We start from the raw sequence: 56,457 nt of genomic DNA, 5'->3' as shown, positions 1-56,457 counted from the left end.
ATATGCGAGCGCCAAACCTGCCACCAAAGATCAGTCCCACCGTTAGAGCGCCGCCTGACCATCGACGCCCATAGCCGCGGCACCCTGCCTTATGAGGTCACCTGATCTTCGCCTGGCCATATATATCCTGCGAGTCCGGGGGCAGAGCCCCCGCTTAATACTCAACTTTTTGACAAGATCGCCCAGATCTCGTCCTTAAGCGCCGCGCGTTTCTTGCGCAAATCAACCTCGGCCAATTCCTCCATCGGCTCAACATTGGTTTCAGCCCGATGCACGGTGCGGTTGACCTCATGATACTCATCCGCAAGTCGGGCAAAATGCGCATCCGTTTGCTTGAGCTGGCTCATCACTTCGAGCTTGTCGGGGAACTCTTCAGCCAGTTCATGCGGGGTATGAGACATCCAGTTGGCTCCTTGTTTCAGCGTTACATCCCAAGGCTAAACATGACTGTCGCACTCCGCTTTGACGCCGATCAAATTCCGAGCGCAATCAACCAGCTTTCAGGATAAATGCACGCCGTGGGTTTTGGATGTGTCAGCGCTGTGCCGTTGCCCATCTCGGACTTATCCAGGGTTGGTCGTTCGCTTTGGGCAAAGGGTCTTTCTGCAGCAAATAGTCCGACATCTTTTCACCCACCATGATCGACGGTGCGTTCAGATTGCCATTGGTGATTTGCGGGAAAATCGAGCTATCGGCGACGCGCAATCCATCCACCCCAATCACACGCCCCTGCGGGTCGACAACGGCATCCTTGTCATCCGCACGGCCCATGCGGCAAGTCCCGCAAGGGTGATAGGCGCTTTCGGCATGCTCAGCGATAAAGGCATCTAGCTCATCGTCCGACTGAACCTCCGCCCCCGGTTGGATCTCTTTACCGGCAAAGGGTTTGAACGCCTGCTGTCCAAAGATCTCTCGGGTCAAGCGAATGCAGGTTCTGAAGTCTTCCCAATCCGAATCATGGCTCATGTAGTTGAACCGGATCACCGGCGCGTCTTCGGCTTTGGCAGATCGCAGAGTCACAGCGCCGCGCGAGGGCGACCGCATTGGCCCCACATGCGCCTGGAATCCGTGCCCTTCGGCTGCCGCCTGCCCGTCATAGCGAACCGCCATCGGCAGAAAATGATATTGTATGTCAGGATATTCCACACCCGGTTTCGAACGCACGAAGGCGGCGCTTTCAAATTGGTTCGATGCACCAAGGCCTGTTTTGGTAAACAGCCATTGCGCTCCGATCATTCCTTTGCTGATCAGGTTCCAATGCTTGTAAAGCGTGATCGGCTGGATCGAGGCCTGTTGGATATAAAGTTCTAGGTGATCCTGCAGATTGGCGCCGACGCCAGGGCGGTCGGCGACCACTTTGATACCGTGCTCGGCCAGGTGCGCCGCGGGTCCAACCCCCGAAAGCATCAGCAACTTAGGCGAATTGATAGACGAAGCCGCCAATACAACCTCGCGCCGCGCTGTGATCACTTCCCGTTTGCCACCCCGGATCAATTCGACCCCGGATGCGCGCCCGGATTCAATAATCACGCGCGCCGCAAGACCCCGGATGATTTCGCAGTTTTGCCGCTTGAGCGCTGGCCTAAGGTACGCATTCGCCGCCGACCAGCGCCGTCCTTTCCAGACGGTCTGCTCCATCGGCCCAAAACCTTCTTGTTTCTCACCGTTATAGTCGCCAGTGACCTCATATCCAGCCTGCTGACCTGCATCGACGAACGCCTTAAACAGCGGATTTTCACGAGGCCCTCGCGACACGTGCAGAGGTCCATCCGTGCCTCTCCAAGTGTGATCACCGCCATGGCCACCATCATGCCAGGTTTCCATGCGTTTGTAGTACGGCAGCACATCTGCGTAAGACCATCCATCTGCGCCCATCTCGGCCCAGATGTCAAAATCCCGCGCGTGACCGCGCACATAGACCATGCCATTGATCGAAGAAGACCCTCCGATCACCTTGCCTCTGGGGCAAGCAAGTTGACGATTGTTCAGATGCGGTTCGGGCTCGGATTTGTAGCCCCAGTCATATCGCGACATATTCATCGGATAGCTTAGGGCGGCAGGCATCTGGATGAAGGGTCCGGCGTCAGTGCCGCCATGCTCGATCACCAGAACCGAGGCTCCGGCCTCACTCAGACGGTAAGCCATCGCGCAACCAGCAGAACCGGCGCCAACAATGACAAAATCTGCTTCCATATTCGTGTCTCCGTTCACCTTCGGGGCAAGATTTTTCGACGAAAAATCTCCGCATTTCCGACGGGTGCAATTTCAAAAATGTAAAGGATTACTCGCCACGCGGATAACGCTGGCTATCCTCGACATCGTTCAGGTCCATGTGATTGCGCATGTACCGTTCAGACGCTTTCTGAAGAGGCTGATAATCCCAAGGATAATAGCCACCCTGCCGCAGTGCCTCATAAACCACCCAGCGCCGGGCTTGGCTGGCCCTCACATCGGCGTCAAAGCGATCCAGATCCCATCGCGCCTCGGATTTAGCACGCAGTGTTTGCAGGGTGCCTGCATGTTCGGGCAGACCAGCGAGATTTTCCATCTCATGCGGATCAGCCTCGAGATCGAACAGTTGATCGGGGTCCAATGTACAGCGATTGTATTTCCACTTGCCATAGCGCAGAGAGACTAAAGGAGCGTATGAGGCCTCGGCGGCATATTCCATTGCAACCGGCGCGGTTCGGTCTGTACCCTTTGCCAACGGAACAAGGTCCTCACCATCCGTCCAAGGTGAGATTTCCGCCATATCGACGCCCGCCAACGTACCAAGCGTCGGTGTCACGTCGATCGTCGAAACTGGTGTATCGATGCGACTAACTGGAAGATCGGGGGCCGAAATCATGAGCGGCACGCGGGAAGAGCCTTCGAAGAAAGTCATCTTGAACCACAACCCGCGCTCACCCAGCATGTCGCCGTGGTCGGACACGAACAGTATGATCGCCTCTTGACGCGTCGTTTCCAGAACCTCCAGTATCTCACCGATCTTGTCATCCAGATATGAGATATTGGCGAAATAGGCGCGACGGGATTTGCGAATATCCTCGGTCGTTATGTCGAAGCTGCGCCAGTCATTGGCATCGAAAATACGTTTGGAATGCGGGTCCTGATTGTCATATCCCAGATCCACGATCTGTGGCTCAAGATGCTCACAATCTTCATACAGATCCCAGTACTTGCGTCGCGCCACGTAAGGATCGTGTGGGTGCGTGAAGCTGACGGTCACACACCAGGGGCGATCATCCTTGCCGCGTGCAAGGTCATATAGCTTGGCCTTGGCGTTATAAGCGACCTCGTCATCATATTCCATCTGGTTGGAAATCTCGGCAATGCCTGCCCCAGTGACCGAGCCCATATTGTGATACCACCAGTCGATGCGCTCGCCGGGTTTACGATAATCCGGCGTCCAACCGAAATCTGCCGGGTAGATATCAGTAGTCAGACGATCTTCGAACCCGTGCAACTGGTCTGGGCCAACAAAGTGCATCTTGCCGGACAAGCAGGTGTAATATCCTGCACGACGAAGGTGGTGGGCATAGGTCGGGATATCGCTGCTGAACTCGGCGGCGTTGTCATAGACGCCAGTGCGCGATGGCAGTTGACCCGACATAAAGCTCGCACGTCCCGGAGCACAGAGCGGCGAAGCAGTGTATGCATTTGCGAAACGCGTTGATCTTGCCGCCAGCTTCTTCAGGTTCGGCGCATGCAACCATTCTGCAGGACCGTCGGGGAAGAGGGTCCCGTTGAGCTGATCCACCATCAGGATCAGAATATTCGGCTTTGTCATTTTTCGGCCTCTAGGAAAACTCTCAGTACCCGCAGCGCATGGGTGACTGCCCGCTGCGGCTCTTGTGGGGAATTCAGTGCAGAGTGGATGTACAAACCATCGATCAGCGCGATCATACCTTCGGCAGCCTCGCTCGGGTCACTCATATGTGGGCGCAACGCATGGATCAGGTTCGAGCGGATGCGTGCCTGATAGATTTGCCAGAGCCTCAGCGCATCATCGTTGGTTTGCGCCAAAACATAAAAAGTCATCCAAGCTGCGATAACATCCGGTGTGAAACATGATGGCGCGAAACAGGCGCGAATGATGGCCTGTGCGCGCTCTTCCGGATCTGCCGTGCTGAGTTGTGCGCGCGCTTCAGATCCAAAATCCGTCAGGATACGCCGCATCGCGGCTAGGAATATCTGTTCTTTGCCCCCAAAGTAATGATGCGCCAATGCACTGGACATACCTGCGCGTTTGGCGATCTGGCTAACGGTGACATCAAGGGATTTTTGCGCGCCAAGCTCGGCGATCGTCGCCTTGACGATCGCGTCCCGCCGGATCGGCTCCATTCCGAGTTTTGGCATCTTCGCCTCTTCGCCATACCTGAGTGCAAGGAAGGCTAAGCGGTTTTTATTGACTCGTCAATCAATAACGGTTCTTGGTTTCGCCGGTGGGGTCTCAGAACCTTGCGGCGGTGTGCCGCCACGGCTCAGCACGGCTTCACGCCAGGTGATGAAGCTGACGGCAGCCAGGATCAGAGTGCCTCCTGCAATTACCCAGATGTCGATGCGTTCATGGAAGGCCAAAGCGCCGAGCAAAGTGGCCCAGATCAGCTGCAGGAACGTCACCGGCTGGGTCACGGCCACCGGGGCAGCCTGCAATGCAAGCGTCATGAAATAGTGCCCCGCAGTCGCAAAGCTGGCGACGATGAAAAGTATACCAAGATCGCGCAGGCTGGGCGGCTCCCAAACCGCGACGGCGAAAGGGATAAGCGCGATGGTGACCCATATCGAAAGATGGGCAACAACGGCTGAGGGACGGATATCACGGACCATGACTTTGGCAAGCAGATAGGAACCACCAAGCGCTAGTGCAGCCCCCAGCATCGCTATGTGACCGGGCAATATCTCGCGAAAGCCCGGGCGCAGGATGATCACTACTCCAATCACAGCAACACCAATCGCGGCGATACGACGAAAAGCTAGCTTTTCACCCAAGAACAGTGCCGCACCCACCGTGACGTAGATAGGTGTCATGTAATTCATCGCGGTTACCTCGGCGAGGGGGATGCGCGTCATCGCAAAAAACCAAAGCATGACGGCGATGGCGTGGACCATTCCGCGTAGTCCAAACAGCGTTAGATTGCGCGGGGTCAATGGAGTTCCGAGGATCGCCCGGATTGCGGGCAAAAGAAACACCAGACCCAGGACATAGCGCAAGAATGCCGCTTGAATGGGGTTCATGCTGGTTCCCAGCACCTTCACCAGCGCATTCATGCCCACAAAGGACAGCCCGGCCGCAAGCATCCAAAACATGCCAACAAGCGGGCGGTGCTGATCATTAGGTGAGGTCATACAAACGGTTGAACACCGAATTCTGATCCGGGACAACCCTTCACATGATAACAAGTTTCAACGCGATCATAAGCATCACGATTCCGATGATAAAATCAAGAATCTGCCATGCGCGCGGGCGGGCAAAAATCGGTGAAAGCACTCTGGCACCGTAGCCGAGCGAAAAGAAGAAAACGAAACTCGAAGTCATCGCCCCTATCGCAAACCCCATGCGATCTGAATATTGGGCCGATATCGACCCGATCAATACGACCGTATCCAGATATACATGGGGGTTGAGCCAAGTGAAGGCCAGCACGGTCAGCATGGCCGCACGCAGACTGGTGCGCTGCCCTGTTGCGGTATCCATCACCGCCCCACCTTGCCAGGCAGACCCAAAACTTCGTAGGGCGTACCAAATCAGAAACACCGCCCCACCATAGCGCATCACCGTTTCAAACCACGGCGCGGCCTGAGCCAGGGTGCCGAACCCTGCAACACCCGCCCCGATCAGTATCGCGTCAGACACTGCGCAGGTCAGGCACAGTGCAAAGACGTGCTCGCGCCGCAGGCCTTGGCGCAGAACAAAGGCGTTCTGAGCGCCTATCGCCAATATAAGGCTAAAACTCAGGGCAAACCCGGCAATCATTGATGGGAACATGCAGCCTCCTGTCGATGCTCGTTGACTACATGGCCAGTGTGAATCTATCAAATTAATGATGATTACCCAGATTAAGTAACTCTAATGCTCCTCGACCCTCATCAGCTCTCAGCATTGGCGGCGATCTTGCGACACGGCAGCTTTGAGGCCGCAGCCGCAGAGCTATCCGTCACCCCGTCGGCTATTTCGCAGAGGATCAAGGCGTTGGAGGATCGTGTTGGTGCGGCCCTTATTCATCGCGGCACCCCATGCATCGGCACTCCGGCGGGTCTGCGGATCGCCCGTCATGCCGAAGATATCGGTCTGTTGGAGGCAAAGCTGGCGCGAGAGCTGACTTTGGATCAGCGTGAAGGTCCGGTACGGGTTCGCGTCGCGCTACCGGCTGACAGTCTGGCCACATGGTTTATCGACGCGATGGCGCGCGCCGAAGACATACTGTTCGACCTTGTAATTGACGATCAGGACCATTCTGCTGACTGGCTGCGGCGTGGCGACGTAAGTGCGGCGATAACGGTGGGTGGTCAGAACATTACCGGATGCGATGCCATTGCGTTGGGCACTTTGCGCTATTTGCCGACCGCGAGCCCTGGCTTCATGCAACGGTGGTTTTCTGATGGGGTTTCCGCCAAATCCCTGGCACAGGCCCCCTGCTTGACCTTTAACCGCAAGGATAATCTGCAGAATTCCTGGATATATGCCCAGACAGGCAGCCGTCTTTCGCCACCGTCTCACTTTCTGCCGTCCACAAATGCCTTTGTTGACGCGGCAATCGCCGGATTAGGATGGGGTATGAACCCCGAAAGCCTTGTAAGAAGAGCGATCGCAAATGGGCAGATCTGCGAAGTAATCCCCGATGCGCCGCTCGATATCGAACTGACCTGGCAGATCGGGCGCGTCCTTGCCCCCGCCCTTGCACCCTTGACCCAAGCGGTACGCCGCGCGGCAACGCAGCAACTGATCGCACCGGCGGCACATTAGGCCTGCGACTCTGAAGCCTTTTGCGGTTTCGCGATGCGGTAACAGCTAAATGCCGCCCAGATGCTGGCCAGCACGATAAACACGATGGCAGCTGCAACCTCGTGCATATGTGCAACCGCGGCCAAAATTGCGGACAGTGCAACGGCAGCGAGTCTGCAGATGGATTTGATGGCTGCTGCGCCCTGAATACGTTGTTCCTTGGGCGCAACGTCTAAAAAATAAAGCTGGCGCGCACTGGAAATTCCAGTTGTCGCCACCGAGACGACAAACAGAGCAATGGCGTGCAAGTGAACTTCGTGATCGATACCGGCATAGTGGAACGCCAACAAAACGATCCCTGTCACTGCGACCAACAAGTTGCCCGCGACCATCACGGTACGGTGTGATTTCATGTTCACCAGTTGCCACAAGGGTGCCGAGACCAGATAGCCGGACGCGGATGAGATGATCATGGCCGTCAAACCCTTGGCCGAGTTGTGATGTGCCTCGGCAGCGATGAGCGCAAAAAACGGAACCGACAGCGACACGACAACCAAAGGAAGCCGCAGAGCCATATAGCGCCGGAACCATGGCTGTTCGAACATGCCAACGATGCCGGAGATGATGTTCTGCAGCGATTGACGCCCTGCACCTTTGGGTTTTCCATTACCGGACTCATCGGGGGCGATCTCGGCCATGCCGAGAATGCATAATGCTGAAAACAAGAAAAACACGACCGAGGCCGCAATCACCGCGGAATGCCGCGAGAATGGCGGATACTCTTTCGTGATCTCGTGTATCAGCAACACCAAGCCGATGGCACAAAGACCTCCCGCGCCCAATTGGAGATAACGGATAACCATCCGGGATTTCGATTTCAGATGATCGCCCAACAAATCAGACAGCATCAGGGATTGGCTTTCTTCAATAAGCCCAATCATGAAAAAGGCGATCACAAAGGCAATGGCCGTCAATGAAACACTGCCGGTGGCCGCGATCAAAAGGGCCATCAGAAGGCAACCACCAATTCCGATCTCGGTCAGGGCAATCCCGCGTTTCTTCCGCGCCTGCGCAGCAATGGAGCGGGCGAAAAACACGTCCGAGATCATGCTGCCAACCATGCGGATCGACACCAATGCACCGGCAAGGAACATCGGTAACTCCAGCGAGACCGCAAGGAATGGCAATACGATAGACGGGCTGCCCAAAGTCCACGCCACCTGGGAAAGGATACTTTGGCTAGCCAGAACCGGGACATTTCGTCGGGCCGGATCAGTCGATTTACTCGCCATTTGCGATGCTCTGCATGATGTGCCTACGGTTGCCTTTCAGGTCCTTCAGCCTCAATGATCTGAGTTTAATCGCAAGAGGCTTCAGGACCAAGGCTTGTGTAAGACGCGCAACTGCAACAGAAAAACCCGGCCGCTGGGCCGGGTTTGGTTCATCTGGCGTTTGTCCGGTACATCAGAGCTGCGCCATAACCTCGTCGGTCGCTTCGAAGTTAGTGGTCACGCGCTGAACGTCGTCGTCGTCTTCCAATGCATCCACCAACTTCATCAGCTTTTGCATGTCTTCCAGACCCAACTCGGTCGTCGTTGTCGGCTTCCAGACCAGCTTGGTGGATTCGGATTCGCCCAGCGCCTCTTCTAGCGCGTTCGACACATCGTTCAGGTCCGTATCTGCACACCAGATGATGTGACCGTCATCCGAGCTTTCGACATCCTCTGCCCCGGCCTCGATCGCGGCTTCGAAAATCGTATCCGCATCGCCTGCGTCTGCCTGATACACAACTTCGCCCTTGCGGTCGAACATGAACCCGACCGAGCCGGTTTCACCCAAGTTTCCACCATTCTTCGAAAAGGTCGAACGAACAGTCGAGGCGGTACGGTTCCGATTATCGGTCATCGTTTCAACAATCACGGCCACACCGTTGGGACCATAGCCCTCATACCGGATTTCTTCGTATTCATCGCCCTCGCCTGCTACGGACTTCTTGATCGCACGGTCGATCACGTCCTTGGGCACCGAATTCGACTTGGCCTCTTTCACCGCCAGACGCAGGCGCGGGTTCTTGTCGGGATCGGGGTCGCCCATCTTGGCGGCGACCGTGATCTCTTTCGACAGCTTGGAAAACAGTTTGGACCGCGCGGCGTCCTGACGTCCCTTGCGGTGTTGGATATTGGCCCATTTGGAGTGGCCTGCCATGGTGCGTCCTCGTCATCGTGATTGCGTGTTTGGCGCTCATATAGACGTTTGCGGGGCAAAGGATCAAGAGAGCGGCTTGCCCTGTCTTCGCCCGTGACTATGGTGGCGGTATGACGACAGATCAGATCATTCTTTTTTCCCTTTTCATCGCCGTTTTCGGAATGCTGCTCTGGGGGCGTTTCCGCTATGACCTTGTAGCATTTACCGCCTTGATGATCGCGGTCACGCTGGGTGTGGTGCCCGTTGACAATGCCTTTGCCGGGTTCGGGCACCCGGCCACGATCATCGTGGCGTTGGTGCTGGTGGTTTCTGCCGGTCTGGTGCGCTCGGGTGCAGTGTTCATGATCACGCGCACGCTGGTCGATGCATCGCGCGGATTGGGCGCGCATATCGCGCTAATGGGCGGCATCGGGGCGATCCTATCGGCCTTCATGAACAACGTCGCGGCGCTGGCGCTACTGATGCCAGTCGATATCCAGACCGCGCGCAAAGCGGGGCGCCCGGTCGGCCTTAGCCTGATGCCGCTCAGCTTTGCGACGATCCTGGGAGGGATGGCCACGCTGATTGGTACGCCGCCAAATATCATCATCGCCTCGATCAGGGCTGAAACACTGGGCGAACCGTTTCACATGTTCGATTTCGCACCGGTGGGCGGATTGGCTGCAATTGCGGGGCTGGCGTTCGTCGCGCTGATCGGCTGGCGCCTCATCCCCAATCGCGGCGCGCAGGAAGAAACCTCGGAAGTTTTGGCCGAATACATCGCCGAACTGACGATCCCGCCTGAATCGCCCCATATCGGGAAACGGGTCAGTGAGCTCTATGAGGCCGCCGAGAAATCTGACGTCGCTATCATCGGCCTGATCCGGGACGGAAAGCGACGCTATGGTCGATCAACCCACGCAACCCTGCATGAAGGCGATGCGCTTGTTCTGGAAGCACGCCCCGAAGCGCTGGATGAGTTCCGCGCCGCGCTCAATCTGGATTTCTCGGACGCCCGTCGGCAGGAGGTTTTGACTGCCGAAGGCGAAGGGCTGGAAGTGGTTGAAGTCGTTGTCCCCGAAAGCGCGCGCATCACTGGGCGAACTGCGCAGGCGTTAGGACTGGCCTGGCGACAGAGTACAGTCCTGATGGGCATTTCACGCCAAGGGCGCCGGATCACCAGTCAGGTTCGCAAAACCGAGGTCGAGCCCGGCGACATCTTATTGCTGCTGTGCCCGCGCGACCGAGCACCCGATGTCACCGAGTGGCTCGGCTGCCTGCCCCTGGCCGAGCGCGGCTTGAATGTAACCGCGAATGATAAAGCCTGGCTTGCCATCGGCCTGTTTGCCGCAGCCGTGTTGGCGGCCAGTATCGGGCTGATCTATCTGCCGATCGCACTGGGGTTCGTGGTCGTCGCCTATGTGCTGACCAAGATCATGCCGATTGCGGATATCTACAACCACATCGAATGGCCGGTGGTTGTATTGCTGGGGTCAATGATCCCATTGGGCAGCGCGCTTGAAACCTCGGGCGGAACCGAGTTGATCGCCAACGCCTTGATTCAGCTGACCAACGGCCTGCCCGCCTGGGCAATCCTGACCGTACTGATGGTCGTGACGATGACCCTGTCCGATGTGTTGAACAACACAGCCACCGCCATTGTCGCGGCCCCTGTTGGCATTCAGATGGCGCGCACGCTTGAGGTGTCGCCCGATCCGTTTCTGATGACGGTGGCCGTTGCGGCGTCTGCCGCGTTTCTGACGCCCATTGGGCACAAGAACAATACGCTGGTGCTTGGTCCCGGAGGATACCGTTTTGGTGATTACTGGCGCATGGGACTGCCGCTGGAAATCCTGATCATCGCGGTCTCGATCCCCGCGATCCTTGTGTTCTGGCCGCTTTGATGGCTAAAGGCTGCCTATGAAACGCTTTCTGATCCTGCAACTGCGCCCGGAAACCGATGCATCGGATGCCGAATATGCCTCGATACTGGACAAAACCGGGCTGAGCCCTGCGCAAACTCATCGCATCCGGCTGGATTGCGAAGACCTGCCCGAAGGGCTGGATGTCGTCGATTACGCTGGTGTCATCGTGGGTGGGGGTCCCGGCTGCGTCAGTGACGATCCGACCACCAAATCCGCGCTGGATGCAAAGATCGAAGGCGCGATCATGAGACTGATGCCCCAGATCACGGCGAAAGATCACCCGTTCATGGGCTGCTGCTATGGCTTGGGTATTCTCGCCGTACATTTGGGCGGAGATGTCAGCAAACGGCAATTTGGCGAACCGGTCGGACCGTCCGACTGCCGTCTGACAGAGGATGGCGCCCAAGACCCCTTGACCGCAGGCCTAAAGCCGAAATTCGAAGCGTTTGTGGGACATAAGGAAGCCGTACAGTTACTGCCGGATGGCTGCGTTCATCTGGTAGCGTCTGACCCCTGCCCGTTTCAGATGATCCGCTGGGGGCAGAATGTCTATGCCACCCAATTCCACCCCGAAGCGGACGCCAAAGGTTTTGAGCAGCGGATCAACATCTACAAGGACCACGGCTATTTTCCGCCGGAGGATGCGCAAGGCTTGATCGATATGTGCCATGCCGCAGACGTTACGGAGCCGGGTGAAATCCTGCGCCGGTTTGCTCAACGCTACGGGTGACCCAACGGCGTTGTTGCCTGATCTACGACCCCTCGCATAGGCTGGCCCGAATGACTTTGGGAGGAGTTGTTCTTGGACCTGCTTATCAACGTTGGCCTGCCCATTTCGCTGGCCATTATCATGTTGTCACTGGGGATCGGGCTAGAAGCCGCCGATTTCCGCCGGGTTTTGGCGCGGGGGTACCCCTTCGCCATTGGCGCCATCAGTCAGGTTGTGCTGATACCACTGGCTGCATTCGTTACGGTCACCCTGTTCGGGCTGCCCGCTGAAATCGCCGTGGGTGTCATGCTTTTAAGCTTTTGCCCCGGTGGGGTCACCAGCAACATCCTCGCAAAATTTGCCAAAGGTGATGTGGCGCTGTCGGTCAGCCTGACAGCGGTGATCAGCCTGCTGTCCATCGTGACCGTCCCCATTCTGGCCGCATGGTCCATAGATCATTTCATGGGCGAGGCCGCACCCAAAGTTTCGATCAGCGCACTAGCCACCGCGCTGTTCCTGATCACGACCCTACCAGTCGCCATTGGTGTCGCCATACGTCACTTTGCAAGGGGGCTCGCCATTCGGGTCGACGGCCCGCTTTCGACGCTCGCATCGATACTGTTCGTGCTGATCGTCGCGGCGGCACTGGCCGGAAACTGGCAGTTCTTCATCCAAAACCTCAGCTCGATTGGGGCAGCTCTAATCGCGTTGAACGTTGCGCTGTTGCTGATCGGTCTGGGGCTGGCGCGCATCGCCAATCTGACATGGAGTGAGGCGAAAACGATCTCGGTCGAGACTGGCATTCAGAATTCGGCGATGGGAATTACGCTGGCAGCTTTGATCACCGGCACCACGACCGGCTTCAGCCCACTTGCCGTTCCTGCCGCCGTTTATGGCATCACGATGTATGTGGTCGTAACCCCCTTCATCCTTTGGTTCCGCAGCCGCTGAAAGGACATCCGATGACCAATAACACCGCAGACGCGATCGTGATCGGAGGCGGCCTTGCGGGCCTCTCGGCGGCGGCCGAATTGGGCGACCGGGGCAAGCGGGTGATCGTGCTGGATCAGGAGCCTGAGCATTTTCTGGGTGGACAGGCGTTTTGGAGCCTCGGCGGCCTGTTCATGGTCAACACCCCCGAGCAGCGCCGCATGGGCATCCGCGACAGCCACGATCTGGCCCTGCGCGACTGGATGGGCAGCGCGCAGTTTGACCGCGATGAAGACAACTGGCCCCGCAAATGGGCTGAAGCCTATGTCGAGTTCGCCGCAGGTGAAATGCGTCCGTGGCTGCATGAAATGGGGCTGCGCTGGTTTCCCGTCGTGGGCTGGGCCGAACGCGGCGGTTCTTATGCGGACGGCCATGGCAACTCGGTCCCGCGCTTTCACATCACTTGGGGAACCGGCCCAGGTGTACTTGAGCATTTTATCCGCCGCGTCCGCGCGCATGTCGACGCCGGCTTGATCCAACTGAAGTTCCGTCACCAAGTCAGCCACATCATTATGCAAAATGGTTCTGCCAAAGGTGTGTCAGGGGAAGTTCTGGCCGATGACGGCATTCAAAGAGGTGGCAAGACCAACCGGGACGAAGTAGGCGAATTCGAAGTCTATGCCCCTTCGGTTATTGTCACCTCTGGTGGGATCGGTGGGAATTTTGAGATGGTGAGACAGAACTGGCCCCGCGACCGGCTGGGTGAACCGCCCAAAGATATGGTGGCTGGCGTTCCGTTTCATGTCGATGGCCGCATGATCCCGATCAGCGAGAAAGCTGGCGGACATGTCATCAACGGCGACAGAATGTGGCATTACACTGAAGGTGTGCGCAATTGGGATCCGATCTGGCCCGCGCACGGTATACGTATTCTACCCGGCCCAAGTTCGATGTGGTTCGATGCGCGCGGCAATCGCCTGCACCCCCCTTGCTTGCCGGGGTTCGATACGCTGGGAACGCTGAAAGAGATCCTGAAAACCGGATATGAATATAGCTGGTTCGTTCTGACCCAGAAGATCATCAAAAAGGAATTTGCGCTATCGGGGTCCGAGCAGAACCCGGATTTCACTTCGGGCAGCTGGAAAGAGGTGATCCGTCAGCGCATCCTGTCTGGCACCAAGGCGACTGGCCCGGTCGAGGCATTCAAGGAAAAGGGCGAGGATTTCGTCGTCGCCAACACGCTGACTGAATTGGTCAGCGGCATGAACCAATTAGGCGGAGGTCTGATAGACGAGACGCATTTGCGCACCCAGATCGAGGCACGGGATTCTCAGGTCGACAATCCGTTTTCCAAAGACGCCCAGATGATGGCCATCCTTGCCGCACGAAATTATCGGGGCGACAAGCTGATCCGGACGGCCAAACCGCACAAGTTCCTCGATCCATCAAACGGCCCGCTAATCGCGGTCAAGCTGCACGTACTGACCCGCAAGACATTGGGCGGGCTGCAGACCAATCTGGACAGTCAGATGATCGGCGCCAATGGACAAATCGTCCCTGGCTTGTTTGCAGCCGGAGAGGTCGCGGGCTTTGGCGGCGGCGGCTATCACGGGTACAACGCGCTAGAGGGCACATTCCTGGGCGGTTGCATCTTCTCGGGTCGCAACGCAGGAAGGTCCCGCGCAGTGGCCTGATTACTGGGTGCGCACGAATTTCAGTATAGGCTCACCTGCAGCATCGAGCAAAACCATGCTGTCGCCGGCAACGGCATAGCTCGTCACGTTTTGCAGGGCGGCAAAGAACTGATCCTCGACCTCGTCCAGTTCTGGCGGGCACGCCATTAAAGTCGCGGCCATATTGTCTGGAAACTCAAGGCTGTTGCCGGTGATCTCGGCTTGCCCGGAAAACCGGTTGCAACCGCCCGTGCCACCGAACGCACCACCTTGGGCGAAGGAAAGCTGGGGCGGCCGTTTTGTATCGAGCACGGTTCCACCGATACCGATGGCTGTCCACTCGGTCCCTTCCAGGGTCGCGGGGCTCTGAGCACCGGCCTGCACCAGCACAAGATCTGCCGAATTGCCTTCGCCGTTGGTCAGCACGGGATGGACCGTATCCGTCGTAAACAACAGCTCACCCCCGCGATAGATCGATCCGCGTACTGCATAGGTCATACCCTCGCGGATCAGCGCGTCATCAAAAGTCAGCTCAAATTCCGAGGGCACTCCGTTCAACGCATAGCGTTGCGCCGCCAGCGTGACCGCTGCCGCATCGGCCCGAGAGATATCCTGCAATTCGACAAATAGCGTCGCATCCGGTGGCAGGGCGATCCGTTCACGGTAGGTTGCCGTGCCAGTGACTGTTCCTGCCGAGCTTTGGCTGCCCAGCAAGGCCAATACGATTGCTCCGGCCACAATGGCCTGCCCGAGTTTCGGAAAAGGCATGATCCCATCCTTTCACATTCATCTTAGGCAAAAAGATTGTGACGATATCGACATTTACAAGGCCCGAAACACCAGGTCGGCGAATCCGTGCCAGTGTCAGAGCGGCCAGATGAACGGAATAAGAAGTGACGCCAGCAGACCCACAGTCAGGTTCAGCGGCACACCAACTTTCAGAAAATCGGTGAATCTGTACCCACCCGGGCCATACACCATCATGTTGGTCTGATAGCCAATCGGCGTCGCAAAGGATGCCGATGCCGCCACCATCACCGCGACCACCAGCGGGCGCGGATCAATTCCTACAGCCTGAGCCAGAGAGATCGCGATCGGAGTGACCACCACCGCCACGGCGTTGTTCGAAACCAATTCGGTTAGCACCGAGGTCAACAGATATACGGCCCATATGATCAAGAAAGGTGGCAACATGCCCAGCGCCGGTGCAACCGCTTCGACAATCAGTGTAACCGCGCCCGATTTATCGAGCGCAGCCCCAATTGCGAGCATGGAGAAGATCAGGGCCAGCAATCGGCCTTCGACAAATGAGAACGCCTCATCCGCGTCGATACATCGGGTCAGCAGAACCACGGCAACGGCGATGATCGACAACAGCAAAATCGGTGCCACGCCCAACCCCGCCAGGGCGACGATCCCGACCAGCGCACCGATGGCTATGGGCGCATGGCTGCGGCGAAACGCTCGTGCCGAAGGTTGCGTAACATCGACCATATCCATATCGGCGGCCAGCTTCTGGATATCCGCAGGCGAGCCCTCTAACAGCAGCGTATCCCCGACACGCACGGTCAAAGCATCCAACTGACGCCCGATATTCTGGTTCCTGCGATGAACCGCCAGGACGTAGACACCATATCGGCGACGTAACCGCATCGCACCAAGCGTTCGACCGACCATACGGCAGCCCGGCGTGATCAGAACCTCAACTGTCTTGGTCTCAACGGCTGAGACTTGATCCACGCGCTTGAGTTCCTTGTTGCTTTGAAGACTCAGCAATTCGGTCATCTCGGTGCGCAAAACTACCCTGTCGCCCACTTTCAGCGTCACCCCCTTGAGGTTCCGCCGCAGCGAGTCATCGCCTCGGATGACGTCGATCAGGCGCACACCGGGGCGCTTGAACAGCTGAACGCCGGTCACTTCGCGGTCGATCAGATTGCTGTCGGGGGGAATGACCGCCTCGGTAAAAAATTTCATCTTGGAGCGGTCGCTGAGCATCTCTGCCATGCTGTCACGCTCGGGTAGCAGTCGTGGCGCAATGAAGCGCAGGTAGACCATACCGTAGATCACCAGCGCTATGCCCAGCGGGGTAACCTCGAAGATTGAAAACGCCGTCATACCCTGTGCGCGGGCCACACCATCGACCAACAGGTTAGTCGAGGTGCCAATCAGCGTCAGCGTACCCCCAAGGATCGCCGCATAGCTGAGCGGGATCAACAATTTGGACGCCGAAACGTTCAGCGTGCGGGCGATCTGGATAAAGACCGGGATCATTACAACGACAACCGGTGTGTTCGACACCACCGCCGAAGCGACGACGACAAACGCCATCAATAACCCGATGGCAAACCGAGGGTTCACCTGCGCCTGCTTCTGCGCGAGCGAGGTGAAGGCATCAAGCGCTCCGGTGCGCACCAAGGCACCCATGATGATGAACATCGCGCCGATGGTCCACGGCGCGGGATTCGAAAGGACTGCAAGCGCACTTTGATAGGGCAGGATACCGGTTGCCAGCATCAGGGCCGCCCCGCCGATGGCGACAACTTCGGTCGGATAGACCTCGCGCAGAAACATGATGAACATGCCCGCTACGATCATCAGCGCCAGAATTGCGCTGCCCATCTCTGTCAGTTGAAGGAATTGCATTCTTGGTATTCTGTCCGAACCCTGATCTGGCATACGCGCCTAATAGGTAGTTTCACGTATTGCGTGCGGCGGGGCAAGTCTGACGTGCTTTTCAGGGTGTAGACTGCTGCAACCGCCCGCCAACACGAATCATCTGCACGGATTTTGCGCTTCCATCGCGGTCATCGGTTTCGACAAAAACTCCGCTCAAGGTCGCCTCACCGGTCGCAGGCGTAAACCGCGCCTTGGGCATCCCGGTTATGAACCGGCGCATCGGTTCCTGCTTGTCCATTCCGATGACCGAGTCATAGTCGCCGCACATCCCGGCATCGGTCAGGTATCCTGTACCGCCCGGCAGTACCTGCGCATCCGCGGTAGGCACATGCGTATGCGTCCCAACCACAAGGCTTGCGCGTTTGTCGCAATAATGGCCCATCGCCATTTTCTCGGACGTTGCCTCGCAATGCATGTCGACGATGATCGCCTGCGCCTGGCCGCCGCGTGGGTGCGATTTCAGGATCGGTTCAATGGCCGAAAAGGGATCGTCAAAGGGGCGTTTCATGAAGACCTGCCCTAACACCTGCACCACCAGAACCTTGCGACCGCCCGGCGCGGTGAACAGTCGATGCCCCCGCCCCGGTGCCCCTTTGGCATAATTCAACGGACGCACGATGCGAGGTTCTTTCTCAATAAACTGCAGCATGTCTTTCTGGTCGAAAGCATGATCGCCCAGGGTGATACAATCGGCCCCCGCGTCCAAAAGCAGCTTGGCGTGATCCCCGCTCAGCCCCATTCCGTTCGAGGCGTTCTCGCCGTTGACAACGACAAAATCCAGCCGCCATTCGTCACGCAGACGTGGCAAATGCTGTTGGATGGCGGCGCGACCCGAACGCCCCATGACGTCACCAAGAAACAAAATCCTCATGATTGCGGTCCTAGGGGCTGGAAGTGGCAATAACAAGGCAGAAGCAAACAATCACTCAGCCTGAAGGCTGCCAATGCAAAGGAAATCGCGATCGCGCATAGCGAGGGATAACTTAGAAAGTTAGCACCCGGCTTTCAGTAATCACCATATCGAGTGGTTGATCAGTCGGCTCCAGCGGCAGATGTTCGGCTTCCTGCGCATCAAAGGCAAATCCTATGGCCAGCGTCGGGCGCTTGGCGCGCAACCCTTCAAGCGTGCGATCATAGAAGCCGCCGCCATACCCCAAGCGGCCACCCTGCGCATCAAAGGCAACCAGTGGCACGATCAGGATCTCCGGGTCGAAATAGTCATCGATCTCGGGCACTTTCGCGCCGAAGGGTCCATCTTTCAGCATGCCCTCAGGCGTCCATCGAGAGAAGCGCAACGCCTGCCCTGCGGCCTGAATGACAGGCACGCCCACTGGGCCATATGCAGAAGCCTCGGCCATTGCAGGCAGCGGGTCGATTTCGGTGCGGATCGGCATATAGCCAGACATGGAAACACCGCGATGACCCGCCAGAACCTCGGACAAGCGCCCGGCCGCGCCCGGGATGCGCATATCAAACGCTACCTTGCGTCGCGCGAATGCCGCCTTGCGCGCTGCGGCCTTGATTTCGGTCAGATCGGTTGTCTCGTTCACAGTAGTACCACGCTGGCAAGCCCCAGAAAGATGAAGAACCCCATGACATCCGTTGTCGTGGTCACAAAGGTTCCTGACGCCAGCGCCGGGTCAACACCCAGACGGTCCAGCACTACCGGTACTACCGTACCAGCAAAGCCCGCGATGATCATGTTCACGACCAGCGCAGATCCGATCACGACACCCAGCAGCGGGGAGTCGAACCACATCATCCCGACGGTTCCCAACACGATAGCGAAACACAGCCCGTTGAGCATTCCCACCAGCAGTTCTCGCCGGATCACGCGCCCTACGTTCGAGCCGGTCAGGTCGCGTGTTGCCAACGCCCGCACCGCAACGGTAAGCGATTGGGTCCCGGCATTGCCCCCCATCGAAGCGACGATCGGCATCAGTATCGCGAGCGCCACCAGTTGATCAATCGCGGCCTCAAACTGAGAAATCACCAGCGATCCGCAAATCGCCGTAACCAGATTGACACCAAGCCAAGGCAAGCGCCGCCTACTGGTTGCCGCTACACTATCGGACAGAGAGCTTTCGTCCGAGACGCCCGCAAGACGCAGCATATCCTCTTCGTATTCTTCGTCCAGGACCACCATCGCATCGTCGATGGTGATGACACCGACCAAACGACCGTCGCCATCCACGACGGGAGCCGAAATCAGGTGATACTGATTGAACGCATAGGCCACGTCCTCTTCATCCTGTTCGACGGGTATGGTGTGGAATTCATCTTCGGCAATGTCCTGCAGCGGCACCTCGCGCCGGGTTGCCATCAACTTGCCCAGCGTGACCTGAGCAACCGGTTTCAATCGCGGGTCAACAAGTATGACATGATAGAACTGTTCCGGCAAATCGTCGGTGGCACGCATGAAATCGATGGCCTGCCCCACGGTCCAGTGATCGGGCGCCATGACCACCTCGCGCTGCATAAGGCGGCCAGCAGAGTTTTCTGGATAAGATAGGGCTTGCTCTGCCGCGACGCGTTCGGAGTCTTCAAGCGCGCCCAGGATGGTTTCTTGCTGCGGCTCTTCAAGGTCTTCCAGAAGGTCAACAACGTCATCACTTTCCATATCCCGAACGGCTTCGGCCAGAACGTCCGGTTTCAGGACATTGATCACTTCTTCCCGAACTGACTCGTCGAGCTCCGACAGGATATCCCCGTCGAACTCCTTGTCATACAGCCGGATCAGGCGCGCACGGTCGTAAGGATTGATCTGTTCCAGAAGGTCAGCGATATCGGCCGCGTGTAGCGGCTCCATCAGCTCAATCAGCTTGGCACGATCTTCGACATCAACCGCATAAAGGATGGCCGCAACGGTTCGCGGGTCCAGCGCATAGGCATCCTCATCGCGGGGCTGATCGGGTCTGGCTTCGTCGTTGCCTGTCGTCATGCGCTGCCCCTCTTTCTTGTCGATTGCCCCTAGATAGAAGAAGCAGCTACCGGAAAACAATGACAATGGTCCAATTTACCCGCATCTTTCGCGCCCCTATGCTGGTTGGCGGTCCAAAATAGGCGGAGAACAGAACAAATGGCGCAAAAGACGCTTCTGAAGGGACGTGTGCTTAGCTTCAACGGATCACCGTTCGAAGGTGAGCCCACCGATGCGACCAAAATTCACCAAGCCGTCCTGATCGAAGATGGCCGCATCGCGGCACTGGGCCAGGCGTCCGACCTGTCTGACGCGCATCCCGAAGCCAACATTAAGGATTATGGCGATCAGCTGATCATGGCGGGATTTGTGGATTCTCATGTCCACTATCCGCAGACGGCAATGATCGCGAGCTGGGGAAAGCGGCTGATCGATTGGCTGAACAGCTACACGTTCCCTGAAGAGATGAAGTTTGACGACCCCGCCTATGCCGCTGAAATTGCAAACAGATATCTAGACCTAACCGCAGCCCATGGCACCACAACCATGTGCAGCTTTTGCACCATTCATCCAGAGAGTGTTGATGCCTTCTTTACCGCCGCGCAGGCGCGTGGGCAGCGGGTCGTCGCGGGTAAAACCTGCATGGATCGCAATGCGCCTGAGGGGCTGCGAGATACTGCACAAACCGGATACGACCAGTCCAAAGCTCTGCTTGAAAAGTGGCATGGGGTTGATCGCATATCTTACGCCATCACTCCACGATTTTCGCCGACATCGACGCCAGAACAGCTGGAGGCGATGGGCGCGCTTTGGGCCGAGCATCCCGACTGCCTGATGCAAACCCATCTGAGCGAACAGACCGATGAGATCGAATGGGTCCGATCCCTGTTCCCCGACGCGCGCGACTATCTGGACACCTATGAGCAGTTTGGGCTGCTGGGTGGAAATGGCCTTTACGGGCACGTGATCCATCTGGAAGAGCGGGAGCGCGATCGTCTGCGCGAGGTAGATGCAGCTCTGATCCACTGCCCCACATCAAACACGTTTATCGGCTCTGGCCTGTTTGACATGAATGGTCTGATCCACTCAGGGCACCGCGTGGGCTTGGCCACCGACACCGGAGGCGGCTCAAGTTTTTCAATGCTGCGCACAATGGCTGCGGCCTATGAGATTGGTCAATTGCGAGGCCATCCCTTGCACCCCTCGCAATTGCTTTGGCTTGGAACGGTGGGATCGGCTCGTACCCTGCGGATGGATGACCGTATTGGCAACATCGCCGTGGGCATGGAGGCCGATCTGGCGGTGCTGAACCTCGCATCGACGCCTGCTATCGCCCAGCGCGAAGCTCATGCTGATGATCTTTGGGAAGCGGTGTTCCCGACCATTATGATGGGTGATGACCGTGCCGTAACCGATACCTGGATCGCCGGACGAGCTGTTTCTGGTCGATAGGAATGGGCCTATGGCCCATGCCTCCGGCGGAGGTATTTTTAGCCAGATGAAGAGCGGATCCGCTATTCTGCCAGCGCGCGTGCCAGAAGATTCTGGGTTTCTATGACCCTTGGCAGGTCGATCGTGGCGATCTGACTGTTACGAACAATCTGGCGTCCCTCGACAAAGAGGTGTTTGACACGCGTCGGTCCGGCCAGAAGGAGCGCAGCGGGGTCCCAACTGCCTGCACTTTCAATTCCTTGCACGTCCCAAATGGCAATATCAGCTCGTTTACCGGGTATAAGCCGGCCGCAATCGGGCCGATTCAACACATCCGCCCCGCCTCGGGTGGCGATCTCAAGCGCCTCACGGGCCGACATGGCGTCAGCGCCGTTTGCGACTCGTTGCAGCAGCATAGACTGGCGCGCCTCGGCCATCAGATTGCCGCTGTCGTTGCTGGCTGATCCATCCACACCCAACCCGACTGGCACGCCTTGATTACGCATTTTTCGGACTGGCGCGATACCTGAACCAAGACGACAATTGGAACATGGACAGTGCGCAACGCCGGTTCGGCTACGTGCAAACAGGTCAATCTCGGCGCCATCCAGCTTGACACAATGAGCGTGCCAGACATCCGAACCGGTCCAGCCCAATTCTTCGGCGTATTGGCCCGGTCTACAGCCGAACTGATCTTGAGAATAGGCTATATCCTCATCGTTCTCCGCCAGATGGGTGTGCAGCATCACACCTTTGTCGCGCGCTAACAGCGCGGCATCGCGCATCAGGTCCCGACTAACCGAGAACGGCGAACATGGCGCCAAACCAACGCGACACATCGAACCCTCAGATGGGTCGTGATAGGCATCTACTACGCGGATCATATCCTCCAGAATAGCCTGCTCGGATTCGACCAAAGCATCAGGAGGCAGTCCACCATCACTTTCGCCAATGCTCATAGCTCCACGCGTGGGATGAAAACGCAGCCCCAGCTCTGACGCTGCATGGATCGTGTGTTCAAGCCGCGCGCCATTGGGATATAGGTAAAGGTGGTCAGAGCTAAGCGAGCAGCCGGACAGTGCCATCTCGGCCAATCCGATCTGGGCAGATATAAACATCTCGTCAGGACCAAAGCGGGACCAGATGGGATAGAGCGTTCGCAACCAACCAAACAGCAAAGCGTCCTGCCCGCCGGGAACCGCGCGGGTGAGCGTTTGGTAGAGATGGTGATGGGTGTTCACCAGACCGGGGGTCACAACACACCCAGTGGCATCATGTATTTCGCCATCGCTCGTAAGGCGGTGGCCAATCTGGGCTATCTTACCATCCCGAACCAGCAGATCAGCGCCTGCAAGCTCTTGCCGATCATCATCCATCGTCAGGATCATATCGGCGTTACGGATCAGAAATTCTGTCATTTTCGCACTCCCGCATACTGCCCGTCTCATGCATGGAGTGATGGGCTGGTGGAAAACGGGCGTAAGAACCAGCCGTGATCAGTTTAAAGTCGCAAAGAAGGGTCGGCAACCCGTTTAGTATTGCTTCAGAATTTCTAGCGCTGCCGCATGAATCTCAGTATTGGCTGCAGCGAGCGCACGCCCACCATTGTGAGCCGGATTACCCTGCCAATCCGTCACAATACCACCCGCGGCCTCGATCACCGCGATTGGGGCCTGGATATCGTAGGAATTCAATCCAGCCTCGACCACAAGATCAGTTTGACCTGCAGCGAGCAACGCGTAGGCATAACAATCCATCCCATAGCGTGTCAGCTTCGTTTTCTGAGAAACTGCCTTGAAGGCAGCGGCCTCAGCCTCGGTGCCAACCTCCGGGAAGGTAGTGAAGATAATTGCCTGATCCAAAGATCGCGTATCGCGCGTCCCTAGTTCTGTGCGCCCCATAGGGCCTTGGACAAAGGCGTGCTCTTTATCTCCGATAAAGCGTTCACCGATATAGGGTTGATCGATCACGCCAAGCTTCGGCCCAGTCTCATCGCTTAGGGCGATCAGAACACCCCATGTGGGTGTACCACTTATGAACCCGCGCGTGCCGTCGATTGGGTCCAGTACCCAAACCCGTCCGCTCGTTCCCTCGGAATGACCGAACTCTTCCCCCAGAATACCATCCTCAGGTCGGTGATTGGCCAGCACTGCGCGCATTGCTTTCTCTGCTTCGCGATCAGCGGCTGTTACCGGATCAAACCCGGCATCGAGCTTGTTGTCCGCCTTCAGGTTGGATTGGCGGAAAAACGGAAGAATGGCCACCCGCGCCGCGTCGGCCATTTCTTCGGCAATCTCTAGATCACTTCGTTGGGTGTTTTGCATGGATTACCCGTGCGCCCGACACCCCACGAAGTCAAGCGATTGTATCAGGCGACGTCGCTCAGCACACGCGCCAGTTCAAACAGGCGGCGACGCTGATTTTCCGGTATCGCATAATACGAGCGAACAAGATCGAGCGCCTCTTTGTCACCCATCAGATCTGCAGGAACCGATTTCTTGTCCGCATCCGACTTCTGTGTCTCTTCAAGGCCTTCGAAGAAAAAGCTGACGGGAACATCCAATGCTTCGGCAATGTCCCACAAACGCGATGCGCTTATCCGGTTGGCCCCTGTTTCGTATTTTTGGATTTGTTGAAACTTGATACCAACTTGCTGCGCCAACTGCTGTTGAGTCATGCCAATCAGCCAGCGGCGATGCCGGACGCGTTTGCCCACATGGACATCGACGTGATGGGTCATTGGTAGTCTCCTTTACACAAACACCTGTCCGGGAAACCGCGACAGCAGCCATCGCCGCTTAGTTAGCGGGTCGCTGCTTAAGAACTCCCTAATTCGGATCGTGCCCCCCGAACAGCACCATAGTACAATATTGCCGCAATCCGTTATTTTTTCAAGCTGGTTGAATCAGAGAATTCGAACAGTGGTTTGTGGTTGTACGGCCAACATAGAGATTAATAGTTTCCAAATGGGAAACTGTTGATCCACCCTATTCAGTTTAACGCTGTGAAGATTGCGAATGGAATTGACAAACGGTCAAGCCAAACGGCCTATGGCGACAAAAGAGCGGAGACCAATGATGCAGGCATTTCGTATCGAGACCAAAGGGGCACCCGCTCAGCTATGCGAAACACGCGAAGTACCGCTGCAAGAGAACCAAGTTCGTATCGCAATCCGCGCCTGCGGCCTGAACTTTGCAGACCTTCTGATGCAGAAAGGCACGTATCAGGACACCCCCGAAGCACCGTTTACGCTGGGTATGGAGATTGCGGGGATTGTCACCGAAATTGGAAACAATGCTGCGCATTTGAAGTTGGGTGATCGTGTTGCAGTCTATTCGGGTCAAGGCGGCCTGGCCGAATCAGGCGTTTTTGATGCGGACCGGGCAATTCCCCTTCCAGATTCCATGAGTTTCGAAGACGCGGCCGCGATCCAAATTGCCTATGGCACCAGCCATATTGCTCTTGCGCACCGGGCGCGACTGCAACCGGGCGAGACCCTACTGGTCACCGGTGCTGCCGGTGGCGTGGGATTGACCGCAGTTGAAATCGGAAAACAGATGGGTGCGACAGTCATCGCCCAAGCCCGCGGGCAGGACAAATTGGCCGTGGCACAAAAAGCTGGTGCAGACCATCTGCTTGACGCAAGCGAAGACCTGCGCGACCGCGTTCTCGCTCTGGGTGGTGCTGACGTGGTCTACGATGCGATTGGTGGAGATGTCTTCAAGGCCGCCTTCCGCGCGACCAACCCGGAAGGCCGCTTGTTACCGATCGGATTTGCCGGAGGTGAGGTGCCACAGGTTCCAGCCAATCATCTTTTGGTCAAGAACCTGACCGTGATCGGCGTATATATCGGCGGCTATCTGAATTTCCGGCCCGAGATCGTGCACGACAGCTTCAGCACCTTGTTCCGCTGGCACTCAGAGGGCCGGATAAAGCCTCATATCAGCCACGTCCTGCCCTTGCAGGACGCAGCAATAGGTTTGGAACTGCTGCGCGATCGCAAATCCACCGGCAAAGTGGTGATCCGCGTCAACTCGCCACTTTAAGCGGCTGCGCCGTTGGATGATTGAAGTTTTGGCGCAGTAGGTTCGCAAGCTCTGACACGTATTCCTCACGTACCCGCTCGGCACCATAGAGGTTGATGAACTGTACAGGCAAATCCGGCAGCACCCCGGCATGGTCAATCAGTTCCTGATGGCTGGGCTGGGTGCCTTCCAGCAAAACTCCCACCGCCAGATCAGCGCTGACGGTGGCTTCAACGGTGCGGTCGGAATCGCTGTCGATGCTCATATCCCATTCGATTCCCGCATCATCCAGCGCCGCTGTCGCGACCGGGCGGAAAATGCAATTCCGGCAAAACCCCAGCCGCAAAGGCTTTTGGCGCCAGGCAGATCCGTTCAGCGCGCCAACCCAACGCAAAGGCATATGGTGCAGGGTTTCGGCACCTTCGCCCGCGCCCGATTCCGTAGTCACAATCAGATCGAAGCTTCCGCGGGCGAACTCTTCTTTCAAGTGCCGCGTATTGGACGTTACCAAGTTCACGCTGACCCGGGGAAAGCTGGCATTGAAACGCTTCAACACCCGCGGGATGAACGGATGAACGACGTCATGCGGTACGCCTAGCACGACCTCGCCCTCAAACGCCTGATCCGTCAGCCGCCCGATTACCTCATCATTCAACGCAATCATTCGCCGTGCGTATGCCAGCAATTGCTCTCCGGACGCCGTTAGCGCGATGGTTCGACCGGACCGATCCAGTAATTCCAGCCCCAAAAGCTCTTCCAGCCGCTTGAGCTGCATTGAGACTGCAGATTGCGTGAGGTGAAGAAATCCAGCGGCACGCGTCACGCCTCCATGGTCAGCAACAGCTACGAAAGACCGCAATGTAGTGATGTCCAGATTTCGCATGTTCAAGATTCCTTATGAGACTCGTCATAAACATTCATTTCCAAAATGTGTCAGACTACTCCATATAGATCAAGGAAATTGATTGAAGCGCTATGTTTCATCAAACAATCAGGAAAGGGCAATGATCATGACCCATATAGCCATCTCAACTCATCGTCGCATCAAGCGTAAGGCGATTGGTGCTCGGATACTTGACCTGTTTAACCTCGCTCGTCAGCGGCGCGCCCTCGCCCAGCTTGATGATGATGCACTGAATGACATCGGCGTTTCACGCAAAGACGCGCGTAACGAAGCAGAGCGCCCGTTCTGGCACGCGCCCGACAGCTGGCACAAACATCTGTATTAATTCGAAAATACCGGCGGCTTGAGGGATTTGGCGACCAAGCCGCCGGTTTTTTGGCGACAGTTGCAAAAATTGCCGACAGTTTTGCTGAGTTTCAGGCTTAAAACCCTTGAAACGAGGGCCACACTCTCCGATATTTACCGGGAAACCGGCTCGCATCCGTGGGCTGCGAACAGAATATTGAAGGGAGACCCCTATATGGCACAATTCGACACGATCCGGACGGCGTCCGGCGCGCGCGCTGCCGAGATAGACGAGGGCCTGCGCGCCCATATGAACAAAGTCTACGGCACGATGTCCGTAGGCATGCTGATCACATTTGCCGTGGCATGGGCGGTGGGCTCGAGCCCGCAACTGCTGTCGATCTTCCGTGATCCGGTCACGCTGAGCCCCAATATCCTGGGCTGGATCGTGATGTTTGCACCCTTGGCGATGGTGTTTGGCTTTGGCGCCGCCATCAACCGCCTCTCGGCGTCCGGCGCACAGCTGTTCTTTTATGCATTTGCAGCCGTGATGGGCCTGTCGCTGAGCTGGATTTTCGTAGCATTCACCGGCATCTCGATCGCGCAGGTGTTCCTGGTGACTTCGATCGCATTCGCGGGCCTGTCGCTTTACGGATACGTCACTAAGAAAGACCTGTCCGGCATGGGCACCTTCCTGATGATGGGCGTTATCGGCCTGATCGTCGCGATGGTTATCAACATCTTCCTGCAGTCGCCTGCGATCATGTTCGCAGTGTCGATCCTGGGTGTGCTGATCTTTGCCGGCCTGACCGCCTATGACACGCAGAAGATCAAAACCACCTATCTGCAGATGGCTCATGCTGGCGATCAGGAATGGCTTGGCAAAGCGGCAATCATGGGTGCATTGAACCTGTATCTGGACTTCATCAACATGTTCATGTTCCTGCTGCAACTACTGGGCAACAGAGAATAAAACTGCTTCCAACAGAATACAGAAAGCCCCGCTTAGCACTCCGCTAAGCGGGGCTTTTTTTATGTTGCTCTTCAAAAGCCCATACCAAGCCTTGGTGAATTCGCATGATGTTCCGACTAGTTTATTTTGCCTCCACAAATTTTACACGCCCTCATAGCCGGATAGTCGCCCGTATTTACGCATAGTCCTCATGCTCAATTCACCGATTCCCATCAAAGCTCCGCGAACAATGATCAGCCTGCAGTTACTGTAGCAGTCGGCAGTCAACCATGTTGGCGCAACCCTAATTTTGCACCACTCTGAAAGCCGCGTTTGCAAGTTTGCATATGCGTTCATCAGCGCCTTTCGCCATTGGAACGTTCGTGTACTTGGTCGATCCAATCAAAGAATTTCATAATTTTGATTGCCGAAACCGGTTTCGGAGAAAACAAATAGAAGAATGATGACGAATCCAAGTCTCCAGCAACCGCAGTCTCGCCCCCGGAGTCATTCTGGCCCCGGCAGGGTAAAACTGGATCAATTGGCCGATCATCTTGGGCTTTCTAAGAGCACGGTGTCCCGCGCCCTGAATGGATATACCGACATCTCGGAATCCACGAGAAAGCGCGTTGAAACCACGGCGCGAAAGATGGGCTATCGCCCACTCAGCCATGCGCAGGCGATACGAACCGGGCGGGTGCGCGCCATCGCCATGGTCATCAACAGCGAAGAACCAGACCGGCATAATCCATTTCTTCAGGACTTTCTGGCCGGAGCATGCGAAGCGGCGAGCGCATCCGACTGGACGATGACGATTTCTACGGCGAAGTCCGAAAAAGATATGCTTGATGTATTGGGGCGGCTTGTCGAAGAGCGCAAAGCCGATGGATTCATTCTGCCCCGGACCGAGGTCGACGATGCGAGGGTGAAATACCTGCAAGAGTTGAAGGTTCCCTTCATCATGTATGGCCGCACGGGGTATGGGCAGGCGGACTGGCAGGATGAGACATCCTGGTTCGACATTTCGGGTGAATCTGCAACCCGTGATGCGGTCGGTCGGCTCGTCGATTTTGGCCATACGCGTATCGGCTATGTCGGTAGCGATCCGAAATTCAACTACAGCCATCTGCGCCGTGATGGTTATCTCGAAGGTCTCAAGATCGCGGGCTTGCTTGCCGATCCCGAGTTGATCCGGGAAGGTGCTCGTACGCGCGAGGAGGGTGCGGTTGAGGCACGCGCGCTTTTGACGCTGAATCACCCACCTACTGCAATAGTGTTTGCAACGGATCTGGCTGCGCTGGGGTGTTACTCGGTCTGTGCAGAACTGGGCCTCGAGGTCGGGCAAGATGTATCAATTCTGGGATATGACGGCATCCCTGAATGCCAATATGTCAGCCCTGGTCTAACCACGTTCAGCGTCGATTCTAAGCGGGCCGGAGAACGCCTTGCGACGATGCTGATCAGCCAGACTCGCGGTGAAGCATCGACAGATCTGCGTGAGATTGGTGAGGCCGTTCTGATCGAACGCAATTCCGACGGGCCACTAAGCGTTACAGCCGAAGAACTGGCTCGAAAAATTCAACTTTCAAAAGATCATAACCGGGGAGGAAACCGACTATGAAACTTGCACCTTTAGCATCGCGAATGATGCTTGGAACATCGCTTGCGCTAGTATTGGCGGCGACGTCAGCTCAGGCGGATACGATCCGCTTCTGGACCACCGAAGAACAGCCCGAGCGGCTGGCCAAGCAACAGGAAATGGCTGACCAGTTCAAGGCTGAAACCGGCACCACGGTCGAGGTTATCCCGGTCACCGAAAGTGATCTGGGTACACGCGCCACAGCAGCATTTGCCGCCGGAGACCTGCCAGATGTGGTCTATCATCCGCTGCAATATGCCCTGCCATGGGCTGAAGCGGGCATTCTGGACACCGAAGCCGCCACCGAAGTGATCGAAGAACTGGGCGCCGACACCTTCGCCCCCGGCGCGCTTGGTATGGCGGCGTTCAATGACGAAACCGCGTCGGTACCGGTCGATGGATGGACCCAAATGGTTGTCTACCGCAAAGACCTGTTTGATGAAGCGGGCCTTGAGGCCCCGAACTCATTCGCCAACGTCGTTGCTGCGCTGGAGCAGTTGCACAACCCGCCCGAGATGTACGGTTTCGTTGCTGCAACCAAAGTTGATGAAAACTTCATGAGTCAGGTTTTGGAGCATGTGTTCCTCGCCAATGGCGTGACCCCTGTTGGCGCGGACGGATTCCAGCCGCTGGATGAAGCCAAGACCATAGAGGTATTGGATTTCTACAAGGCGATCTCGAAAGCCTCGCCCCCGGGTGAGCTATTCTGGAAACAATCGCGCGAGCTGTATTTTGATGGCAAAGCAGCGATGATCATCTGGTCGCCCTTCATCCTTGACGAACTGGCCGGTCTGCGCGACAGCGCCCCGCCGACGATCAACGATGATCCGACCTCACGCGATCTGGCCTCGAAGACTGGTATCGTCACTAACTTCTCGGGCCCATCGAACCCGGATGGCGCGGCTTGGGGTGACGTTCGTTACTTTGGCATCACCAACGACGCCGACACCGACGCGGCTATGGAGTTCGTGAAATTCGCCATGGACGACGGCTATACTCAAACACTGGCCATCGCACCCGAGGGCAAGTTCCCGGTCCGTCGCGGTAATGCTGACAACCCGACCGCGTTCTCGGAAGCATGGGCAGAGCTGCCTGTTGGCGTGGACCGCAAAGCCCCGTTGGGCGAGCTGTATGATCAGGCGATGATCGATGAGATCGTCGGCGGTCTGGACGTGGCGCAGCGCTGGGGCGTTGCTGAAGGCCAGCTGGCTTTGGCGTCCAAAATGATCAACAGCCAGGCAATTAACCGGGTCGTGCGCCAATATATCGACGATGAAATCGATGCCGCCGCTGCAGTGGCCGCAATGAACGACGAGCTCGCGAAGGTTCAGTAACCTTGTGACACATGCAGCGGCGATTACGCCGCTGCACCCAACCCTTCGAGGTATCCCATGTCTTCGGCCACCCCACCGACCGGAACCGGGGCGCTAGCCAAACGCGAGGCGCGTCTGGCCTGGACGCTGCTGGCTCCGACAGTGATCAGTGTATCGCTTGTGGTGATCCTGCCCTTGCTGGCGATCTTCTGGATCAGCTTCAAGCCCTTCACCCTGTCTGACCTTCGTCCGCCTGCACCTGTGGTGCGTGAAAGCTTACGCGGATCGGGAGACGATCTGCGGATTGAATACCGCGTCCGCAACTCAAGTCAGGACATCGCCGTTGTCGGCGTCACCCTGACAGATGTTCTACCGGACGGCGTGACGGCGCGCGAAGTTGCAAGTCCCTGTGTTCTGGACGGGCAAGACCTGTTCTGCGATTTCGGCACACTGGAAGGCGGTCAACGCGAACGCATCCGTATTCCGGTCACCTTGGACGGAGATCCGGACGCTTTCGAAGAGCTGCTCGAAGGATCAGAGCCCGGCGTGACCGGGAGCGGACCCAGCGTCCTGACCAACCTTGAATTCAGTCTGGAAAACTACGCCCGTGTCTTTGATGGAGACGAGTTCTGGGGCGTGCTGTGGGTCACGTTGTTCTACACCGTGGTCGGCACCATTGGAGCTTTGGTGATGGGCCTGTTTGCAGCATTGTTACTGAATAAAAGCTTCAAGGGACAAGGGTTCATACGCGGCCTCTATCTGTTCCCCTATGTGGCGCCAGTCATCGCTGTGGCCTTCACATGGGTCACCTTGTTCGACCCGTTCTCGGGTTCTGCCAACGCATTGTTGGTGCAGATGGGACTAAGCAGTGAACCGATCAACTTCTTCGGGGAACGCCCTTTGGCGCTGATCATGGTGACAGTGTTCGAGATCTGGCGCTATTTCCCGCTGTCGTTCCTGTTCATTCTGGCGCGGATGCAATCAATCGACTCCAGCATGTATGAAGCAGCAGATATGGATGGAGCCTCACCATTCCAGAAATTCTGGCTACTGAGCATCCCGCAACTGCTGGGCATCCTGTCGGTACTGTTCCTGCTGCGTTTCATTTGGACGTTTAACAAGTTCGACGACATCTTCCTGCTGACCGGCGGCAATGCCGGCACCCGTACTCTGACCGTAAATGTCTATGAACAGGCCTTTGCGGTTTCGAACATCGGCGCTGGCGCAGCGGTGGCCGTTGTGATCCTGATGTGCCTGATTGCCTTCAGCTTCGTCTTCTTCCGCTTCATCAGCCGTGAGGAGGGTTTGTGATGCGCAAAGGGTATATAACCGCCCCGATTCTAGGCGCGCTCTGGCTGGTGGTGATCGCCACTACTGTCGCCATCACCATGTCATTCTCGACCGGGGCTGCGTTCCGGCCACAGGTCTTGCTCTGCTTGATATGGGGGGCTATTGCCGGTCTGGTGTATGTCCGCTTCTCGGCGCAACGCGCGCCGGCCCGACTGGGTGTTTCCGCCTTGTTAGGCCTGTCTTGCCTGACCGGAGTCGGGCCTGTCCTAATCGGCTCTGACACATCCCTGCAGGCAATACTGGTCACCGTCGTGGCGATGGCAGTCGTGATGCACCTATCCGTTGCCGCAATCCTGAAAGAGACACCGTTCGGCGAGCTCACCAGACACGAATACGAAGAGGCCGTGATCCGGTTCTGTACGGGCTTTGGCTACATCTTCTTTACCGCGATCGTGATCATCCCGTTCTATGTGATGGTGATGACCAGCCTGAAGTCGCAACAGGCCCTGTTGCAGAACCCGCTGGATTTCTCGGTAGATCTGTCACAAGGCACCGCGCTGTTTCGCAGCTATACCGAGCTGTTTCGCGATTTCAACTTCGGCACCTATCTTTGGACCTCGCTCTACGTCTCGGTCCTGACGGTCTTTATCACCCTGCTGTTCAGCGTTCCCGGAGCCTATGCGGTGGCGCGGTTCCGTTTCTCAGGGCAAAAGGCATTCTCGCGCTCGATTCTGCTGATCTACATGGTGCCGATGATCGTCCTGGCGCTGCCGATCTATATCGCGTTCTCGCTGACCGGCTTGCGCAACTCGATCCTTGGCATCGTGATGATCTACCCGGTCACGACGATCCCTGTCGCGCTGTACATGCTGCAAGGTTATTTCCGTGGTTTGCCGACTGAGGTGGAAGAGGCCGGTCTCATGGATGGGCTGTCGCGGCTGGCAGTGATTTGGAAGATTACGCTGCCGCTTAGCCTGCCTGCGCTGGCGTCGGTCTCGCTCTACGTCTTCATGATCGCTTGGAACGAGTTCCTGCTGGCCTTCATGCTGCTGGACGACCCTTCGAAATTCACCCTGACCCGAGGCGTCACGATGCTGAACTCCTCGGAAATTCCCCGACAACACCTGATGGCGGGTGCGGTGATCGCCACTGTTCCGATTATGGCGCTGTTTTTGGGACTTGAACGTTTCATGACCAAAGGCCTGACAGCCGGGTCTGTCAAAGGATGACTGAGATGAACCAACATACCAACCCTGATCGCGAGGCGCGCAACATCCTGGTTGCCAATGATCGCGGCGGCTACACCATCCCGACCGAAGGGCTTTACCCCTATCAATGGAATTGGGACAGCGCGATTGCGGCGCTTGGCTTTGCCGAGTTCGACATTGATCGAGCCTGGGTGGAACTTGAAACACTGTTCTCGGGCCAGTGGGACGATGGAATGGTGCCGCATATCCTGTTCCACAAACAGGATGACGGATATTACCCCGGCCCGGATGTCTGGGGTGGCCACGGGCCGATCCCGTCCTCTGGCATCATTCAGCCCCCGGTGGCTGCAACTGTGGCGCGGAAGATCTGGGAAAAAGATGGCGATGCAGGCGCGGACCGCGTTCGCGCGCTTTTCCCATCTCTGCTGGCGTGGCATCGCTGGATCATGAGATGGCGACTCGACGAACACGGCGCGGTCTGCACCACGCATCCGTGGGAAGCTGGTCGCGACAATGCACCGGACTGGGACAAAGCAATGGAGGGCGTAGATCCCACAGGTGTCGGAGACTACCAGCGCCGTGACACAAGCCACGTCAACAGTGCAGATCGACCGACCAAATACGACTATGACCGCTATATCAAATTGGTTCAGATCGGCTGTCAGGCCGACTGGGATCAACAGAAGTTGCTGAGCCTGAATCCCTTCCGAGTCGCAGATCCGACGATGACATTTATCACTCTGCGCGCCGCGCGCGATCTGCAGGAGATCAGCGAAAGGCTTGGAATTGCTGCGGATGGACTAAGTAGCGACATTCAAAGGCTCGAAGCGGGCGCGCGATCTTTGTGGAACGAAACGCTGAGCTCGTTCGACTCGCGTGATGCGCTGACTGGTGATTGGGCCGGAAGCATCTCAAACGCGTCGTATCTTTGCTGGTTTGGGGGACTTGATTCACAGCACATGCTGGAGCGCCTGCAGGCGACGCTTGCAAAAGTACCCTTTCCAGTTCCCAGCTATGATCCCGCGATGCCCAACTTCGACCAACGCAGGTACTGGAGGGGTCCCACTTGGGGGTTCATGAATATGCTGATCGGGTTTGGATTGGCGGATATGGGGCACCACGAAGAAGCCGAGGCACTGCGCCAGAAAACGTCGCAGCTGATCGCAACAAACGGCTTCGCTGAATACTACGATCCTCTGACCGGCAGCCCTGCCGGAGGGAATTCATTCACCTGGACAGCCGCGGTTTGGCTGCATTGGGCAGGGAGGAACTAATGGGCAGCATCGAACTAAAATCCGTCGAAAAGTGGTTTGGCTCGGCCCAGGTCATCAAAGGCGTTGACCTAATGATTGATGAAGGTGAATTCATCGTCTTCGTCGGTCCATCGGGCTGTGGAAAATCCACCCTGCTTCGCATGATCGGTGGGCTTGAAGATATCTCGCGCGGATCGCTACTAATCAACGGAAATGATGTCACGGATCACCCACCCTCCAAGCGGGGTCTGACGATGGTGTTCCAATCCTATGCGCTTTATCCCCACATGACGGTCGCCGAAAATATGGGGTTCTCACTTAAGGTCGCGGGTGTTCCGAAGGCCGAGATAGCAGAGCAGGTCAATAAAGCCGCCGAGGTTCTCAAGCTGGGACCTTTTCTGGAACGTCGCCCCAAGGACCTGTCCGGTGGACAGCGGCAGCGCGTTGCGATTGGTCGTTCTATCGTGCGCGACCCGACGGCGTTTCTGTTCGATGAACCGCTCTCGAATCTTGATGCAGCGCTTCGTGTCGAAATGCGTTACGAAATCGCGAAACTTCATCAGAACCTAAAGCGCACTATGATCTACGTAACGCACGATCAGGTTGAAGCGATGACATTGGCCGACCGCATCGTCGTGCTTGAGTACGGCAAGATCGCGCAAGTCGGCACACCCCGCGAGCTTTACGAACGCCCTGCCAACCTGTTTGTCGCACAGTTCATTGGCAGCCCCAAAATGAACATATTGCCGTGCACGACTCAGAACGATGGCTACACTCTGGAACATGGCAGAGGCGGCGACTTCGCGCGCTCGGGTGTAGCAAGCAAACTCGGCATTCGCCCCGAACACATCGATGTTGTATCATCGGGCGATGGGCAATGTGATGGCATCATCGAGGTGATTGAGTATCTGGGGGCAGATACCTTCCTGATCGTGGATTGCGGCGCCGAAGAGAAGGTTACCGTGCGCCTAAATGGGGACACCGCTCTAAAGCCTGGGGCAAAGATCGGCCTGCATTTTCCCACCGACAAACTTCATTTCTTTGACGAGAATGGGCAGGCATTGGTAGAGCAATGAACGTTGCTTCCTATCAGTTGAGGTTAAACAGTTCTGCTGATCTGGGCAGAGTTTCACCACTGATTATTCTTTGGCGGTGAGGCGGAATAGAGAACACGCATAGCGCTTGCTTGGATGCCAACGGATGGCGGGGGCCTCTGAACTCGCGTGATCATCGCCCGGTGTGTCACATGGATTGAATGACCGGTGCTGGGTTTGAGCCCTTGTTCAGTGCCTCGTAAGACTTGCAGAAACACTGAAACTAGAAAGCCCCCGCCAATGGCGGGGGCTTTTACTTAGATTGTGTAAGCTAAATTAACGGCAGTTCAGCGGCACTGCAAAACCCGAACTGCGCTCGGACGAACCCTTGCGGTATACATCACCTGCGGGCAAGCATCCGGTAAAGCGTTCCGTTTGAGCGCCAAAGGCCGAGCCCACCGATGTATCAACTTTGGTGGAGTTGTTTTCCGTACGCAGGACACCGAACAACTGACCGTTTACACTGACATTGCTCAGGTACAGATTGGTATCACTGCCAGTGAGCTGAACTGAATTCGCATCTGAGCGACCGCCATTATCGATTGCGACACCCGCGATCTTTTCAAGCTCGGCTTTGTCCGATGTAACCTGGACCGTTGGTAGCTTGGCCAGTTCCGCCGGGATGTTGGTTTCTGGCGGCAAAAAGGCTACGGCGCCTTTCACATCCGACACTGTGCGCGGTTCACCATCAATCCCGGTGAAACCAACACCTTCGCGGTTAAAGGGGTCTTCGCAGGCTGACAATGTCAGAACAGCAAGAGCGGGCAACAAGATTTTTTTCATGGCGGTCAACATTTTGGAAAGGGTTGCTGAAGCGTAGCGGCAGGGGATTAGAAAAAGCAAGCCGCTGAGATTCAGAACACCCAAACCTCTGATGCGCCCCTGCAACGCCCCTGCTTGGTTTAGGCCGACCAAGAGATACCCCAAAACAATACAAAAAAGGACCCTGCATGGCAGAGTCCTTCTTCAAAAAGTATGTCAGAGGGCAGATTACTTGATCTTGCCTTCTTTGTACTCGACATGCTTCCGAGCGACCGGATCGTATTTACGAATGGTCATTTTCTCGGTCATGGTGCGCGCGTTCTTCTTGGTCACGTAGAAGTGGCCCGTGCCCGCGGTCGAGTTCAGACGGATCTTGATTGTCGTCGGCTTCGCCATGGTTATCTCCTGCGTCCGAAAAGGCAGGGGCCTTTCGGTTGAATCCTTGTGAGCGTGCGCTTTTAACCGCTCATGCGCCCAAGTCAACCGGATTCGCCGCGTTAGGGGAACAATTCCTGACACGGCTTCAAGAGCAGTCGATTTGGAGCGCTCACGATTCTGTGATAGTGTCGCCGGAACCTTCGAAGCCCGTTTTACGGACTTAGGTAATACCGTGCCGGATGTAAATTCCGGCAGACAACACCGCTCACAACTATAGCAACGCCCGGCTGTCTACTTGGCCGGGTCTTTTCCGGTTTGCGCGCAATCCTGCACGCGACACGGCCAGGGAGTCGGCCGCTTTTAGCGCTCCGAATAAACTGCAACCAAGGGAGAGAAATATGCCTGTTTTCATTACCTATGCGTCTTATTCGCAAGATGGGGTCAAAGGAATGTTGGCAAAACCGGAAGATCGCACCGGTCCCGTCAAGGCTTTGCTTGAGAAAGCAGGCGGCAGACTGATCTCATTTTATATAACCACCGGAGGCAATGATGTCGTCGTTATCAGCGAACTGCCTGAAGGCAGTGATGCTGTGGCAATTGGCATGGCCGTCGCGGGCACGGGTGCGGTTTCGAGGATCGAGACCGTTCGCGCATGGTCGGCGCAGGAATTTGTTGCCGTCGCCGAAAAAGCTGCAGCACTTGGCGGCACCTACACACCTCCGGGCGGGTAACAGGATATGCGCGGAGGGCCTGTAAGCCGGATCCTGTTCCAGGGTTGCCCCCTTCGATGACCATTCCTCTAGGCCGTGCATTGCTGCGCGGCTCGAGCTACCAACCCGGTCCCTCTCGGCCAAGGCGTGCCTAGCGGCGGTATCGGTTTGCACCGACCGGCCCGCGCGGGGACCCTATTCGGCATTGCTCCCGGTGGGGCTTGCCGTGCCGCCACTGTTGCCAGCGGCGCGGTGGGCTCTTACCCCACCGTTTCACCCTTGCCACACGTGTGTGGCGGTCTGATTTCTGTGGCGCTTTCCGTCGGGTTTCCCCGCCCGGGCGTTACCCGGCACCGTTGCCTTGTGGAGTCCGGACTTTCCTCTCGGGCCTTACGACCCCAGCGGCCATCCGGCCCTCCGCGCGTGGGTTGGGTAGGCTCTGTGCAAGGTGGCGTCAAGGGTGGTTGGCACGTTAAAGGGGCCAGCCCCTTCTTGGCCTGCGGCCAATTCATCCCCGAGATATTTTTGGCCAGATGAAGGGCGGATCAGGTTGATCTTGGGAGTGGACAGAGCGCTTTGAGATCATCGGGGTGCAAGGGGCCGGAGGCCCACGGGCGATAGCGCAGGCGCGTGGAATTTAGGAGCGTCTTCTCGTCGCTTGTCGCTGTGTAGCCCCGGTTCTGCGCCAGCTCGCGGAAGTTGACGTTCGGTTCGAGGGCAGTACCACGCCGAGCGGCAAGGCGCTGGTGTTCCAACCTTTGCCAGTCGAACCGGGGGCCGGGGTCGGACTTGCGGCCCGGTGCCATGTCGGAATGCCCGATCACACCCTCTGGCGCGATGGTCCAACGCTGCATGAGTTCGGGCAAAAGCTGTTCCAATACACGCATTTGGGGTTCGGCAAACGGGTGATCTCCGCCATTGTCCAGCTCGATCCCGATCGAGCGGGAGTTTATGTCGGCTTGCCCTTGCCACTCCCCTGCCCCGGCGTGCCAAGCGCGATCTTCCTCTCGGACAAGCTGCCATAGCGCACCGTCACGACCGATCAGGTAGTGGGCGGAGACCTCGGGACCCGGATCGCAGAGACGTTCAAGCGCGGCAGCAGCGCTCTCCATTGCGGTGTAGTGCAGCACGATCAGCTTGGGTGACAGCCCATCCCGACGGGGGCCGAAATTGGGCGATGGGTGCCAGATGGGGGAGAGCTTAGTTGTTGACGGCACTGCGGAACGGGCTGGGGTCCCAGCCGCAGGCGTAACCGTCGCCATCCGGATCCAGCCCTTTGCGGTCACGCTGGGGGCCTCCATTCGACAGAAACTCAATCTGCGCCTGATCAGGAGAGGCGAACTGAGCGCAGTTGCGCTGTGCCTTGGCCTGCAGGTTAAATCCGGCTCGGCTGTACAACTGGGTACCGATGGGGTTCGAAGTGCTCAGGGCGTATTGCACGATATTGGGTTGCCCGTCAGAGCCACGCTCGGGCACGGCAGTAGGGGCGACGACCTCGTAAGACTGCCGATTCTGTTCGATACGAGCGGCGTCGGCATCGATACTGCGACGGTTTGAGACAGCCTCAAAATCCTGCTCATCAGAGATACTTGGGTTGTTTGTTGCAGTCAGAGGCGCGACGCGCGTCTCTTGACCCGACGTATTCGCCAAGGCAATGGCCGTCTGGTTGGCGATGTCAGAGGCGTCGCCTGTTGGTACGGCACCAACAGCCCCCTGCGCCGAGAGCGGCTGTTCGGAAACCGCCTCGGGTGGCGCAAGCGGATTACCGGCCAGACCCTGCCCGGCCAGTTCGGACTCGCGCTGCGCCTGATATTCCGGCGTATTGAAACCGGTACCCGAAACAGGGGTAACGGTATCACATGCCGCGATCAGCCCAAGGGCCGGGATCAGAAGCAATTTGCGCATTTGACTGCTCCGGTTCTTTATTGCCGTGTCAGGTTTGAGGATTACCACCATTTTCCGGGCTTGGCCACAAACCCAGCCGCGCTCTCTAGCGCGTAGGCGGTGTTGAGCAGATCGCCTTCTTCCCACGGACGGCCGATCAGCTGCAGACCCAACGGAAGGCCCTGTTTGTCCAGACCAGCAGGAACCGAAATACCGGGCAGGCCAGCGAGGTTCACTGTCACGGTGAACACATCGTTCAGGTACATCTGAACAGGATCAGCCTCGGTCATCTCGCCCAGACCGAACGAGGCCGACGGCGTTGCCGGGGTCAGGATCGCATCAACGCCTGCGGCAAAGACATCTTCGAAGTCCTTCTTGATCAGGGTGCGGACCTTGCGAGCGCGGTTGTAGTAGGCGTCATAGAAGCCTGCAGACAGCACGTAGGTGCCGATCATCACCCTGCGCTGGACCTCATGACCGAAGCCTTCGGCACGGGTCTTTTCGTACATCTCGGTGATGCCATCGCCTTGAGCCAACTGCGCTCGGCGGCCATACCGGACACCGTCATAGCGGGCGAGGTTCGACGACGCCTCGGCAGGAGCAATCACGTAATAGGCAGGCAGCGCGTATTTGGTATGCGGCAGCGAGATATCTACGATTTCGGCGCCTGCGTCTTTCAGCATAGCGGTGCCATCGGCCCAAAGCTTTTCAATCTCGGCAGGCATGCCGTCCATGCGGTATTCCTTTGGGATACCGATTTTCTTGCCTTTGATATCGCCGGTCAGCATCGCCTCGAAATTTGGCACGGCCAGCTCGGCGCTGGTGGAATCCTTGGGGTCATGACCGCACATGGTTTCCAGCATGATCGCTGCGTCTCGGACGTTCTTGGTCATCGGACCGGCCTGATCCAGAGAAGAGGCGAAGGCCACAATGCCCCAGCGCGAGCAACGACCATAGGTTGGCTTGATGCCGGTGATACCGACAAAAGCAGCAGGCTGGCGGATCGAACCGCCGGTATCGGTACCGGTCGCGGCCAGACACAGGTCAGCCGAGACAGCCGAGGCTGAGCCACCGGACGAGCCGCCGGGTGTCAGCTGTGCATCGTCATTGCCGCGCCGCCACGGGCTGACCGCATTGCCGTAAACGGATGTTTCATTAGACGAACCCATCGCGAACTCGTCCATGTTCAGCTTGCCCAGCATCACAGCACCAGCATCCGCCAATTGTTGCGACACGGTGGATTCGTATTCGGGCTTGAACCCCTCGAGAATTTTCGAGGCCGCTTGCGAGGGCACGCCCTTAGTGCAAAACAGGTCCTTGATGCCGATCGGCAGACCGCACATCGAAGGCGCGTCGCCGCCTTTGATCCGCTCATCCGCCGCCTTGGCGCGCTCCAACGCGATCTCGGGCGTCTTGTGGACAAACGCGTTCAGCGCGTCGGCTTCGTCAATGGCCTTGAGGCAGGCCTCGGTCAGTTCGACCGAGGTCACTTCTTTGGCACGCAGCGCATCGCGGGCCTCGGCCAGGCCCAGTTTGTTCAGTTCGCTCATGACTTACTCCACAACTTTTGGAACAGCGAAGAACCCTTCGCGCGCATCGGGGGCGTTGGATAGGACCTTGTCCTGCTGGTTTCCATCGGTGACCACGTCCTGACGACGCTTCAGGCGCATCGGCTCGACCGAGACCATCGGCTCGACGCCTTCGACATCCACTTCGTTCAGTTGCTCGATAAACCCGAGGATATTGTTGAACTCGGACGCCAGCGCAGGCAGCGCATCATCCTCGACCTTGATCCGGGCCAGTTTGGCCACCTTGGCGGCGGTGCTTTGGTCAATCGACATCGGAAACCCTCATCTACGTTAGGGGGCGTTTACCTGCCTGCCGCAACACTCGCAAGAGCGACAGGCGGCAGACGCGGATTCAAACCCAATATCGCCAGCTGCCATGCATATTTGAATGGCTGATATGCAAATAAGTAAACCGATTAGTTCAGTTTTGCCATTGAAAAAATGAACCGAACAGTTCACCTCAATATCGTGACGCAACGAGAAATCGGAGACACCTCATGAAAACCCTTCTTCCCGCCTTCATATTGTCCGCTCTGGTTCTGACCTCGCCCGCCCTGGCTTTGGGTATCGATATGAACAATCTGACCCGAAACCTTAGCTTCCCCGCGCCTGTTTCGGAGCCCGTGACGAGGGACCACACCCAGGCAGGCAAATAACCCTGACCTGCGCGCCGGATCGGTACGCCCCCTCCCGATCCGGCGCTTTTTACAATTGACTGCTGCACCCACTCCAACAACTCGTTAGCATGGTCTTGGACCAAACGCCGAACCACCCGTCAGGTGCCGTTCAGGCGAGCTAACGGAGCATAGAATGAGCACACGCAAGCAAACCGTTCTGGACGCAATTGACGCAGCAAATGCGCAAGACCCTAATATAGAGGACGGTCAGCCGGTCGAACTGCTTTATGGCCAACGCATGAGCGCAGAGCTGGATCGGCTATTTCCCGATGCGTCGGATGCTTTACAGATCGCCGCACGTGGTCAGCATGTCGAACGCTGGAAGCTAAAGCGCACTGAATACCCCGAAGGACGTGCAGGGTATCTGGCCTGGCGGAAGGCGCAAGGCGTATATCACGCTGACGTTGTGCAAGGTTTCATGGAACAGGCTGAATATAGTGCGGACGATATAGAAGCCGTCGGGCAAATGCTGCGCAAACAAGGGATCAAGCGCAATGCCGAGGTACAGGCGCTCGAGGACGTGATCTGTTTCGTTTTTCTGAAATGGTACTTTGAACCTTTTGCCGCCAAGCACTCCGCCGAAAAAATCCAGCGCATCGTTGAAAAAACGGCTTTCAAGATGTCAGCCGAAGGCCGCGCGCGCGTATTGGCTGAATTTGATCTGCCCGAGGCTTTGGCTGCTGCGTTCAGGGACTAACCAATCAGGATGATGCTTCGGTGGTTCTGATCAATGTCCTGATCCTGCAGCCACCGCAGCTCCAGCAGGTGGATTTCGGATCGCCCGCAGATAAACCTCAATCATCCAGCCCAGCATAACTGCATTCAGAATGTGCCACATAAAATGCGTCCCCGTTGGCAGATACCCGCAAATTGGAGTGTCCAGTGATCGAAAGGTGATCGAGGTGATCAGGACAGTTGCTCCTATTGTCAGCCCACGCGCAGCGTCCGGGGCTTTCCGGCGCAACAGGACCGCATAAATCAGAATCAATAGAGGAACTGGGGCGTATGCCGCCGAGCCACCAAGCCCAGGCACCAACTGGAATAGCGGGATCGTCAGCGCCACGTACGGAAAGAACATCGCGGTCAAACCCAGCGCGTATCTGTTGCTCAGCCGCCAGACATCGCGATTCACCGCGTAGATGTAGACGAGGATGTACAGCAGAATTGGCGTCACATCCAAGATCGCCGCCCAAACCTGCGCATGGGTATGGAACAGATAGCTGCCAATTCCGATCATCGCCAATATGACAACCAAAGCCATCGCCAACGGTACGCCCTGCCCGCGCGCCCTTTGCCACATCACAAATGCAGCAATAAGAAAGGCCGCGTTGGTAATCGCGTTTATCGGCTCGGCCCAATACGCGGGTGAGAGCCGCTCACAATATCCATCAACATACTGCGTCCAATCCATAGATTTTTACATAGCCGATGCTAGGCTAACTCCAAGCGGAAAATGGGAGGATTCTCTATGGATATCATTTGGCTGGGACATGGCAGCTTTCGAATCGAAACAGCAGGACAAGTTCTGTTGATCGATCCCTGGCTGACGGGCAACCCGTCTTTGCCCGAAGATCAGCACGACGCAGCCGTTGCGGGCGCGACGCATATCCTGCTGACCCATACTCATTTCGATCATGTCGTCGATGTGCTGCCGCTGGCCAAACATCTAAACGTGCCCGTCGTCGGGCAATACGACCTGATGGGCTACTGGGCCGAGGCTGAAGGTATTGAAACGGTCGGATTCAACAAAGGTGGCACTGTTGACCTAAACGGTGTCAAATTAACGATGGTGCCTGCCTCGCACAGCTCGACCTTCTCGACGCCTGATGGTCTGCGTACGGGTGGAACCGAGGTCGGCTATATGATCGCGTCAGAGGACCGTATGCTCTATTTCTCTGGCGATACCGACATTATGGCCGACATGGAGTGGATGGGTGATTATTACAAACCCGATATCGGCATCCTTTCGGCAGGCGGCCACTTTACCATGGACATGAAGGGCACTGCCTATGCTGCCAAGCGGTATTTCAATTTCAAGACAGTGATCCCGTGCCATTACAAGACCTTTCCGATTCTCGCGCAATCGGCTCAGGAATTGGCTGACGGGTTACCCGGTGTCGATGTAATCGAGCCCGAGGTCATGCAGGCGATTTCTCTCTGATGCCCGCGTCGGATTTCAGCGCGCAGGAATACGCTGACCGCATTCACAAGACCCGTTCTGCGATGGATCAACAGGGTATCGAGACCTTGTTGATCACGGACCCATCGAACATGGCGTGGCTCACCGGTTATGACGGTTGGAGCTTTTACGTACCGCAGATGGTCATCCTGCCCGCCAGCGGATCGCCCCTTTGGTGGGGCAGAACGCAGGACAAAGCGGGGGCCGCGCAGACCACCTGGCTGGACCCGAGGGACCTGCTGGACTGGCCCGAAGAGCATGTGCAACACCCGGACCACCATCCGGTCGACGCGCTCGTCTTTGCGTTGCGGGATCGCGGCTGGACCGCTGGTATCGGCGTGGAGATGGATAACTATTATTACTCAGCCGCCAGTCACCGCATCCTCGAACGCGCCTTCGGTGCATTGATTGATGCCACAGGGCTTGTGAATTGGAAGCGCGCCGTAAAAAGCGATGCCGAGATCGCAATGATGCGCAAGGCGGGTCAGCTGACCGCACATATGCACGGTGTTCTGCGTGACGCATATCAGGAAGGAATGCCCAAAAACCAACTTGTCGCCGAAGTGCAGGCGGCAGGCATCGCCGGACTGCCCGGCCTAGCCGGAGATTACCCTGCTATCGTGCCGATTGCACCCTCCGGTCGTGAGGCTTCTGCTTCGCACATTACTTGGAACGACCGACCTCTGGCGCGGGATGAGGCGACCTATTTCGAAATCTCCGGCTGCTATCGACGCTATCACTGCCCCGCCAGTCGCAGCCTGTTTCTGGGTGATCCCCCGGATGATATCCGCCGGGCCGAAGCCGCCGTTCTAACCGCTATCGACGACACTATGACCGCCGCACGCCCTGGCATCACCTGCGAAGAGGTCGCGGCTTGTGTCTATGACAGTTTCGCCCGCGCGGGGTATGTCAAAGCCAACCGCACCGGCTATCCCATCGGGCTCAGCTATCCGCCCGACTGGGGCGAGCGCACCATGAGCCTGCGACCCGGTGACACGACGGAATTGCAAGAGAATATGACCTTTCACCTAATGCCCGGCCTCTGGACCCCAGACTGGGGACTGGCGATTACCGAAAGCTTTGTGGTGACGTCAGATGGGGGCAAGCCCCTGGCTGATATCCCACGTGAAATGGTCGTAAAAACTTAACCGCGCTGCGCCGCGAAGAAGCGTTTCAGCAGCGCGGCAGCCTCTTCGGCGGCAATGCCGTCATAGACCTCGGGTCGATGGTGGGCCTGTGGGTGTGAAAACACGCGCGCGCCATGCGCGACACCGCCAGATTTCGGATCGGAAGCGCCGTAGTAGATGCGCCGGATGCGGGCTGCGGCCAGCGCTGCGGCGCACATGGCACAAGGCTCAAGGGTTACGTAAAGGTCATGATCGGGTAAACGCTCGGACCCGGCCGCGGCACATGCGGCGCGCAGAGCCAGAATCTCAGCATGGGCAGTGGGGTCATTCAACTCGCGGGTGCGGTTCCCATCTGCGGCCACCACCTGCCCGTCGGGCGCGACGATCACCGCGCCGACCGGTACTTCACCTCGGTCTGCTGCCGCCTGTGCCTGTTCCAGCGCCTGTTTCATGTGGGATCTGAACTTCATGCCTCTGACTGCCTCAGAAACCCGTCTTTCGCAAGCCGCCGGGATGGGTTATGGCCGGAGGATGACCAATACCCCTCCTCCCGGCGACCGGATCGCCAAAGTGCTGGCCCGCGCCGGTGTCGCCTCGCGCCGCGAAGCTGAACGCATGATCGAAGCCGGACGTGTGACCGTGAATGGCAAGGCGATCAACAGCCCTGCGCTGAACGTAACCGCCAAGGACAGGATTACCGTCGATGGCAAACCGGTCTCCGAACCCGAGCCATCACGCCTGTGGCTCTATCACAAGCCACCGGGACTGGTGACGACGGCGCGTGACGAAAAAGGTCGCAAGACGATTTTTGACGACCTGCCCGAGGATATGCCCCGGGTCATGAGCGTCGGGCGACTCGATCTGAACTCGGAAGGATTGCTGCTGCTGACTAATGATGGCGGCATCAAGCGCAAGCTGGAACTGCCCTCAACTGGATGGCTACGCAAATACCGGGTGCGGGTAAATGGACGCCCCAAAGACGAAGATTTCGAACCGCTGCGCAAAGGCCTGGTAATCGATGGTGAGCGGTTTCAGCCCATGACCGTGACACTGGACCGGCAACAGGGCGCGAACGCTTGGCTGACCATCGGCCTGCGCGAAGGCAAAAATCGCGAAATCCGCCGCGCTATCGAAGATATCGGTTATGTGGTGAACAGGCTTTTGCGGGTTTCTTACGGCCCATTCCAACTGGGCAACCTGAAACCCGGCGAGGTTGAAGAAATCCGCCGCCGTGTCATGCGCGACCAACTGGGGCTGGATGCTGAGGATAGCGGAATACCCCCGGCCAAACGCCATGCTCGACCGCAGCGCAAAAGACCAGCAATCGGCAAGAAACCTCGCAAGTGACGCGGGTTATTCAACCTTCCCCCTAGCGCCAAGCCCTCGTATCGCCTAAATTTTCCCTGATGGTCACAGTTGGGGGGCGCCATGTCCGGGACCGGAGTACAAAAATTGGCCTATGCGGCCCTGTTGGTGCTGTTGTTCGGCGTCTGCACCGGTCTGTTGGGGGGCCTGTAGCGAAATGGCCAAACGGTACGGCGGCAAATTCAGCCCAGAAGGCGATGTTTCCTCGCAGGATCAGCCATCGCGTGGCCAATTCGATGGTGCCCGTGTCGAACCGGCAGGTGCACGCGCGAACATCCTGTTTGTCCCGGCGATACCACTGGTGTTTCTGTCTCTGAACGATGGCGCGATCGGAATGACCATAGGCCTGGTTGCGGCAGGGCTACTGACCGCTGCCGCGTTTCTGCTGCGCGAAGGTTTAAGGGCCGAATCCGCTTACAACGCCCGCCGCACCGCACGCAGACCTGCGTTTCCCCGCAAGATATTTTCCAGCGTTCTGACCGGTTTGGGGGCGGCGCTAGCCTCATACCGGACCGAATTTCTGGACGCCGAAACAGCATCACAGGTAAGCCTGCTGGCCCCCATCCTGTTTGGCGCCGCTGCAACGGTTCTACATTCGGTTTCCTTCGGCCTCGACCCAATGAAGGACAAAGGAATGGAGGGTGTCGACACCTTCCAGCAGGACCGTGTCGCACGCGTGGTCGAGGACGCCGAAACCCATCTGGCCCAAATGACAGATGCAATAAAACGCGCAGGTGACCGCCGGATCGAAGCGCGGGTCGAACGCTTTCAGGATACAGCCCGCGATCTGTTTCGCACGGTCGAGGAAGACCCGCGCGATCTGGCTAGTGCCCGAAAATACCTGACGGTTTATTTGCAGGGCGCGCGCGATGCGACGGTGAAGTTTTCGGACGTCTATGCACGGACGCGTGATGCGCAGGCGCTGGCGGACTATTCGGCGTTGCTGGACGATCTTGAACAGAATTTCGCGGCGCGGACGCGAAAGATGCTATTGGATGACCGCAGTGATCTGACGGTTGAAATTGATGTGCTGCGCGACAGGCTGCAGCGCGAAGGCGTCCGGTTGGACTGACCGGCTTTTATGTAAGCGAGGATTACCCCATGTCCGATGAGATCAAGAACAAGGCAGTCGAGGCTGAAACGCTGGTGCAGGAAGTCACCGCCGTCGCTCTCCCCGAGCCGCAGGCCGAGATTGTCCCGCTGGAAGAGGCCGACGAACCGGTTGGTGCCGAGATCCGCAAGCGGATGGGCGAGATCGACATGGGCGACACAAACTCGATCGTGTCCTTTGGGTCTTCAGCACAGGCAGAATTGCAAGAGATCAGTCAGGCGATGCTGGCCGATGTCCGCAACAAGGATGTGGGCCCGGCGGGTGACAGCCTTCGCAACATCGTAACAACGATCCGCGGATTCTCAGTCAGCGAACTGGATGTACGTCGCGAGCGTAGCTGGTGGGAAAAACTACTGGGCCGCGCTGCGCCCTTTGCCAAGTTCACAGCGCAGTATGAAGACGTTCAAAGCCAGATCGACCGGATCACTGATGATCTTCTGGGGCATGAGCATACACTGCTGAAAGATATCAAGTCTTTGGATCTGCTGTACGAAAAAACGCTGGAGTTCTACGACGAACTCGCACTGTACATCGCAGCGGGAGAGGAGAAGCTGACCGAGCTGGACAGCCACGACATTCCTGAAAAAGAGGCCGAGGTTCAGGCCGCGCCCGAAGACCAACAGGTGATGAAAGCGCAGGAATTGCGCGACTTACGTGCCGCGCGCGATGATCTGGAACGCCGGGTCCACGACCTGAAGCTTACCCGTCAGGTGACGATGCAATCGCTGCCCTCCATCCGTCTGGTGCAGGAAAATGACAAGTCACTGGTGACCAAGATCAACTCGACCCTCGTCAACACAGTACCGCTCTGGGAAACCCAGCTGGCACAAGCTGTCACCATACAGCGCAGTGCCGAGGCCGCCGCTGCCGTACGTGATGCCAATGATCTGACCAATGAATTGCTGACCTCGAACGCCGCCAACTTGCGCGAATCCAACAAAATGATCCGCGAAGAGATGGAGCGTGGCGTCTTCGATATCGAAGCCGTCAAACAAGCCAATGCAGACCTGATCGGCACCATCAACGAAAGCCTCGCCATTGCAGACGAAGGCAAGGCCAAACGCGCCGCAGCCGAGGAAGAACTGAAGAAGATGGAGGCCGAATTGCGCGACACGCTCGCCTCGGCCAAGGCGCGACAGGACGGGATCGGCGACAATGCCGGAACGGCTGTTCCCGGATAATGGAAACAGCGGGCGTGCGGCCATTTCATCGCGCTAAGATTGCAGTATTGGGCTTGTCGCTGCTGGCATTTGCTGGCTGCGATGAGGCATTGACGACGACGATCGCTCCTGAACCTCAACCTGCCCAGCCGCAAGGCCTGAGCAATGCATATCAAGCGCCCTCACCAGCGAGCCTTGATCTCGCGCGATACTATGAAAGCGTACAAAATAACCTGCTGACGCGCGGGTTGCTGAGAACCGATGGCGGTGGCCCTGATACGCCCTATGATGCCGATGATCTGGCTCGGAACTTTGAGACCATAGCGTTTTATAATGAATATCCGGGACAAGCCGTTGCCAGCGGCAGCAGTCGCACCAGCCGACAGCTTAGTCGCTGGTCGTCGCCGGTTCGCATAGAGCCCGAGTTTGGTCCATCGGTTGCACCTGAAGTCCGCCAGCAAGAGGCCGCCCGAATTGACGCCTATGCCAACCGCTTGTCGCGGCTCACTGGACACCCGGTCTCAACCACCACCCGGAATGCAAATTTCCACGTCTTCGTGGCGGGTGAAGATGATACCGCTTATGTGCAAGCCCGGCTGCGACAACTGATCCCGGGCATAGGGCAGGCACAACTTGACCTCTTCGACAAACTGCCACGCTCTTTCTATTGCTTTGTATTCGCTTCGGCGTCGAACAGCGCGCCACAGACATATACCCGGGCTGTTGCCCTGATCCGGGCGGAACATCCCGATCTGGTGCGCCTGAGTTGCGTCCACGAAGAGATCGCTCAGGGATTGGGGCTGCCGAATGACAGCCCGTCTGCCCGGCCATCAATCTTCAACGATGACGACGAGTTCGCCCTGCTCACAAGCCATGATGAAAAACTACTAACCATCCTATACGACCCGCGCCTCAAGCCAGGCATGACAGCTGACGAAGCGCGGCCAGTGGTCCGTATCATTGCACGCGAATTGATGGGGCAGTCGCTCTGACCCCGAAGACAGGAGAAATCCAATGGGAATTTTTGATTTTCTGACCGGTGAATTCATCGACGTCATCCACTGGGTCGATGATACCCGCGATACGATGGTCTGGCGGTTCGAGCGTGAGGGGCACGAGATCAAATACGGCGCCAAGCTGACCGTGCGCGAAGGTCAAGCGGCGGTCTTTGTGCATGAGGGGCAGTTGGCGGATGTCTTCACCCCAGGTCTCTACATGCTTGAGACAAACAACATGCCGATCATGACGACGCTGCAGCATTGGGATCACGGCTTTCAGTCTCCGTTCAAGTCCGAGATCTATTTCGTCAACACGACCCGTTTCAATGACCTGAAATGGGGCACGAAAAACCCGATCATGCTGCGCGATCCCGAGTTCGGTCCAACGCGCATCCGGGCCTTTGGCACCTATACGGTGCGGGTCAAGGACCCGGCGAAATTCCTGGTCGAAATCGTCGGTACCGATGGTGAATTCACCATGGACGAGATCAGCTTTCAGATCAGAAACATCATCGTGCAGGAATTCAGCCGCGTCATCGCAGGCTCGGGCATTCCAGTTCTCGATATGGCGGCGAACACTGCCGATCTGGGCAAACTGATTGCCGCCGAGGTGTCACCGGTGCTGGACGGATATGGTTTGAGCATGCCCGAGTTCTACATCGAGAACATCTCGCTGCCACCAGCGGTCGAGGCCGCGCTGGACAAGCGCACATCGATGGGGTTGGCGGGCGATCTGGGCAAGTTCACGCAGTATTCCGCAGCTGAAGCGATGACCGCAGCGGCCAACAATCCCGGTCAGGGCGGCGGCATGGGCGCCGGTCTTGGCATGGGAATGGGTATGGCGATGGCACAGCAGATGTCGAACATGGCAGCGGGTCAACCAAGCGGCCCTTGGGGCGGTTCCGCCCCCGCTGCCCCGCAGGCCTCGGCGCCTGCGGCACCCCCGCCCCCTCCGCCCGTCGAGCATGTATGGCATATCGCAGTGGATGGTCAGACCAGCGGGCCGTTTTCCAAGGCCAAGATGGGCCGAATGGCGACCGATGGTGAGATAACGCGCGAAACCCACGTTTGGACCGCCGGACAGGACGGTTGGAAGAAGGCAGGCGACGTGCAGGAACTGGCACAGCTGTTCACGATCCTGCCTCCGCCGCCTCCGGGCGCGTGATCTGACATTTGGTAACCTGATTTCGAGGTTCTGTCATGGCGAAAGACGAACACCGTTTCCCCTGCGACCAATGCGGGGCGGATTATCGGTTCAATCCCGGTGACGGAACGCTGACTTGCGATCATTGTGGCAACACCAGAACGATCGGTGCTGGCCCATGGGGTGGTGCAAGTCTGCGAGAGCTGGATTTCGACGCCGCCATCGCGGATCGCTTGCCTGACAGCGAGATTGAAGAAACCCGTGTTCTGACCTGTCCGAACTGCGCGGCTCAGGTTGAGTTTGATCCGAACACCCATGCTGCGGAGTGCCCGTTCTGTGCCACTCCGGTAGTGACCGATACAGGCGTTAGCCGCCATATCAAACCTCGAGGAGTGTTGCCCTTTGCACTGGATGAACGCTCGGCCCACAAGGCAATGGGGGATTGGCTGGGCCGACTGTGGTTTGCACCCAACGGGTTGAAGGAATACGCCCGAAAGGGACGCAAGATGCAGGGCATTTATGTCCCGTATTGGACCTTCGACGCTGATACCAAGTCGAGTTATCGTGGGGAACGCGGTGTGGTGTATTACGAAACTCGCACTGTGATGCGCGATGGAAAGCGCGTGCAGCAACAGGTTCCCAAAGTACGCTGGACTCCAAAATCCGGACGGGTCGCACGGTTCTTTGACGATGTTCTGGTTTTGGCGTCTCAATCGCTGCCCAAATCCTATACGGACGCGCTGGAACCATGGGACTTGCCTGCGCTTGAACCGTATCAGCCGGAATATCTGGCCGGTTTCCGCGCCGAGGCATACACGGTCGAACTGCGAGAAGGTTATCAAGAGGCCCGCGCGCATATGGCACGGGTGATCGAGCGTGACGTGCGGTTCGATATCGGAGGCGATCGTCAGCGCATTCACGCTGTCGACACCGAAGTGCGAGATGTCACATTCAAACACATCCTTTTGCCGGTTTGGATGGCGGCCTACAAATACCGCGGCCAGACCTATCGTTTTGTGGTCAATGGCCGGACCGGCCGCGTTCAGGGTGAGCGTCCCTGGTCCGCAATCAAGATTACGATCGCCGTGGTTCTGGGCCTTCTCGTTGCGGCCGGCGTCGGGTATCTGGTGGCAACTGGACAGCAATAACGCTGATAAACAGAGTACGCTCATGGAACCTACTCCTCGGCATGCCTGAAAGGAGATGTTGAATTGCACCTTGACGCTCTGAACGCGCTCTTGGCCGATCGTTTTTCTTGCCGTGCCTTTCGCACGGACTTGGTGCCTCGCGAACAGATTGAACAGATCGTCGCCAGTGCTGCGCGTGTTCCAAGCTGGTGCAACGCGCAACCCTGGCAGATCGTGATCACCAGCGGGGCCGAGACAGACCAGTTTCGGGACGCGTTGCAACACGAAGCTTCGCACGTTGCGCCTGCTCCGGACCTACCCTTTCCAACCGGCTATTCCGGTGTTTATCAAGAGCGCCGTCGCGCCTGTGGCTGGGCCCTCTACAAAGCGGTTGGTATCGAAAAAGGTGATCGCAGGGCCTCGGCGCAACAGATGATGGAAAACTATGCTCTGTTCGGCGCCCCACATTGCGCCATACTGTCCAGCCCGGCTGAACTGGGCCCTTACGGCGCGATGGATTGTGGTGGCTTCGTGACCGCATTTTCACTGGCGGCGCAGGCCCTGGGTCTGGCTTGTATCCCGCAGGCAGCGGTAGCGGCCCATGGCGCATTTCTTCACCGTTACTTCGGGATATCAGAAGATCGCTTGATTCTGTGCGCGATTTCGTTCGGATATGCGGATATGGATCACCCGGCGAACGCGTTCAGAACGGAACGTGCCGCGCTGGATGAAGTGATCGATTGGCACGAATAGCAATAAAACACAGGACCTGCAGATGCGCGCCTTACTTCAAAGAATTTCCAGTGCCTCGGTCAAAGTCGATGGAACAGTCATCGGGCGATCGGGCCCCGGATTGATGATTCTGGTTTGTGCGATGCAAGGGGATAGAGAGGCGCAAACTGACCAATTGGCTGAAAAGATCGCAAAGCTCCGTATCTTCAAGGACGACGCGGGAAAGATGAACCGTTCGATATTGGATATTGAGGGCTCGGCCCTGGTGGTTAGCCAGTTCACCTTGGCAGCTGACACATCGCGTGGAAACAGGCCCGGGTTTTCCGGGGCCGCCTCGGCGGCTGAGGGCGAACACCTCTACGAGGCGTTTGTACACAACCTTTCTTCGCGGGGCATTCCGGTTGAGACAGGTGCGTTCGGAGCTGACATGGCGGTAGAGTTGGTCAATGACGGACCAGTCACAATTTGGATGGAAAGCTGATGCAGAGTTCGCAACAGGCACAGGACATTTGGCGCGCAGGTGTGGCGGCGGTTGATGGATATCGCGCAACGCTGGAGGCCACTCGGGCGATCGAAGCCCCAGATCAGATATTGGCCGTTGGAAAAGCCGCAGGTGCGATGGCCCGTGCCGCCGTCGAACGGTTTGGCCCAGTGCCCGCTCTGGTGGTTACCAAGGATGGCCATGGCCACGACCTGCCTAAGCATATTGTGGTGATTGAAGCTGCACACCCGGTTCCCGATGCCCGCAGTCTGAAGGGTGGGCAGGCATTGCGCGAAACGGTTGAGGCGATGAAACCCGACAGCAAACTGCTTCTGCTAGTTTCGGGAGGGGCTTCTTCGCTTGCCGAGGACCTCGTGGCCGGTACGACATTGGATGATCTTGAGGCCCTCAACCAAAGACTGCTGAGTGAAGGTCTCGACATCGGTGCAATGAACACGGAACGGCGCAAGCTGTCCCGGATCAAGGGTGGCGGTTTGTTGTCGGCATTCTCGGGGAAAAGTGTGACCGTTCTGGCGATCTCGGACGTCCCGGGTGATGATCTGGGCGTTATTGGCTCCGGTATCGGGTCATTGCCCGAAGAACCGGAGTTTTCTGCCCACACCGCGATAATCGCATCAAACGCACACGCGCGCGACGCCGCAGCATTTGCGGCCGAGAACTCAGGCATCAAGGTCCTCGGCAACGAAGAAGCGATGCACGATGACTATCTCTCGGTTGCAGCTAAATTAGGAGATCGGCTGCGGAATATGCCCAAGGGCGCCATGGTATTTGGCGGCGAACCAACCGTGGTCCTACCTGATGCGCCAGGGCGCGGTGGGCGTAATCAGGCCCTTGCTCTGGCACTCGCGCGCGAAATCGCAGGGCAATCTGATTTGACCGTCATCGTCGGAGGAACAGATGGCACCGACGGGCCAACAGATGCAGCAGGCGCCATCGTTACCGGCGACACTTGGTCTGATAAGGCGCAAGCGTATCTGGACAATGCAGATAGCGGCAGTTTCCTCGACAAGGCGGGGGCGCTGTTGGTCACGGGACCCACAGGCACAAACGTAATGGATCTGATTGTTGCAATAAAAAACTGATCCTAGACCCTGACTCCGCCCATCCGAAAAACCCACCAGATAGAATCACTTAAAGGCCGGAATGGCGTTTGATCTGTGGAACGAAAGTTCATGCTAAACTGACCAGGCAACTATCGGATAATTTGTTCAGGTCAGAGTAAGTAGTTAGTAATAAGGGGTTTTGGATTTCCAAAGGCTCATAACAAGATCATCTGGCGCGATCAAAGGCGGAACCTCCCCATTATTTCAAGAGATTTGCACTTGCCCGCTGCCCTGAATTGCACCTAAGTTGACTCATGCGTCAATAAAAAGCCCACCAACGGGCTGAACATCCTATCAACTGGGAGAAATCTGGATGAACGAACAACTCACTCACATGTCAAAGCAGGTCACAGCTGGAAAGCTGACCCGCCGTGAATTCATGGGTAAAGCAGCGGCACTGGGTGTCTCGGCCGCAATGGCAAGCACTATGTTTGCCGACGCCGCACGTGCCGCTGGTCCGAAAAAGGGCGGCGATCTGAAATTCGGTTTGCAGGGTGGTGAATCGACCAACTCACTTGATCCAGCAACCTACGCAAGCTCAGTCCCGTTCCAGAACGGCAAGCAGTTCGGAGACCAACTGGTCGAAGTGGCGCCCGACGGAACCATCGAACCGCGCCTGGCTGAAAGCGTTGAAGGAAGTGCAGACGCCAAAGTATGGACGTTCAAGCTGCGTCAAGGGGTCGAGTTCCACAACGGCAAGACCATGACCAGCGAAGACGTGCTGAAAACTATGCAGCGTCACTCGAACGAAGATTCCAAATCAGGTGCCTTGGGCATCATGAAAGGCATCGAGTCGATGAAGGCCGATGGAGATAATTTCCAAGTCACACTGACCGAGCCGAACGCCGACCTGCCGTATCTGATGGCCGACTATCACCTAATCATTCAGCCCGATGGCGGCATGGATAATCCTGCGGCAGGTATCGGCACCGGCCCGTACAAACTAGAAGTGGACGAACCCGGCGTCCGTCACTTGTTCACCAAGAACGAAAACCACTGGAACAGCGATTTCGGCAATTTTGACAGCGTAGAAGTTGTTGTGATCAACGATGCGACGGCACGGACCGCTGCACTGCAGTCCGGACAGGTCCACGCCGTCAACCGCGTTGAACCCAAAGTTGCCGACCTGTTGGGCCGTGCGCCTAACCTGACGGTGCATTCAACCGCTGGTCGCGGTCACTATGTCTTCATCATGCATTGCGACACGGCTCCGTTTGATAACAATGAACTGCGCACCGCACTGAAGTACGCCATCAACCGCGCGGAATTGGTTGACAAAGTTCTGCGCGGCTATGGCTCGATCGGGAATGATATGCCGATCAATTCAGCCTATCCATTGTTTGATGAAACCATCGAACAGCGCGAGTTCAGCGTTGAAAAGGCTGCAGAGCACTATAAGAAATCTGGACATGATGGCTCTCCGATTATTTTGCGCGTTGCCGATGGTGCGTTCCCAGGTGCTGTAGATGCTGCTGCTCTGTTCCAGCAGACTGCAGCACAGGCTGGAATTCCGCTTGAAATCAAGCGTGAGCCCAATGATGGCTACTGGTCCGAGGTTTGGAACGTTCAACCCTTCTGTGCGTCTTATTGGGGCGGCCGCCCGGTTCAGGACCAGATGTACTCGACTGCATATCTGTCGACCGCAGACTGGAATGACACGAGGTTTAAGGTTCAGGCGTTTGACGACTTATTGTTCGCGGCAAAGGCGGAACTCGACCCTGAGAAACGCAAAGCCATCTATAGCCAGATGGGTCAAATGGTCCGCAACGAAGGCGGCCTGATCTGCCCGATGTTCAACGACTTTGTCGAAGGCGTCAGCAACCAGCTGGATGGATGGGAATCTGACCCGACGCAAGAGATGATGAACGGCAACATATCCCGCAAAATGTGGTTCGTCTAAAACGGGCTACGGATAATGCATCCCATCATCAAATTGGTTTCCCAGCGCCTGGCGCTGGGACTCCTTTTGCTGCTCGGCGCTTCGGCCCTGATTTTCGGCCTAACCGAAGCCCTACCCGGAGACGCCGCGCAAGCCGTCCTGGGGCAGTCCGCAACTCCAGAGGCCTTGGCAAACCTACGCGAAGAAATGGGCCTGAACCGCCCTGCCCTTACACGCTATTTCGAGTGGTTGGGCGGCATACTTCAGGGTGACCTGGGCCAATCCCTGACCAACAAACTTGATATCTCCGAGAGTATTGGAAAACGCCTTGGGAACACTCTGTTCCTGGCTTGCGTGGCAGCAATAGTTTCCGTACCGCTTGCAATCTTTCTGGGGCTGCTTGCCGTGCGGTTCCGCAATCGCTGGCCCGACAAACTGATTTCAGCCATCACCCTGACGACGGTTTCGATCCCCGAGTTTCTGATCGGTTATGTGGTGATCTACTATATCTCAGTGAAATTGGGATGGTTCTCGTCGCTTGCGATGATCAATGATTCTATGTCGTTTGGACAAAAGTTGAATGCAATCGCGCTACCTGCCTTTGTTCTGACGCTGGTCGTGCTGGCACAGATGATGCGCATGACGCGCGCGGCCATTCTGAACCTCATGCAATCGGCCTATATCGAAACCGCTG

Annotated in this window: 57 protein-coding genes and 1 other RNA gene (2 of these 58 only partly in view); 32 read left to right on the top strand and 26 right to left on the bottom strand. The window is 57.2% G+C overall.

Annotation, left to right across the window (positions count from 1 at the left end; all coding sequences use genetic code 11):
• Positions 1–105, top strand: partial view of a helix-turn-helix transcriptional regulator gene (locus ACR0DE_RS07345; protein ID WP_170392156.1) — the final stretch only. 1,296 nt of this gene lie to the left of the window's left edge; only the last 105 of its 1,401 coding nucleotides appear in the window; its start codon lies off the left edge, out of view; it ends in the stop codon at positions 103–105.
• A 56-nt stretch (positions 106–161) separates the two neighbouring features.
• Here ACR0DE_RS07345 and ACR0DE_RS07340 read toward each other — a convergent pair whose 3' ends face one another.
• The 6 genes from ACR0DE_RS07340 to ACR0DE_RS07315 all read right to left on the bottom strand — a co-directional run bounded on the left by ACR0DE_RS07340 (position 162) and on the right by ACR0DE_RS07315 (position 5,989).
• Positions 162–401 (bottom strand): HP1242/YdcH family protein, encoded by a 240-nt coding sequence (locus tag ACR0DE_RS07340; protein ID WP_170392158.1) that lies wholly within the window; start codon positions 399–401, stop codon positions 162–164.
• Positions 402–534: 133 nt separating this feature from the next.
• Complete coding sequence (gene betA / locus ACR0DE_RS07335; protein ID WP_480752417.1) at positions 535–2,193, bottom strand: choline dehydrogenase; 1,659 nt, start codon at positions 2,191–2,193, stop codon at positions 535–537.
• Between the two features lie 88 nt (positions 2,194–2,281).
• Positions 2,282–3,790, bottom strand: coding sequence for a choline-sulfatase (gene betC / locus ACR0DE_RS07330; protein WP_480752416.1), 1,509 nt, complete (start codon positions 3,788–3,790; stop codon positions 2,282–2,284).
• Positions 3,787–4,359, bottom strand: a complete 573-nt coding sequence (betI, locus tag ACR0DE_RS07325) for a choline-binding transcriptional repressor BetI (RefSeq protein WP_170392164.1) — start codon at positions 4,357–4,359, stop codon at positions 3,787–3,789. Before betI ends, betC begins: the two co-directional genes overlap by 4 nt.
• 57 nt (positions 4,360–4,416) lie before the next feature.
• The gene (locus ACR0DE_RS07320; protein WP_170392166.1) at positions 4,417–5,349 is read right to left on the bottom strand and encodes a DMT family transporter; all 933 of its coding nucleotides are present in this window, start codon (positions 5,347–5,349) and stop codon (positions 4,417–4,419) included.
• A gap of 40 nt (positions 5,350–5,389) precedes the next feature.
• A complete protein-coding gene (locus ACR0DE_RS07315; RefSeq protein WP_170420740.1) occupies positions 5,390–5,989 on the bottom strand; it encodes a LysE/ArgO family amino acid transporter in 600 nt (199 codons plus the stop codon).
• An 84-nt stretch (positions 5,990–6,073) separates the two neighbouring features.
• Here ACR0DE_RS07315 and ACR0DE_RS07310 point away from each other — a divergent pair, with 84 nt between their 5' ends.
• Positions 6,074–6,967 carry a LysR family transcriptional regulator ArgP gene (locus ACR0DE_RS07310; protein ID WP_480752415.1) on the top strand — a complete coding sequence of 298 codons (894 nt, stop codon included), beginning with the start codon at positions 6,074–6,076 and terminating at the stop codon, positions 6,965–6,967.
• Here ACR0DE_RS07310 and ACR0DE_RS07305 read toward each other — a convergent pair.
• Positions 6,964–8,238, bottom strand: coding sequence for an MFS transporter (locus tag ACR0DE_RS07305; protein ID WP_480752414.1), 1,275 nt, complete (start codon positions 8,236–8,238; stop codon positions 6,964–6,966). The two genes, ACR0DE_RS07310 and ACR0DE_RS07305, sit on opposite strands and share 4 nt — an antisense overlap.
• A 172-nt stretch (positions 8,239–8,410) precedes the next feature.
• On the bottom strand, positions 8,411–9,151 hold the full coding sequence (locus ACR0DE_RS07300; RefSeq protein ID WP_170392173.1) for a YebC/PmpR family DNA-binding transcriptional regulator: 741 nt from the start codon (positions 9,149–9,151) through the stop codon (positions 8,411–8,413).
• A 110-nt stretch (positions 9,152–9,261) separates the two neighbouring features.
• Here ACR0DE_RS07300 and ACR0DE_RS07295 point away from each other — a divergent pair, with 110 nt between their 5' ends.
• The 4 genes from ACR0DE_RS07295 to ACR0DE_RS07280 all read left to right on the top strand — a co-directional run bounded on the left by ACR0DE_RS07295 (position 9,262) and on the right by ACR0DE_RS07280 (position 14,388).
• Complete coding sequence (locus ACR0DE_RS07295; RefSeq protein ID WP_170732952.1) at positions 9,262–11,034, top strand: SLC13 family permease; 1,773 nt, start codon at positions 9,262–9,264, stop codon at positions 11,032–11,034.
• 16 nt (positions 11,035–11,050) lie between these two features.
• Entirely contained in the window at positions 11,051–11,785 is a 735-nt protein-coding gene (locus tag ACR0DE_RS07290) for a glutamine amidotransferase (protein WP_480752413.1), read from the top strand.
• A 72-nt stretch (positions 11,786–11,857) separates the two neighbouring features.
• Complete coding sequence (locus ACR0DE_RS07285; RefSeq protein ID WP_480752412.1) at positions 11,858–12,715, top strand: bile acid:sodium symporter family protein; 858 nt, start codon at positions 11,858–11,860, stop codon at positions 12,713–12,715.
• Between the two features lie 11 nt (positions 12,716–12,726).
• The gene (locus ACR0DE_RS07280) at positions 12,727–14,388 is read left to right on the top strand and encodes an FAD-binding dehydrogenase (RefSeq protein WP_480752411.1); all 1,662 of its coding nucleotides are present in this window, start codon (positions 12,727–12,729) and stop codon (positions 14,386–14,388) included.
• On the opposite strand, the gene ACR0DE_RS07275 is transcribed toward ACR0DE_RS07280, so the two are convergent.
• From ACR0DE_RS07275 to mgtE, 5 genes are all read right to left on the bottom strand, one after another.
• Positions 14,389–15,135: a YbaY family lipoprotein gene (locus ACR0DE_RS07275; protein WP_170625249.1), complete on the bottom strand. Its 747-nt coding sequence runs from the start codon at positions 15,133–15,135 to the stop codon at positions 14,389–14,391.
• 96 nt (positions 15,136–15,231) lie between these two features.
• On the bottom strand, positions 15,232–17,010 hold the full coding sequence (locus ACR0DE_RS07270; protein WP_170392185.1) for an SLC13 family permease: 1,779 nt from the start codon (positions 17,008–17,010) through the stop codon (positions 15,232–15,234).
• A 91-nt stretch (positions 17,011–17,101) separates the two neighbouring features.
• Entirely contained in the window at positions 17,102–17,914 is an 813-nt protein-coding gene (locus ACR0DE_RS07265; protein WP_170594671.1) for a TIGR00282 family metallophosphoesterase, read from the bottom strand.
• 112 nt (positions 17,915–18,026) lie between these two features.
• Complete coding sequence (locus ACR0DE_RS07260; RefSeq protein WP_480752410.1) at positions 18,027–18,593, bottom strand: 5-formyltetrahydrofolate cyclo-ligase; 567 nt, start codon at positions 18,591–18,593, stop codon at positions 18,027–18,029.
• Entirely contained in the window at positions 18,590–19,984 is a 1,395-nt protein-coding gene (gene mgtE, locus ACR0DE_RS07255; protein WP_170401569.1) for a magnesium transporter, read from the bottom strand. The genes ACR0DE_RS07260 and mgtE overlap by 4 nt, the downstream gene beginning before the upstream one ends.
• A gap of 138 nt (positions 19,985–20,122) precedes the next feature.
• Between mgtE and guaD the strand changes: the two genes are divergently transcribed.
• The gene (guaD, locus tag ACR0DE_RS07250; RefSeq protein ID WP_170392193.1) at positions 20,123–21,415 is read left to right on the top strand and encodes a guanine deaminase; all 1,293 of its coding nucleotides are present in this window, start codon (positions 20,123–20,125) and stop codon (positions 21,413–21,415) included.
• 62 nt (positions 21,416–21,477) lie between these two features.
• Here the strand turns inward: guaD and ACR0DE_RS07245 are convergent, their stop codons facing one another.
• The 3 genes from ACR0DE_RS07245 to ACR0DE_RS07235 all read right to left on the bottom strand — a co-directional run bounded on the left by ACR0DE_RS07245 (position 21,478) and on the right by ACR0DE_RS07235 (position 24,134).
• A complete protein-coding gene (locus tag ACR0DE_RS07245; protein WP_480752409.1) occupies positions 21,478–22,812 on the bottom strand; it encodes an 8-oxoguanine deaminase in 1,335 nt (444 codons plus the stop codon).
• A 114-nt stretch (positions 22,813–22,926) separates the two neighbouring features.
• A complete protein-coding gene (gene hisN, locus ACR0DE_RS07240) occupies positions 22,927–23,718 on the bottom strand; it encodes a histidinol-phosphatase (RefSeq protein WP_480752408.1) in 792 nt (263 codons plus the stop codon).
• Positions 23,719–23,762: 44 nt separating this feature from the next.
• Positions 23,763–24,134 carry a helix-turn-helix domain-containing protein gene (locus ACR0DE_RS07235; protein WP_170588513.1) on the bottom strand — a complete coding sequence of 124 codons (372 nt, stop codon included), beginning with the start codon at positions 24,132–24,134 and terminating at the stop codon, positions 23,763–23,765.
• A gap of 337 nt (positions 24,135–24,471) precedes the next feature.
• Between ACR0DE_RS07235 and ACR0DE_RS07230 the strand changes: the two genes are divergently transcribed.
• Positions 24,472–25,440, top strand: coding sequence for an NADPH:quinone oxidoreductase family protein (locus ACR0DE_RS07230; protein WP_480752407.1), 969 nt, complete (start codon positions 24,472–24,474; stop codon positions 25,438–25,440).
• On the opposite strand, the gene ACR0DE_RS07225 is transcribed toward ACR0DE_RS07230, so the two are convergent.
• Positions 25,424–26,302: a LysR family transcriptional regulator gene (locus tag ACR0DE_RS07225; protein ID WP_170392200.1), complete on the bottom strand. Its 879-nt coding sequence runs from the start codon at positions 26,300–26,302 to the stop codon at positions 25,424–25,426. The genes ACR0DE_RS07230 and ACR0DE_RS07225 overlap by 17 nt on opposite strands.
• Before the next feature lie 127 nt (positions 26,303–26,429).
• Between ACR0DE_RS07225 and ACR0DE_RS07220 the strand changes: the two genes are divergently transcribed.
• The 8 genes from ACR0DE_RS07220 (at position 26,430) to ACR0DE_RS07185 (ending at position 35,339) form a co-directional block, all read left to right on the top strand.
• Positions 26,430–26,648, top strand: a complete 219-nt coding sequence (locus ACR0DE_RS07220) for a DUF1127 domain-containing protein (RefSeq protein WP_480752406.1) — start codon at positions 26,430–26,432, stop codon at positions 26,646–26,648.
• A gap of 195 nt (positions 26,649–26,843) precedes the next feature.
• Positions 26,844–27,581, top strand: coding sequence for a Bax inhibitor-1/YccA family protein (locus ACR0DE_RS07215; RefSeq protein WP_010441904.1), 738 nt, complete (start codon positions 26,844–26,846; stop codon positions 27,579–27,581).
• 520 nt (positions 27,582–28,101) lie between these two features.
• Positions 28,102–29,181, top strand: a complete 1,080-nt coding sequence (locus ACR0DE_RS07210) for a LacI family DNA-binding transcriptional regulator (RefSeq protein WP_480752405.1) — start codon at positions 28,102–28,104, stop codon at positions 29,179–29,181.
• Positions 29,178–30,533 (top strand): extracellular solute-binding protein, encoded by a 1,356-nt coding sequence (locus ACR0DE_RS07205; protein ID WP_170392204.1) that lies wholly within the window; start codon positions 29,178–29,180, stop codon positions 30,531–30,533. Before ACR0DE_RS07210 ends, ACR0DE_RS07205 begins: the two co-directional genes overlap by 4 nt.
• Before the next feature lie 57 nt (positions 30,534–30,590).
• Positions 30,591–31,823, top strand: a complete 1,233-nt coding sequence (locus tag ACR0DE_RS07200; protein ID WP_170801933.1) for a carbohydrate ABC transporter permease — start codon at positions 30,591–30,593, stop codon at positions 31,821–31,823.
• A complete protein-coding gene (locus tag ACR0DE_RS07195) occupies positions 31,823–33,031 on the top strand; it encodes a carbohydrate ABC transporter permease (RefSeq protein ID WP_170512380.1) in 1,209 nt (402 codons plus the stop codon). The genes ACR0DE_RS07200 and ACR0DE_RS07195 overlap by 1 nt, the downstream gene beginning before the upstream one ends.
• A 5-nt stretch (positions 33,032–33,036) precedes the next feature.
• Positions 33,037–34,284 (top strand): MGH1-like glycoside hydrolase domain-containing protein, encoded by a 1,248-nt coding sequence (locus tag ACR0DE_RS07190; RefSeq protein WP_480752404.1) that lies wholly within the window; start codon positions 33,037–33,039, stop codon positions 34,282–34,284.
• On the top strand, positions 34,284–35,339 hold the full coding sequence (locus ACR0DE_RS07185) for an ABC transporter ATP-binding protein (protein WP_480752403.1): 1,056 nt from the start codon (positions 34,284–34,286) through the stop codon (positions 35,337–35,339). The genes ACR0DE_RS07190 and ACR0DE_RS07185 overlap by 1 nt, the downstream gene beginning before the upstream one ends.
• 294 nt (positions 35,340–35,633) lie before the next feature.
• Here the strand turns inward: ACR0DE_RS07185 and ACR0DE_RS07180 are convergent, their stop codons facing one another.
• Positions 35,634–36,140 carry a membrane lipoprotein lipid attachment site-containing protein gene (locus ACR0DE_RS07180; RefSeq protein ID WP_170392214.1) on the bottom strand — a complete coding sequence of 169 codons (507 nt, stop codon included), beginning with the start codon at positions 36,138–36,140 and terminating at the stop codon, positions 35,634–35,636.
• A gap of 207 nt (positions 36,141–36,347) precedes the next feature.
• Positions 36,348–36,515 carry a 50S ribosomal protein L33 gene (rpmG, locus tag ACR0DE_RS07175; protein WP_010441901.1) on the bottom strand — a complete coding sequence of 56 codons (168 nt, stop codon included), beginning with the start codon at positions 36,513–36,515 and terminating at the stop codon, positions 36,348–36,350.
• Between the two features lie 380 nt (positions 36,516–36,895).
• On the opposite strand from rpmG, the gene ACR0DE_RS07170 reads away from it, so the two are divergent.
• A complete protein-coding gene (locus tag ACR0DE_RS07170) occupies positions 36,896–37,228 on the top strand; it encodes a GYD domain-containing protein (RefSeq protein WP_170392216.1) in 333 nt (110 codons plus the stop codon).
• A gap of 6 nt (positions 37,229–37,234) precedes the next feature.
• Here ACR0DE_RS07170 and rnpB read toward each other — a convergent pair.
• The 5 genes from rnpB to gatC all read right to left on the bottom strand — a co-directional run bounded on the left by rnpB (position 37,235) and on the right by gatC (position 40,932).
• An RNA gene (rnpB, locus tag ACR0DE_RS07165) (RNase P RNA component class A) lies at positions 37,235–37,628 on the bottom strand.
• A 124-nt stretch (positions 37,629–37,752) separates the two neighbouring features.
• Positions 37,753–38,424 carry an N-acetylmuramoyl-L-alanine amidase gene (locus ACR0DE_RS07160; RefSeq protein ID WP_480503508.1) on the bottom strand — a complete coding sequence of 224 codons (672 nt, stop codon included), beginning with the start codon at positions 38,422–38,424 and terminating at the stop codon, positions 37,753–37,755.
• Positions 38,408–39,112 carry a hypothetical protein gene (locus tag ACR0DE_RS07155; protein WP_480752402.1) on the bottom strand — a complete coding sequence of 235 codons (705 nt, stop codon included), beginning with the start codon at positions 39,110–39,112 and terminating at the stop codon, positions 38,408–38,410. The genes ACR0DE_RS07160 and ACR0DE_RS07155 overlap by 17 nt, the downstream gene beginning before the upstream one ends.
• A 41-nt stretch (positions 39,113–39,153) precedes the next feature.
• A complete protein-coding gene (gene gatA, locus ACR0DE_RS07150; RefSeq protein WP_480752401.1) occupies positions 39,154–40,641 on the bottom strand; it encodes an Asp-tRNA(Asn)/Glu-tRNA(Gln) amidotransferase subunit GatA in 1,488 nt (495 codons plus the stop codon).
• A gap of 3 nt (positions 40,642–40,644) precedes the next feature.
• Entirely contained in the window at positions 40,645–40,932 is a 288-nt protein-coding gene (gene gatC / locus ACR0DE_RS07145; RefSeq protein WP_170392224.1) for an Asp-tRNA(Asn)/Glu-tRNA(Gln) amidotransferase subunit GatC, read from the bottom strand.
• A gap of 224 nt (positions 40,933–41,156) precedes the next feature.
• On the opposite strand from gatC, the gene ACR0DE_RS07140 reads away from it, so the two are divergent.
• On the top strand, positions 41,157–41,315 hold the full coding sequence (locus tag ACR0DE_RS07140) for a hypothetical protein (protein ID WP_170401611.1): 159 nt from the start codon (positions 41,157–41,159) through the stop codon (positions 41,313–41,315).
• A gap of 154 nt (positions 41,316–41,469) precedes the next feature.
• Entirely contained in the window at positions 41,470–42,033 is a 564-nt protein-coding gene (locus tag ACR0DE_RS07135; protein ID WP_480752400.1) for a DUF4202 domain-containing protein, read from the top strand.
• Between the two features lie 30 nt (positions 42,034–42,063).
• Here the strand turns inward: ACR0DE_RS07135 and ACR0DE_RS07130 are convergent, their stop codons facing one another.
• Positions 42,064–42,747, bottom strand: coding sequence for a ceramidase domain-containing protein (locus ACR0DE_RS07130; RefSeq protein WP_480752399.1), 684 nt, complete (start codon positions 42,745–42,747; stop codon positions 42,064–42,066).
• A gap of 57 nt (positions 42,748–42,804) precedes the next feature.
• On the opposite strand from ACR0DE_RS07130, the gene ACR0DE_RS07125 reads away from it, so the two are divergent.
• Together ACR0DE_RS07125 and ACR0DE_RS07120 are read left to right on the top strand one after the other, a co-directional pair.
• Entirely contained in the window at positions 42,805–43,497 is a 693-nt protein-coding gene (locus ACR0DE_RS07125) for a metal-dependent hydrolase (RefSeq protein WP_170392232.1), read from the top strand.
• Positions 43,497–44,663, top strand: coding sequence for a M24 family metallopeptidase (locus ACR0DE_RS07120; protein ID WP_170392235.1), 1,167 nt, complete (start codon positions 43,497–43,499; stop codon positions 44,661–44,663). The genes ACR0DE_RS07125 and ACR0DE_RS07120 overlap by 1 nt, the downstream gene beginning before the upstream one ends.
• On the opposite strand, the gene ACR0DE_RS07115 is transcribed toward ACR0DE_RS07120, so the two are convergent.
• Positions 44,660–45,112, bottom strand: a complete 453-nt coding sequence (locus ACR0DE_RS07115) for a nucleoside deaminase (RefSeq protein ID WP_170420696.1) — start codon at positions 45,110–45,112, stop codon at positions 44,660–44,662. The genes ACR0DE_RS07120 and ACR0DE_RS07115 overlap by 4 nt on opposite strands.
• Between ACR0DE_RS07115 and ACR0DE_RS07110 the strand changes: the two genes are divergently transcribed.
• The 11 genes from ACR0DE_RS07110 to ACR0DE_RS07060 all read left to right on the top strand — a co-directional run.
• A complete protein-coding gene (locus tag ACR0DE_RS07110; protein ID WP_223118292.1) occupies positions 45,111–45,989 on the top strand; it encodes a pseudouridine synthase in 879 nt (292 codons plus the stop codon). The genes ACR0DE_RS07115 and ACR0DE_RS07110 overlap by 2 nt on opposite strands.
• Before the next feature lie 175 nt (positions 45,990–46,164).
• Positions 46,165–47,079 carry a 5-bromo-4-chloroindolyl phosphate hydrolysis family protein gene (locus ACR0DE_RS07105; protein ID WP_480752398.1) on the top strand — a complete coding sequence of 305 codons (915 nt, stop codon included), beginning with the start codon at positions 46,165–46,167 and terminating at the stop codon, positions 47,077–47,079.
• Between the two features lie 29 nt (positions 47,080–47,108).
• Positions 47,109–48,299, top strand: a complete 1,191-nt coding sequence (locus ACR0DE_RS07100; protein WP_170392243.1) for a toxic anion resistance protein — start codon at positions 47,109–47,111, stop codon at positions 48,297–48,299.
• On the top strand, positions 48,299–49,270 hold the full coding sequence (locus ACR0DE_RS07095) for a DUF2927 domain-containing protein (protein WP_480752397.1): 972 nt from the start codon (positions 48,299–48,301) through the stop codon (positions 49,268–49,270). Before ACR0DE_RS07100 ends, ACR0DE_RS07095 begins: the two co-directional genes overlap by 1 nt.
• A 22-nt stretch (positions 49,271–49,292) precedes the next feature.
• A complete protein-coding gene (locus tag ACR0DE_RS07090) occupies positions 49,293–50,441 on the top strand; it encodes an SPFH domain-containing protein (RefSeq protein WP_170563990.1) in 1,149 nt (382 codons plus the stop codon).
• A gap of 35 nt (positions 50,442–50,476) precedes the next feature.
• Entirely contained in the window at positions 50,477–51,568 is a 1,092-nt protein-coding gene (locus ACR0DE_RS07085) for a TFIIB-type zinc finger domain-containing protein (protein WP_170392249.1), read from the top strand.
• Positions 51,569–51,631: 63 nt separating this feature from the next.
• Positions 51,632–52,300, top strand: a complete 669-nt coding sequence (locus ACR0DE_RS07080; protein ID WP_480752396.1) for a nitroreductase — start codon at positions 51,632–51,634, stop codon at positions 52,298–52,300.
• Between the two features lie 22 nt (positions 52,301–52,322).
• Positions 52,323–52,760, top strand: coding sequence for a D-aminoacyl-tRNA deacylase (dtd, locus tag ACR0DE_RS07075; protein WP_480752395.1), 438 nt, complete (start codon positions 52,323–52,325; stop codon positions 52,758–52,760).
• Positions 52,760–53,863, top strand: a complete 1,104-nt coding sequence (locus tag ACR0DE_RS07070; RefSeq protein WP_480752394.1) for a glycerate kinase type-2 family protein — start codon at positions 52,760–52,762, stop codon at positions 53,861–53,863. The genes dtd and ACR0DE_RS07070 overlap by 1 nt, the downstream gene beginning before the upstream one ends.
• Positions 53,864–54,197: 334 nt before the next feature.
• Positions 54,198–55,784, top strand: coding sequence for an ABC transporter substrate-binding protein (locus tag ACR0DE_RS07065; RefSeq protein WP_170392257.1), 1,587 nt, complete (start codon positions 54,198–54,200; stop codon positions 55,782–55,784).
• A gap of 15 nt (positions 55,785–55,799) precedes the next feature.
• Positions 55,800–56,457 carry the 5' portion of an ABC transporter permease gene (locus ACR0DE_RS07060; RefSeq protein ID WP_170392259.1) on the top strand. Its footprint extends 299 nt past the window's final position, so 658 of the gene's 957 nt are visible here — the first part of the coding sequence; its start codon is at positions 55,800–55,802; its stop codon lies beyond the right edge, outside the window.

The sequence above is a fragment of the Ruegeria sp. C10 genome (genome assembly GCF_056537805.1).
The sequence above is the reverse complement of the archived record's forward strand: the minus strand, read 5'-3'. Positions and strand labels throughout refer to the sequence as shown.

What these genes read in the sequence shown, in the direction of transcription:
- ACR0DE_RS07295 (WP_170732952.1), top strand. Translation starts at nt 9,262, where the DNA reads ATGACGACAGATCAGATCATTCTTTTTTCCCTTTTCATCGCCGTTTTC.
- ACR0DE_RS07305 (WP_480752414.1), bottom strand. Translation starts at nt 8,238, where the DNA reads ATGGCGAGTAAATCGACTGATCCGGCCCGACGAAATGTCCCGGTTCTG.
- ACR0DE_RS07120 (WP_170392235.1), top strand. Translation starts at nt 43,497, where the DNA reads ATGCCCGCGTCGGATTTCAGCGCGCAGGAATACGCTGACCGCATTCAC.
- dtd (WP_480752395.1), top strand. Translation starts at nt 52,323, where the DNA reads ATGCGCGCCTTACTTCAAAGAATTTCCAGTGCCTCGGTCAAAGTCGAT.
- guaD (WP_170392193.1), top strand. Translation starts at nt 20,123, where the DNA reads ATGGCGCAAAAGACGCTTCTGAAGGGACGTGTGCTTAGCTTCAACGGA.
- ACR0DE_RS07135 (WP_480752400.1), top strand. Translation starts at nt 41,470, where the DNA reads ATGAGCACACGCAAGCAAACCGTTCTGGACGCAATTGACGCAGCAAAT.
- ACR0DE_RS07155 (WP_480752402.1), bottom strand. Translation starts at nt 39,112, where the DNA reads ATGCGCAAATTGCTTCTGATCCCGGCCCTTGGGCTGATCGCGGCATGT.
- ACR0DE_RS07205 (WP_170392204.1), top strand. Translation starts at nt 29,178, where the DNA reads ATGAAACTTGCACCTTTAGCATCGCGAATGATGCTTGGAACATCGCTT.
- ACR0DE_RS07085 (WP_170392249.1), top strand. Translation starts at nt 50,477, where the DNA reads ATGGCGAAAGACGAACACCGTTTCCCCTGCGACCAATGCGGGGCGGAT.
- ACR0DE_RS07225 (WP_170392200.1), bottom strand. Translation starts at nt 26,302, where the DNA reads ATGCGAAATCTGGACATCACTACATTGCGGTCTTTCGTAGCTGTTGCT.
- ACR0DE_RS07200 (WP_170801933.1), top strand. Translation starts at nt 30,591, where the DNA reads ATGTCTTCGGCCACCCCACCGACCGGAACCGGGGCGCTAGCCAAACGC.
- ACR0DE_RS07095 (WP_480752397.1), top strand. Translation starts at nt 48,299, where the DNA reads ATGGAAACAGCGGGCGTGCGGCCATTTCATCGCGCTAAGATTGCAGTA.
- ACR0DE_RS07275 (WP_170625249.1), bottom strand. Translation starts at nt 15,135, where the DNA reads ATGCCTTTTCCGAAACTCGGGCAGGCCATTGTGGCCGGAGCAATCGTA.
- betI (WP_170392164.1), bottom strand. Translation starts at nt 4,359, where the DNA reads ATGCCAAAACTCGGAATGGAGCCGATCCGGCGGGACGCGATCGTCAAG.
- gatC (WP_170392224.1), bottom strand. Translation starts at nt 40,932, where the DNA reads ATGTCGATTGACCAAAGCACCGCCGCCAAGGTGGCCAAACTGGCCCGG.
- ACR0DE_RS07100 (WP_170392243.1), top strand. Translation starts at nt 47,109, where the DNA reads ATGTCCGATGAGATCAAGAACAAGGCAGTCGAGGCTGAAACGCTGGTG.
- ACR0DE_RS07110 (WP_223118292.1), top strand. Translation starts at nt 45,111, where the DNA reads ATGCCTCTGACTGCCTCAGAAACCCGTCTTTCGCAAGCCGCCGGGATG.
- ACR0DE_RS07220 (WP_480752406.1), top strand. Translation starts at nt 26,430, where the DNA reads ATGACCCATATAGCCATCTCAACTCATCGTCGCATCAAGCGTAAGGCG.
- ACR0DE_RS07090 (WP_170563990.1), top strand. Translation starts at nt 49,293, where the DNA reads ATGGGAATTTTTGATTTTCTGACCGGTGAATTCATCGACGTCATCCAC.
- ACR0DE_RS07140 (WP_170401611.1), top strand. Translation starts at nt 41,157, where the DNA reads ATGAAAACCCTTCTTCCCGCCTTCATATTGTCCGCTCTGGTTCTGACC.
- ACR0DE_RS07270 (WP_170392185.1), bottom strand. Translation starts at nt 17,010, where the DNA reads ATGCAATTCCTTCAACTGACAGAGATGGGCAGCGCAATTCTGGCGCTG.
- ACR0DE_RS07300 (WP_170392173.1), bottom strand. Translation starts at nt 9,151, where the DNA reads ATGGCAGGCCACTCCAAATGGGCCAATATCCAACACCGCAAGGGACGT.
- ACR0DE_RS07070 (WP_480752394.1), top strand. Translation starts at nt 52,760, where the DNA reads ATGCAGAGTTCGCAACAGGCACAGGACATTTGGCGCGCAGGTGTGGCG.
- ACR0DE_RS07065 (WP_170392257.1), top strand. Translation starts at nt 54,198, where the DNA reads ATGAACGAACAACTCACTCACATGTCAAAGCAGGTCACAGCTGGAAAG.
- gatA (WP_480752401.1), bottom strand. Translation starts at nt 40,641, where the DNA reads ATGAGCGAACTGAACAAACTGGGCCTGGCCGAGGCCCGCGATGCGCTG.
- ACR0DE_RS07105 (WP_480752398.1), top strand. Translation starts at nt 46,165, where the DNA reads ATGGCCAAACGGTACGGCGGCAAATTCAGCCCAGAAGGCGATGTTTCC.
- ACR0DE_RS07195 (WP_170512380.1), top strand. Translation starts at nt 31,823, where the DNA reads ATGCGCAAAGGGTATATAACCGCCCCGATTCTAGGCGCGCTCTGGCTG.
- ACR0DE_RS07130 (WP_480752399.1), bottom strand. Translation starts at nt 42,747, where the DNA reads ATGGATTGGACGCAGTATGTTGATGGATATTGTGAGCGGCTCTCACCC.
- ACR0DE_RS07190 (WP_480752404.1), top strand. Translation starts at nt 33,037, where the DNA reads ATGAACCAACATACCAACCCTGATCGCGAGGCGCGCAACATCCTGGTT.
- ACR0DE_RS07280 (WP_480752411.1), top strand. Translation starts at nt 12,727, where the DNA reads ATGACCAATAACACCGCAGACGCGATCGTGATCGGAGGCGGCCTTGCG.
- ACR0DE_RS07315 (WP_170420740.1), bottom strand. Translation starts at nt 5,989, where the DNA reads ATGTTCCCATCAATGATTGCCGGGTTTGCCCTGAGTTTTAGCCTTATA.
- ACR0DE_RS07230 (WP_480752407.1), top strand. Translation starts at nt 24,472, where the DNA reads ATGCAGGCATTTCGTATCGAGACCAAAGGGGCACCCGCTCAGCTATGC.
- mgtE (WP_170401569.1), bottom strand. Translation starts at nt 19,984, where the DNA reads ATGACGACAGGCAACGACGAAGCCAGACCCGATCAGCCCCGCGATGAG.
- betC (WP_480752416.1), bottom strand. Translation starts at nt 3,790, where the DNA reads ATGACAAAGCCGAATATTCTGATCCTGATGGTGGATCAGCTCAACGGG.
- ACR0DE_RS07235 (WP_170588513.1), bottom strand. Translation starts at nt 24,134, where the DNA reads ATGACCCATCACGTCGATGTCCATGTGGGCAAACGCGTCCGGCATCGC.
- ACR0DE_RS07290 (WP_480752413.1), top strand. Translation starts at nt 11,051, where the DNA reads ATGAAACGCTTTCTGATCCTGCAACTGCGCCCGGAAACCGATGCATCG.
- rpmG (WP_010441901.1), bottom strand. Translation starts at nt 36,515, where the DNA reads ATGGCGAAGCCGACGACAATCAAGATCCGTCTGAACTCGACCGCGGGC.
- ACR0DE_RS07170 (WP_170392216.1), top strand. Translation starts at nt 36,896, where the DNA reads ATGCCTGTTTTCATTACCTATGCGTCTTATTCGCAAGATGGGGTCAAA.
- ACR0DE_RS07125 (WP_170392232.1), top strand. Translation starts at nt 42,805, where the DNA reads ATGGATATCATTTGGCTGGGACATGGCAGCTTTCGAATCGAAACAGCA.
- betA (WP_480752417.1), bottom strand. Translation starts at nt 2,193, where the DNA reads ATGGAAGCAGATTTTGTCATTGTTGGCGCCGGTTCTGCTGGTTGCGCG.
- ACR0DE_RS07265 (WP_170594671.1), bottom strand. Translation starts at nt 17,914, where the DNA reads ATGAGGATTTTGTTTCTTGGTGACGTCATGGGGCGTTCGGGTCGCGCC.
- ACR0DE_RS07115 (WP_170420696.1), bottom strand. Translation starts at nt 45,112, where the DNA reads ATGAAGTTCAGATCCCACATGAAACAGGCGCTGGAACAGGCACAGGCG.
- ACR0DE_RS07310 (WP_480752415.1), top strand. Translation starts at nt 6,074, where the DNA reads ATGCTCCTCGACCCTCATCAGCTCTCAGCATTGGCGGCGATCTTGCGA.
- ACR0DE_RS07340 (WP_170392158.1), bottom strand. Translation starts at nt 401, where the DNA reads ATGTCTCATACCCCGCATGAACTGGCTGAAGAGTTCCCCGACAAGCTC.
- ACR0DE_RS07245 (WP_480752409.1), bottom strand. Translation starts at nt 22,812, where the DNA reads ATGACAGAATTTCTGATCCGTAACGCCGATATGATCCTGACGATGGAT.
- ACR0DE_RS07320 (WP_170392166.1), bottom strand. Translation starts at nt 5,349, where the DNA reads ATGACCTCACCTAATGATCAGCACCGCCCGCTTGTTGGCATGTTTTGG.
- hisN (WP_480752408.1), bottom strand. Translation starts at nt 23,718, where the DNA reads ATGCAAAACACCCAACGAAGTGATCTAGAGATTGCCGAAGAAATGGCC.
- ACR0DE_RS07215 (WP_010441904.1), top strand. Translation starts at nt 26,844, where the DNA reads ATGGCACAATTCGACACGATCCGGACGGCGTCCGGCGCGCGCGCTGCC.
- ACR0DE_RS07180 (WP_170392214.1), bottom strand. Translation starts at nt 36,140, where the DNA reads ATGAAAAAAATCTTGTTGCCCGCTCTTGCTGTTCTGACATTGTCAGCC.
- ACR0DE_RS07185 (WP_480752403.1), top strand. Translation starts at nt 34,284, where the DNA reads ATGGGCAGCATCGAACTAAAATCCGTCGAAAAGTGGTTTGGCTCGGCC.